The sequence below is a fragment of the Arcticibacter eurypsychrophilus genome (assembly GCF_001730525.1).
GTDB classification, from domain to species: domain Bacteria; phylum Bacteroidota; class Bacteroidia; order Sphingobacteriales; family Sphingobacteriaceae; genus Arcticibacter; species Arcticibacter eurypsychrophilus.
In genome coordinates this window covers 1-57,671 of record NZ_MDFN01000024.1, presented here as the reverse complement: position 1 = coordinate 57,671, position 57,671 = coordinate 1, and the positions used below count along the sequence as shown (strand labels likewise).

Annotated in this window: 52 protein-coding genes (1 of these 52 running past the window's edge); 37 read left to right on the top strand and 15 right to left on the bottom strand. The window is 37.6% G+C overall.

The annotated features are described in order from the left end of the window. The 3 genes from BFL47_RS13685 to BFL47_RS13675 form a co-directional block, all read left to right on the top strand. A protein-coding gene (locus tag BFL47_RS13685) for a hypothetical protein (RefSeq protein ID WP_069660364.1) crosses the window boundary here: on the top strand, window positions 1–662 show its 3' portion. The gene continues 325 nt to the left of window position 1, outside the view; only the last 662 of its 987 coding nucleotides appear in the window; the start codon falls outside the window, past its left edge; the stop codon is at window positions 660–662. Window positions 663–731: 69 nt separating this feature from the next. Beyond that, window positions 732–1,028 carry a type II toxin-antitoxin system TacA family antitoxin gene (locus BFL47_RS13680; protein ID WP_069660363.1) on the top strand — a complete coding sequence of 99 codons (297 nt, stop codon included), beginning with the start codon at window positions 732–734 and terminating at the stop codon, window positions 1,026–1,028. Further along, complete coding sequence (locus BFL47_RS13675; protein ID WP_069660362.1) at window positions 1,025–1,525, top strand: GNAT family N-acetyltransferase; 501 nt, start codon at window positions 1,025–1,027, stop codon at window positions 1,523–1,525. The genes BFL47_RS13680 and BFL47_RS13675 overlap by 4 nt, the downstream gene beginning before the upstream one ends. A gap of 56 nt (window positions 1,526–1,581) precedes the next feature. On the opposite strand, the gene BFL47_RS13670 is transcribed toward BFL47_RS13675, so the two are convergent. Further along, on the bottom strand, window positions 1,582–1,842 hold the full coding sequence (locus BFL47_RS13670; RefSeq protein WP_069660361.1) for a DUF6364 family protein: 261 nt from the start codon (window positions 1,840–1,842) through the stop codon (window positions 1,582–1,584). A 94-nt stretch (window positions 1,843–1,936) separates the two neighbouring features. On the opposite strand from BFL47_RS13670, the gene BFL47_RS20510 reads away from it, so the two are divergent. From BFL47_RS20510 to BFL47_RS13625, 10 genes are all read left to right on the top strand, one after another. After that, window positions 1,937–2,053 carry a SnoaL-like domain-containing protein gene (locus BFL47_RS20510; protein WP_394332410.1) on the top strand — a complete coding sequence of 39 codons (117 nt, stop codon included), beginning with the start codon at window positions 1,937–1,939 and terminating at the stop codon, window positions 2,051–2,053. Window positions 2,054–2,127: 74 nt separating this feature from the next. Then, window positions 2,128–3,162, top strand: a complete 1,035-nt coding sequence (mnmH, locus tag BFL47_RS13665; protein WP_069660360.1) for a tRNA 2-selenouridine(34) synthase MnmH — start codon at window positions 2,128–2,130, stop codon at window positions 3,160–3,162. Between the two features lie 9 nt (window positions 3,163–3,171). Then, complete coding sequence (gene selD / locus BFL47_RS13660; protein ID WP_083257186.1) at window positions 3,172–4,215, top strand: selenide, water dikinase SelD; 1,044 nt, start codon at window positions 3,172–3,174, stop codon at window positions 4,213–4,215. 105 nt (window positions 4,216–4,320) lie between these two features. Continuing rightward, window positions 4,321–4,710 (top strand): HYC_CC_PP family protein, encoded by a 390-nt coding sequence (locus BFL47_RS13655; protein ID WP_069660358.1) that lies wholly within the window; start codon window positions 4,321–4,323, stop codon window positions 4,708–4,710. A 93-nt stretch (window positions 4,711–4,803) separates the two neighbouring features. Next, a complete protein-coding gene (locus tag BFL47_RS13650) occupies window positions 4,804–6,108 on the top strand; it encodes an efflux RND transporter permease subunit (RefSeq protein WP_069660357.1) in 1,305 nt (434 codons plus the stop codon). Beyond that, the gene (locus BFL47_RS13645; RefSeq protein WP_069660356.1) at window positions 6,098–8,044 is read left to right on the top strand and encodes an efflux RND transporter permease subunit; all 1,947 of its coding nucleotides are present in this window, start codon (window positions 6,098–6,100) and stop codon (window positions 8,042–8,044) included. Before BFL47_RS13650 ends, BFL47_RS13645 begins: the two co-directional genes overlap by 11 nt. Then, window positions 7,998–9,281 (top strand): TolC family protein, encoded by a 1,284-nt coding sequence (locus BFL47_RS13640; protein ID WP_069660355.1) that lies wholly within the window; start codon window positions 7,998–8,000, stop codon window positions 9,279–9,281. Before BFL47_RS13645 ends, BFL47_RS13640 begins: the two co-directional genes overlap by 47 nt. Continuing rightward, window positions 9,259–10,605, top strand: a complete 1,347-nt coding sequence (locus BFL47_RS13635) for an efflux RND transporter periplasmic adaptor subunit (protein WP_069660354.1) — start codon at window positions 9,259–9,261, stop codon at window positions 10,603–10,605. Before BFL47_RS13640 ends, BFL47_RS13635 begins: the two co-directional genes overlap by 23 nt. Window positions 10,606–10,609: 4 nt before the next feature. Then, on the top strand, window positions 10,610–11,812 hold the full coding sequence (locus tag BFL47_RS13630) for an efflux RND transporter periplasmic adaptor subunit (RefSeq protein WP_069660353.1): 1,203 nt from the start codon (window positions 10,610–10,612) through the stop codon (window positions 11,810–11,812). Between the two features lie 260 nt (window positions 11,813–12,072). Next, complete coding sequence (locus tag BFL47_RS13625; protein ID WP_069660352.1) at window positions 12,073–13,455, top strand: NAD-dependent succinate-semialdehyde dehydrogenase; 1,383 nt, start codon at window positions 12,073–12,075, stop codon at window positions 13,453–13,455. 76 nt (window positions 13,456–13,531) lie between these two features. Here the strand turns inward: BFL47_RS13625 and BFL47_RS13620 are convergent, their stop codons facing one another. After that, on the bottom strand, window positions 13,532–15,853 hold the full coding sequence (locus BFL47_RS13620; protein ID WP_069660351.1) for a TonB-dependent receptor: 2,322 nt from the start codon (window positions 15,851–15,853) through the stop codon (window positions 13,532–13,534). Between the two features lie 123 nt (window positions 15,854–15,976). Beyond that, window positions 15,977–16,318 carry a hypothetical protein gene (locus BFL47_RS13615; RefSeq protein ID WP_069660350.1) on the bottom strand — a complete coding sequence of 114 codons (342 nt, stop codon included), beginning with the start codon at window positions 16,316–16,318 and terminating at the stop codon, window positions 15,977–15,979. Between the two features lie 285 nt (window positions 16,319–16,603). Between BFL47_RS13615 and BFL47_RS13610 the strand changes: the two genes are divergently transcribed. Further along, window positions 16,604–17,437, top strand: a complete 834-nt coding sequence (locus tag BFL47_RS13610; protein ID WP_069660349.1) for a universal stress protein — start codon at window positions 16,604–16,606, stop codon at window positions 17,435–17,437. Window positions 17,438–17,552: 115 nt separating this feature from the next. Here the strand turns inward: BFL47_RS13610 and BFL47_RS13605 are convergent, their stop codons facing one another. Beyond that, window positions 17,553–17,975 (bottom strand): nuclear transport factor 2 family protein, encoded by a 423-nt coding sequence (locus tag BFL47_RS13605; RefSeq protein WP_245681377.1) that lies wholly within the window; start codon window positions 17,973–17,975, stop codon window positions 17,553–17,555. A gap of 156 nt (window positions 17,976–18,131) precedes the next feature. Here BFL47_RS13605 and BFL47_RS13600 point away from each other — a divergent pair, with 156 nt between their 5' ends. Beyond that, entirely contained in the window at window positions 18,132–18,404 is a 273-nt protein-coding gene (locus tag BFL47_RS13600) for a hypothetical protein (protein ID WP_069660347.1), read from the top strand. Between the two features lie 7 nt (window positions 18,405–18,411). Here BFL47_RS13600 and BFL47_RS13595 read toward each other — a convergent pair whose 3' ends face one another. The 3 genes from BFL47_RS13595 to BFL47_RS13585 all read right to left on the bottom strand — a co-directional run bounded on the left by BFL47_RS13595 (window position 18,412) and on the right by BFL47_RS13585 (window position 20,719). Next, window positions 18,412–19,152, bottom strand: a complete 741-nt coding sequence (locus tag BFL47_RS13595) for an EcsC family protein (RefSeq protein WP_069660346.1) — start codon at window positions 19,150–19,152, stop codon at window positions 18,412–18,414. A gap of 6 nt (window positions 19,153–19,158) precedes the next feature. Continuing rightward, window positions 19,159–20,361: a sensor histidine kinase gene (locus BFL47_RS13590; protein WP_069660345.1), complete on the bottom strand. Its 1,203-nt coding sequence runs from the start codon at window positions 20,359–20,361 to the stop codon at window positions 19,159–19,161. A gap of 85 nt (window positions 20,362–20,446) precedes the next feature. Continuing rightward, complete coding sequence (locus tag BFL47_RS13585) at window positions 20,447–20,719, bottom strand: UBP-type zinc finger domain-containing protein (RefSeq protein WP_069660344.1); 273 nt, start codon at window positions 20,717–20,719, stop codon at window positions 20,447–20,449. A 312-nt stretch (window positions 20,720–21,031) separates the two neighbouring features. Here BFL47_RS13585 and BFL47_RS13580 point away from each other — a divergent pair, with 312 nt between their 5' ends. From BFL47_RS13580 to BFL47_RS13505, 16 genes are all read left to right on the top strand, one after another. After that, entirely contained in the window at window positions 21,032–22,060 is a 1,029-nt protein-coding gene (locus BFL47_RS13580; RefSeq protein WP_069660383.1) for an LLM class flavin-dependent oxidoreductase, read from the top strand. A gap of 692 nt (window positions 22,061–22,752) precedes the next feature. Continuing rightward, on the top strand, window positions 22,753–23,529 hold the full coding sequence (locus tag BFL47_RS13575) for a polysaccharide biosynthesis/export family protein (RefSeq protein WP_069660343.1): 777 nt from the start codon (window positions 22,753–22,755) through the stop codon (window positions 23,527–23,529). Window position 23,530: 1 nt separating this feature from the next. After that, entirely contained in the window at window positions 23,531–25,843 is a 2,313-nt protein-coding gene (locus tag BFL47_RS13570) for a GumC family protein (RefSeq protein ID WP_069660342.1), read from the top strand. Between the two features lie 95 nt (window positions 25,844–25,938). Further along, window positions 25,939–27,309 carry a lipopolysaccharide biosynthesis protein gene (locus BFL47_RS13565; RefSeq protein ID WP_069660341.1) on the top strand — a complete coding sequence of 457 codons (1,371 nt, stop codon included), beginning with the start codon at window positions 25,939–25,941 and terminating at the stop codon, window positions 27,307–27,309. Between the two features lie 23 nt (window positions 27,310–27,332). Further along, window positions 27,333–28,163, top strand: coding sequence for a DUF5672 family protein (locus tag BFL47_RS13560; protein ID WP_069660340.1), 831 nt, complete (start codon window positions 27,333–27,335; stop codon window positions 28,161–28,163). An 8-nt stretch (window positions 28,164–28,171) separates the two neighbouring features. After that, window positions 28,172–29,452 (top strand): hypothetical protein, encoded by a 1,281-nt coding sequence (locus tag BFL47_RS13555; protein ID WP_069660339.1) that lies wholly within the window; start codon window positions 28,172–28,174, stop codon window positions 29,450–29,452. Continuing rightward, window positions 29,449–30,375 carry a glycosyltransferase family 2 protein gene (locus BFL47_RS13550; RefSeq protein ID WP_069660338.1) on the top strand — a complete coding sequence of 309 codons (927 nt, stop codon included), beginning with the start codon at window positions 29,449–29,451 and terminating at the stop codon, window positions 30,373–30,375. Before BFL47_RS13555 ends, BFL47_RS13550 begins: the two co-directional genes overlap by 4 nt. An 80-nt stretch (window positions 30,376–30,455) precedes the next feature. Further along, entirely contained in the window at window positions 30,456–31,589 is a 1,134-nt protein-coding gene (locus BFL47_RS13545) for a glycosyltransferase family 4 protein (protein WP_069660337.1), read from the top strand. After that, entirely contained in the window at window positions 31,537–32,325 is a 789-nt protein-coding gene (locus BFL47_RS13540) for a WecB/TagA/CpsF family glycosyltransferase (RefSeq protein ID WP_069660336.1), read from the top strand. The genes BFL47_RS13545 and BFL47_RS13540 overlap by 53 nt, the downstream gene beginning before the upstream one ends. A 253-nt stretch (window positions 32,326–32,578) precedes the next feature. Then, window positions 32,579–33,589, top strand: a complete 1,011-nt coding sequence (locus BFL47_RS13535) for an NAD-dependent epimerase/dehydratase family protein (protein WP_069660335.1) — start codon at window positions 32,579–32,581, stop codon at window positions 33,587–33,589. A gap of 10 nt (window positions 33,590–33,599) precedes the next feature. Next, window positions 33,600–33,965 (top strand): cupin domain-containing protein, encoded by a 366-nt coding sequence (locus BFL47_RS13530; RefSeq protein ID WP_069660334.1) that lies wholly within the window; start codon window positions 33,600–33,602, stop codon window positions 33,963–33,965. Between the two features lie 270 nt (window positions 33,966–34,235). Continuing rightward, a complete protein-coding gene (locus BFL47_RS13525; RefSeq protein ID WP_069660333.1) occupies window positions 34,236–35,189 on the top strand; it encodes an NAD-dependent epimerase/dehydratase family protein in 954 nt (317 codons plus the stop codon). Window positions 35,190–35,269: 80 nt separating this feature from the next. Then, entirely contained in the window at window positions 35,270–36,406 is a 1,137-nt protein-coding gene (locus BFL47_RS13520; RefSeq protein ID WP_069660332.1) for a glycosyltransferase family 4 protein, read from the top strand. A 92-nt stretch (window positions 36,407–36,498) separates the two neighbouring features. Beyond that, entirely contained in the window at window positions 36,499–37,530 is a 1,032-nt protein-coding gene (locus BFL47_RS13515; protein WP_069660331.1) for a GHMP family kinase ATP-binding protein, read from the top strand. Beyond that, window positions 37,512–38,261 (top strand): nucleotidyltransferase family protein, encoded by a 750-nt coding sequence (locus tag BFL47_RS13510; RefSeq protein ID WP_211480970.1) that lies wholly within the window; start codon window positions 37,512–37,514, stop codon window positions 38,259–38,261. The genes BFL47_RS13515 and BFL47_RS13510 overlap by 19 nt, the downstream gene beginning before the upstream one ends. A 2-nt stretch (window positions 38,262–38,263) precedes the next feature. After that, window positions 38,264–38,773: a D-glycero-alpha-D-manno-heptose-1,7-bisphosphate 7-phosphatase gene (locus tag BFL47_RS13505; RefSeq protein ID WP_069660330.1), complete on the top strand. Its 510-nt coding sequence runs from the start codon at window positions 38,264–38,266 to the stop codon at window positions 38,771–38,773. Between the two features lie 20 nt (window positions 38,774–38,793). Here the strand turns inward: BFL47_RS13505 and BFL47_RS13500 are convergent, their stop codons facing one another. Then, entirely contained in the window at window positions 38,794–40,086 is a 1,293-nt protein-coding gene (locus BFL47_RS13500; protein WP_069660329.1) for a NosD domain-containing protein, read from the bottom strand. Window positions 40,087–40,456: 370 nt separating this feature from the next. After that, the gene (locus BFL47_RS13495) at window positions 40,457–43,393 is read right to left on the bottom strand and encodes an FAD-binding and (Fe-S)-binding domain-containing protein (RefSeq protein ID WP_069660328.1); all 2,937 of its coding nucleotides are present in this window, start codon (window positions 43,391–43,393) and stop codon (window positions 40,457–40,459) included. A 163-nt stretch (window positions 43,394–43,556) separates the two neighbouring features. Here BFL47_RS13495 and BFL47_RS13490 point away from each other — a divergent pair, with 163 nt between their 5' ends. Both BFL47_RS13490 and BFL47_RS13485 read left to right on the top strand, forming a co-directional pair. Then, on the top strand, window positions 43,557–44,384 hold the full coding sequence (locus BFL47_RS13490) for a DUF1338 domain-containing protein (protein ID WP_069660327.1): 828 nt from the start codon (window positions 43,557–43,559) through the stop codon (window positions 44,382–44,384). Window position 44,385: 1 nt separating this feature from the next. Beyond that, a complete protein-coding gene (locus tag BFL47_RS13485) occupies window positions 44,386–45,585 on the top strand; it encodes a saccharopine dehydrogenase C-terminal domain-containing protein (protein ID WP_069660326.1) in 1,200 nt (399 codons plus the stop codon). Here the strand turns inward: BFL47_RS13485 and BFL47_RS13480 are convergent. Continuing rightward, complete coding sequence (locus BFL47_RS13480) at window positions 45,582–46,058, bottom strand: Lrp/AsnC family transcriptional regulator (RefSeq protein WP_069660381.1); 477 nt, start codon at window positions 46,056–46,058, stop codon at window positions 45,582–45,584. The two genes, BFL47_RS13485 and BFL47_RS13480, sit on opposite strands and share 4 nt — an antisense overlap. Before the next feature lie 53 nt (window positions 46,059–46,111). Between BFL47_RS13480 and amaB the strand changes: the two genes are divergently transcribed. The 3 genes from amaB (at window position 46,112) to BFL47_RS13470 (ending at window position 48,920) form a co-directional block, all read left to right on the top strand. Beyond that, window positions 46,112–47,641, top strand: coding sequence for an L-piperidine-6-carboxylate dehydrogenase (gene amaB, locus BFL47_RS13475; RefSeq protein WP_069660325.1), 1,530 nt, complete (start codon window positions 46,112–46,114; stop codon window positions 47,639–47,641). Window positions 47,642–47,690: 49 nt separating this feature from the next. After that, window positions 47,691–47,870, top strand: coding sequence for a hypothetical protein (locus BFL47_RS19625; RefSeq protein ID WP_139125824.1), 180 nt, complete (start codon window positions 47,691–47,693; stop codon window positions 47,868–47,870). Between the two features lie 159 nt (window positions 47,871–48,029). Continuing rightward, window positions 48,030–48,920 (top strand): dienelactone hydrolase family protein, encoded by an 891-nt coding sequence (locus BFL47_RS13470; protein WP_245681376.1) that lies wholly within the window; start codon window positions 48,030–48,032, stop codon window positions 48,918–48,920. A 63-nt stretch (window positions 48,921–48,983) separates the two neighbouring features. Here BFL47_RS13470 and BFL47_RS13465 read toward each other — a convergent pair whose 3' ends face one another. Together BFL47_RS13465 and BFL47_RS13460 are read right to left on the bottom strand one after the other, a co-directional pair. Continuing rightward, window positions 48,984–49,979, bottom strand: coding sequence for a glycosyl hydrolase (locus BFL47_RS13465; protein WP_069660323.1), 996 nt, complete (start codon window positions 49,977–49,979; stop codon window positions 48,984–48,986). A gap of 6 nt (window positions 49,980–49,985) precedes the next feature. Continuing rightward, window positions 49,986–51,587, bottom strand: coding sequence for an AGE family epimerase/isomerase (locus BFL47_RS13460; protein WP_069660322.1), 1,602 nt, complete (start codon window positions 51,585–51,587; stop codon window positions 49,986–49,988). A 142-nt stretch (window positions 51,588–51,729) separates the two neighbouring features. On the opposite strand from BFL47_RS13460, the gene BFL47_RS13455 reads away from it, so the two are divergent. After that, the gene (locus BFL47_RS13455) at window positions 51,730–54,216 is read left to right on the top strand and encodes a glycoside hydrolase family 9 protein (protein ID WP_069660321.1); all 2,487 of its coding nucleotides are present in this window, start codon (window positions 51,730–51,732) and stop codon (window positions 54,214–54,216) included. Between the two features lie 177 nt (window positions 54,217–54,393). On the opposite strand, the gene BFL47_RS13450 is transcribed toward BFL47_RS13455, so the two are convergent. From BFL47_RS13450 to nirK, 3 genes are read right to left on the bottom strand one after another with little or no spacing between them, the layout of a single operon-like run. Continuing rightward, window positions 54,394–55,005 carry an SCO family protein gene (locus BFL47_RS13450; protein WP_170827324.1) on the bottom strand — a complete coding sequence of 204 codons (612 nt, stop codon included), beginning with the start codon at window positions 55,003–55,005 and terminating at the stop codon, window positions 54,394–54,396. Between the two features lie 8 nt (window positions 55,006–55,013). Then, window positions 55,014–55,784, bottom strand: coding sequence for a formylglycine-generating enzyme family protein (locus tag BFL47_RS13445; protein WP_211480969.1), 771 nt, complete (start codon window positions 55,782–55,784; stop codon window positions 55,014–55,016). Further along, window positions 55,781–57,217, bottom strand: a complete 1,437-nt coding sequence (gene nirK / locus BFL47_RS13440; RefSeq protein ID WP_069660319.1) for a copper-containing nitrite reductase — start codon at window positions 57,215–57,217, stop codon at window positions 55,781–55,783. Before nirK ends, BFL47_RS13445 begins: the two co-directional genes overlap by 4 nt. Window positions 57,218–57,671: the final 454 nt, after the last annotated feature.

The following is a 57,671-nucleotide window of genomic DNA, read 5'->3' as shown; positions in this document are numbered from 1 at the left end:
TGGACTTCAATACCAATAGCAAATTGCATGAAGTGTTGCAGATAAGCCACTCGGTAAGTAAAAGTTTAGAGGGTTTGGTAAGTGTTACCCTCGGTCCTTTAAACACCAAAACCGACATCAAAAGACCTAAAAATGCAAGCGGAGCCTATATGAAACACCGCATAAGGCTAATTTTGGTTGCATTTAACTTCAGGGAAGAGTATTATGAAAACCTGGGCTTTCAGGATGTGGATTTGGAAGGCTATCAAACCATCGAAGAACAAGTAATCACATTTACAGAAACAGTTCCAGAAGACTGTTTGGCACTAGTCAGTATGTCACTGATGTTGTACTCAACTGTTAGCCAAACCAATGAAAGCATCCTGCTGAATAGTGCAGCGTTCAGTCCTTGCGCAATCATTGGTGTTTTTCAATCTGAAAAGCCATCTGATTATCCTACAAAAGAGTTTATTACACTGCCATCCCACTATCCGGGCAGAGAAGAAAAAATCAAAGGAATGTTTTATAAAGGCAATTTACTCATGCTGGGACTGGCAAATAAAACTACCAAACAAACTGTTGAACTCAATATAAAATCGGTACTATCAACTCCTAAGATTAAAGAAAAAGAGACAAATGCTGGTATTTCTTTGAAAGAGCGGGTTTATTTTAGAAAACAATAGACTCAACTTTTTTTATTCATAATACATACGTATTATTTCCGTATAATTGTATTACAGATTATTCATTTTATGGAGAAGCAAATAACAACACCAGCAAAATCAAGATTTGATGCCAAAATACCAAAAGCTCAGAAAGAACTATTTGAGTATGCAGCAAGTTTGGGAGGGTTTCGTACGCTTACCGATTTTATTATTAATACAGTTCATGAGAAAGCGACAGCTATCATTCAAGAACACAACACTATACTCGCATCGGAAAAAGATCGGGAGATATTTTTTAATGCTATCCTGAACCCATCTGGACCCAATCAAAAATTACTTGATGCTGCAGAAAGGTATAATGCGTTCATACAAAAGAAAAAATGAGCGTTAAAATCGAGCTACTAAATTCTTTATTAAACAAAAAGGATTTTAGATGTGGTAAAGAGATGCTAGATAATTATCTGCATACACAAGCAAGCCAGGATGTTAAACGTAAATTATGTGTTGTATTCGTCCTTTTCGACGAAACGACCATCAGGGGATATTATACACTTTCAAACGCATCTATACCTTCTAAGTTGATACCCAAAGCAATTAAAAGAAAGATGCCGCAATCTTATGAGGTCTTGCGAGTTACATTACTGGGAAGACTTGCGATTGATATAAAGTTTAAAGGCCAAGGATTGGGGAGTATTATATTAGTAGATGCACTTAAACGAAGTTATGAAATTGCCAACCATAGCTTAGGATCTATTGGTGTTATCGTTGACCCATTAGATAGTGATGCTGTTGCCTTTTATGAAAAATTCGGATTTATCGTTTTGCCTGATAGTGGTAAAATGTTCCTGCCAATGGCTGACATTGCAGAATTAACCTTTTAAGTAAAACAGGACTGAATGAAAGTCTGCCAGCAAGAAGGCCAATCAGAATATTTGTATCAACAAACACATTCTTCATAAATGCTTGCTTTCGAAATAAGCTCCAAGTTCTTTTTCTCGTTAAAATTTGCAGGCAGCTTAACCGGACCCACTACTTTCTTCAGCTTAGGGGAAATGTGCTCTGCATCATAGTGTACCTCAGTAAGTGTTTCCAAATATTTTTCTATTAACTCTGATAAACTTCTGCCTGTTTGCTTGGAGTAGGACTTCGCTTTTTTAATGACGTTCTCATCTACGGTTAATGTCAACTTTGTTGTCAAACTAGGTGTGTTTTTATAAAGATACGTGTTTTAGTGAGGCAAATGAACTTAACCTTATCATGTTGCTAAAAACCTCCTTTATCATATTTAGCAATTGGTTAATTACATTATTAAACAGCATGGCAGAATGGCTATGAGTGAGGTTTGTGTGTATAAAGTGAAGGAAGGGAAAATTGTTACTGAAGAGTTTATCTATAGCATGCCGGGGTAATGAACCTATTTTAGCTTTACAATGCTTTATGATTCAAGTCTTATATTTGCGCATATTTGCGTCAAATCAAGATAATGATCAACCCAATTTCCATTAATGATTTTATCAGTCTACCTAATGCTATACCCTTAGTTGATGTCAGAACTCCTGCAGAGTTTGAGCAGGGTAAAATTCCAGGGGCGTTCAATATACCTTTATTCACCAATGAAGAACGAGTCATTGTTGGAACTACCTACAAACAGGTTGGAAGAGAACAGGCTATATTGTTAGGTTTTGACCTGACGGGTAGCAAGTGGTCGGGCTTTATAAAACAAGCTTTGGAAATTGCACCGTTGAAGAAGATTGGCGTTCATTGCTGGCGAGGAGGAATGAGAAGTGGCGCGATGGCATGGGCACTTAATTTATATGGCTTTGAAGTTTATCTTATTGAAGGAGGCTATAAAAATTACAGGAAGTGGACTATCGAACAGTTTGAGAAACCGTATCTGCTGACTGTTTTGGGTGGCATGACAGGCTCCGGTAAAACAAAAATATTACATCAGCTCATGTCTTTAAATGAGCAAGTGATCGATCTGGAAGGTTTAGCTCAACATCAGGGATCAGCTTATGGATCAATGAGTACCATGATTCAGCCTACACAGGAACAGTTTGAGAATAATTTAGCTGCTCAGCTCAATAAACTTGATCCGGGTCAACGTACCTGGATAGAGGATGAAAGTTTAACCATAGGTCAACGATGTATACCTCACCCTTTTTGGGATCAAATGCGTGATTCGTTATTAGTAAATATTTATGTCCCTCAGGAAAAAAGGGTTGAAATGCTGGTCGATGAATATGGTGTTTTAGATCAAAGCTTTTTGATATCATGTACGGAACGGATAAAAAAACGATTAGGTTTGGAACAGACTAAACTTGCCATTCAAGCTATAGCGGAAAATCGGATGGCTGACTTTATCCGTATCGTACTAGTGTATTATGATAAAACGTACAATACTGCACTAAGTAAGCGAAATAAAAAAGACGTTGTTTCAGTACATATAGACAGGATTGATTTAGTAGCTGATGCTGGTAAAATTTTGAATACCATAGACTCCAAAAAGATAATATAAATGACAATAATGGATTTTAAAGATATAAAACTTACTCAATACTCACACGGTGCAGGATGTGGATGCAAGATCAGTCCCGCTATACTTGATACCATTCTGCATAGTAGTGTTCCTGCTGTAACAGATCCTCGTCTTTTGGTGGGTAATGATAAAAGGGATGATGCGGCGGTGTTTGACTTAGGCAATGGTACGGCACTAATTTCAACTACTGATTTTTTTATGCCGATTGTGGATGATGCCTATGATTTTGGTCGGATAGCTTCTGCAAATGCAATCAGTGATGTGTATGCGATGGGCGGGAAGCCTGTATTGGCTATTGCTATATTAGGCTGGCCTATTGAAAAACTTCCTCCCGAAACGGCACAAAGGGTACTGGATGGCGCCCGGGCTATTTGTGCAGATGCAGGTATTACGCTTGCTGGTGGGCATAGCATTGATTGTCCGGAACCAGTTTTTGGCTTATCTGTAAGCGGAATGGTGGATATTAAACACCTGAAACAAAATTCAACTGCTACAGCGGGTTGCCGCCTGTATCTAACAAAGGCGTTAGGGGTAGGGATCTTGTCTACAGCGCAAAAGAAGGGAATATTGCTTCCTGAAGATGCCGCAATTGCCCTTAAAAGTATGGTTACCTTGAATAAACTAGGTCAAATACTGGGTCAACTGGATAGTGTAAAAGCGATGACTGATGTAACGGGTTTTGGATTGCTGGGACATCTTTCTGAAATGTGTATTGGAAGCGGCTTATCTGCAGTCCTCGAGTTTGATAAGGTTCCGGCAATTCCTTCTTTGCCTTATTACTTAAGCCAAAATAGTTATCCAGGTGGTACAGAAAGGAACTGGAATAGCTATGGTCATCAGATTAGTATTTTGACCGATCAGCAGAAGTTCATTCTTGCAGATCCTCAAACTAGTGGCGGTTTATTGATTGCTGTGGAACCTCAGGGGATTGAAGAATTCGAGTCTCTTCTTAAAGAACAGGGGTTGGCGGATGTAGTTTCCTTTGGCTGGTTAGAGGAGGCGAATAGTGAAAATGTGATTAAAGTGATTTAATATAATGAACATGTTTTTGTTCTTCCACGGAAATTCAATGAATTGATTAAAATAATAGTTCAAACAAATACTTATATTTGCAGCAGTAATTAAATTCATTTACACTTGAAGAAGTTCTTCGTTACCCTCTTAGTTGTTTTTTATCTTGGTGTTTCATCAGGAGCAACTATGCATTTTCATTATTGCATGGGGCAATTGGTTGAAATGGGATTGGCCTCTTCTAAACCTGCTAAATGCAGCAAATGTGGAATGAATGCCGATAAGGCTAAAGATTGCTGCAAACATCAGGACCAATCAGTGAAGGTTGATAATGCTAAGACCATTTCTGATGTGAGCTTCCATTTTAATAATCTTCCGACTGAGGTTAAAACTGAATATTATACCTTACAGGAATCAAGTATATCTTCCATTCATGAAGAGTTTCCCTTATTAAATTCAACTCCGTTCGTACAAAGTTCAGCAACTTTTCTACGTAACTGTAATTTTCGTATATAGAATTTATTCCTTCTCTTGATCAAGCTATTTCTTGCTTGATGGACTCTTAGGTCCTTATTTCCTATTTTCTTACGCAAGTTAATTTTAAATTTCATGGTTGAAAAACTCATCGCGTTTTCTATGCGAAACAGGTTTTTGGTACTGCTTGTAGCGGTTGGAATATTTGCCTGGGGCATTTATTCGGTCAAAACAAGTAAAATAGATGCGATACCTGATTTGTCTGAAAATCAAGTTATTGTATTTACAGAATGGATGGGAAGGAGTCCTCAGATTATTGAGGACCAGATTACTTATCCTTTAGTAACTAATCTACAGGGGATTCCAAAAGTGAAGTATGTCCGGGCAAATTCGATGTTTGGTATGAGCTTTATTTTCATCATCTTCGAAGATAACGTAGATGTGTATTGGGCACGTTCCAGAGTGTTGGAGCGGTTAAGTTCGATAGGTAATTCTTTGCCTGAGGGAGTTACGCCTACCATGGGTCCCGATGGTACTGGCGTTGGACATGTGTTATGGTATACGTTTGATGCGCCGGGAATGGATCTGGGTGAACAAAGGGCAGTGCAGGATTGGTATGTCAAGTTTGCTTTGCAGAATGTGCAGGGGGTAAGTGAAATCGCTTCTTTCGGGGGATTTCAAAAAGAATATGAAATCAATATTGACCCGAATAAGCTGACGTACTATAAACTTACTGTTCCTGATGTGATGCGTGCGGTAAAAACGAATAACAATGAGGCGGGTGGGCGAAAGTTTGAGATGAGCGATATCGGTTATATCATTAAAACTACCGGGTATTTAAAATCAATTGCAGAAATAGAAAATCTCGCTGTAAGGACACAAAATTCGATTCCAATTAAAATTAAAGACCTCGCTACTGTACAGATGGCTGGAGAATCACGACTTGGTATTTTTGATTACAACGGAGCAGGAGAAGCTGTAGGTGGAATAGTGGTGCTTCGTTATGGTGAAAATGCCGATGAGGTGATTGGGAAAGTAAAGACAAAAATGCTTGAGGTGAGCAAAGGTTTACCTGAAGGGATGAAATTCAATATTGTATACGATAGGGGTGAGTTGATAGAAGAATCCATCTCCTCAATAAAAAATACGCTGATTGAGGAAATGATCGTAGTGTCAATAATCGTAATTGTTTTTCTTTTCCATTGGCGAAGCGCCATCAGTATCATCATCCAGATTCCAATTACTATCGCGGCAAGTTTTATTGTTTTAAACGCTTTAGATATCTCATCCAACATTATGTCATTAACAGGGATTGCATTGGCTATAGGTGTCATAGTTGATAACGGAATTATAATGGCTGAAAACTCATATAAACACCTGGCTATCCGACAGGCTGAATTAAACGAATTAAGAAAAGGAGAACTTAAAGATGGGGAATAGATTGAGCCGTTTTTTCGGTAACAATAAGAAACAAAAAGGGTATGTGAAACTATCTGAAGAAGAGAGGTTAAGCATTATTGAGAAGGCCTGCAAGCAGGTGTCACGTGGGGTATTTTATTCTACCATTATCATTATTGCCTCCTTTTTACCTGTATTTTTATTAGGGGGTCAGGAAGGCAAGCTTTTTCATCCGCTAGCCTATACCAAGACGTTTATTCTTTTAATAGATGCCTTGCTGGTGGTGACACTTGCTCCTGTTATGATTTCTTTCTTTATGAAAGGCAGGTTTCGATCTGATCATGAAAACCCCTTAAACAGGTGGTTGGAAAAGAAATATGAGCCTATTATTCGTGCTTGTATGCGGAATCGAAAAACCACTATAGGTGTGAATATACTGGCACTACTTATTAGTATTCCTATGGTGATGAGTCTGGGGAGAGAGTTTATGCCTCCTTTGGATGAACAATCCATTTTATTTATGCCGGTTACCCTGCCTGATGTTTCTAATGCTGAAGTGAAAAGGATCCTTCAGGTGCAGGATAAACTGATTAAATCAGTACCTGAAGTAAATAAAGTTTTGGGAAAAGCGGGGAGAGCGAATACTGCTACGGATAACTCACCCATCAGTATGATTGAAACGATCATCTCCTTGAAACCTAAATCGGAATGGAGACCAGGAATAACTAAAAAGGATATTATTAATGAACTGGATGCAAAACTTCAAATTCCCGGAGTGGTGAACGGCTGGACGCAACCTATTATTAATCGCATAAATATGCTCTCAACGGGGATCCGCACCGATGTGGGTGTTAAAGTTTACGGACAAGATTTAAAGAAAATCGCCAAAGTATCGTATGAGGTGCAGTCACTTTTAAAGAATATTGAAGGAGTTAAGGACTTGTATGTAGAGCCTGTAACCGGTGGAAAGTACCTTGAAATAGACATCAAACGTGATCAATTGGAACGGTACGGCCTATCTGTGGACGATATTAATTCAACTGTTGAAACAGCTATCGGAGGGGCTCCTTTTTCGGTTACGATTGAAGGGAGACAACGTTTCAATATTCACTTGCGACTGGGTCAGGATTATCGTAATAGTATTGATCGTTTAAAGCGGATTCCGATTAGTTCGCCCGATGCTGGAACCATTCCCCTTTCGGCAGTTACGGATATTCGTTTTACGGATGGGCCTCCAATGATTACTTCAGAAAATGCTTTGTTAAGGGGTGCTGTGATGTTTAATGTACGGGATAGGGATCTGGGACATACTGTTCAACAAGCCATAGACAAGCTAAATAAGGATTTGAAATTACCAAACGGCTATTTTGTTGAGTGGAGCGGACAATATGAGAATTTGATCCGTGGGCAACAAACTTTAATTTATATTTTTCCAATTGTATTGATCATCATTTTTATTGCTTTATACCTGGCTTTTAAATCTGCCAGAGAAGCTTTTTTAAGTCTGGTTACGATTCCATTTGCGCTCATTGGAGGGGCCTATATTATTTATTTCTGGGGAGTAAGTTTATCCGTAGCCGTAGCGGTTGGTTTCATTGCACTCTTTGGTATTGCGGTAGAAACGGGGGTAGTGATGGTGATCTACCTGAACGATTCGATGAGTCAGCTGATCGCCTTAAAAGGAAATTCAAGTGAGACCATTACCAAAGAAGATTTAAGAGAGTATGTGATTAATGGTGCGGCTAAAAGGTTGAGACCGAAGATTATGACCGTATGTGTGGCCTTATTTGGTTTGATCCCTGTGCTGTGGTCTACCGGAGTAGGAAGCGACATGATGGCACCTATTGTTTTGCCGATGATTGGCGGTGTCTTGACCTCATCTACACACATTCTACTAGTTACTCCACTAATCTTCCTGATGACTAAAGAATATGAATTACGTAAATATGGAAAGCTGGAGGTGCATGATGTCAAATAAACGAATAATACTCTTTTTGTTCCTTTTAATCTGCACTAGACAGGTTTATGGACAGCAAGTTTTAACGCTGGAGCAGGTATTGCAGGAAATTAAGTCCAATAATCCATCTTTAAAGGCCTTCGATAGCAAGATGAAAAGTCAGGATGCTAAAGTTGAAGGCTCGGGTGCATGGATGGCACCAATGGTAGGAGTGGGTACTTTTATGACTCCTTACCCTGGCGTAAAAGTAATGGATGAAGCTGATAAAGGAGCTTGGATGATTTCGGCTGAACAAGACATTCCAAACCCTGCGAAACTGAAAGCGAAAGCCAGGTACCTGGGTGCACAATCTCAGATTACCAGTGCTGAACAATCTGTTCAGGCCAATCAGTTAAAAGCAAGAGCTAAGGAACTTTACTTCGGTTTATTGGTGGCCAATAAGACCATTGTTTATCAGAAAGAAAACCGTGCGATTATGCAAACGATGAAAAAGATTGCAGAGATCCGATATCCTTATAATCAAGGTTCACTTAACCAGGTTTTTAAAGCAGAGGGACGTTTATATGAATCAGAAAACATGATTCTGATGACCGAAAGTGAGATTCGTTCGAAGAAGATGGCAATCAATACGCTTATGTTCAGGCCTGTAAGTACTCCTTTTGAAGTGGATACTGCTTATCGAATTTCATTTAACCCCACTGCCCAACTGGATACTTCCTATCTGGCCGAAAAAAGAAGCGATATCAGACAAATGGATCGCTCTATTGACGCAATGGGATTAAACATTAAACAAATGAAACAGGAGGCAAAACCTGATTTCCGGATTAGGTTCGAGCATATGGCCAACCGTGCGGCTATGATGCCCAATCAATATACTTTAATGGGCATGATTTCTATTCCTATTGCACCCTGGTCGTCTAAAATGTATAAATCCGAGGTTAAATCCATGAATTTTGAGCGCGATGCCATGCGTCAGCAAAAAGAAGTGATGTTGTCGGATATGCTTGGAATGACGAAAGCAATGGAGAATGACTTAATTAACATGGAAAAGCAATTGAGTAATTATGAAAATAAGATTTTGCCTGCCTTAACTAAGAACATGAAAGTTTCTATGCTGGCTTACCAGGAAAATAAAGCGGACTTAAATGTCGTGATAGACAGTTGGGAGAGTTTGAATATGTCCCAGGTGAATTATTTGGAGCAGTCAAAAAAGTTTTATCAAATGATTGTAGATTATGAGAAAAATATTGAAAGGTAGTGTGCCTATAATGCTGTTTCTAGCTGTTACCTTGCTTTTCGCATGTAAGGGGAAGGATCAGAAGCATGAAGCACATTCAGAAAAAACGAAATATACGTGTTCTATGCATCCGCAGGTGATTAAGGATGAACCTGGGAACTGTCCGATTTGCGGAATGGAATTAGTACCACTTGTAAGGCAAGGTAGTTCTGCGAAAGTGAATGATAGTCTGGCCACGTTAGTGAAACCGACGAATGAATTCGTATTGTCAGCGATCAAAACAATTAAGCCTAAGACTGGATTACGCTCCATTGAAACCAATGTCAAGGGAGTGATCAACTATAATACAAATAATTTAAACTCTGTTTCTTCCAGGGTAAGTGGAAGAATTGAGCGACTTTATGTGAAATATAATTACCAGGCAGTTTCTAAAGGACAAAAACTGATGGATATATACAGTCCGGATTTAGCAAACGCACAACAGGAGCTGCTCTTTCTTCGGGATAACAATGAACCAAAATTACTGGAAGCGGCTAAAAAGAAATTACGTTTACTAGGTGCTACAGAGCAACAAATTAATAGGGTTATAAAGACTGGAAAAATTAGTTATTCCATTAGTATTTACAGTCCCTATTCAGGATATATTTCTGAAAACCAAAATTCTGCATCATCTTCAGGAACAAACCCTGCAGCTGGGGGTACGACGATTACTGCAGCAAACAGTTCTTCTTCCATGGGAAGTATGGGTGCTGCTTCGAAATCTTCTTCGCAAAATCAACCATCTTCAGTACCTAATGTAGCATCAAATACTCCTTTGGAGTTAAGGGAGGGACAGTATATTTCTGTAGGTCAACAGTTATTCAATCTGGTTGATGTGAATCGGGTTTGGGCTGAATTTTATATATCTCCGGATCAGTTAAATCAGTTTAAAAAAGGAACCCGGATCTCGATAACTTCTATTGACGTAAAAACAAAGCTTGCTCATGTACCGGTAAGCTTAATTCAACCCTATTACAGTGAAGGGGTAAATTACTCATTGGTTAGAGCAGTCATGCCTAATTCAAAACAACTTTGGAAAATAGGTGAGCTTATTCAGGTTGCACATGAAGAAGTGATTAGTAAAAATGGAACATGGTTACCACGTACTTCGGTACTTCAACTGGGTACTAAATATGTTGCTTTCGTTAAAGATAAAGGGGCATTTGTTCCGGTCTATGTCAGCATAAAATCGGTAACCGGCGACTGGGTCGATATAGGAAACAGTATTCAGGGTCAGGAAGTAGCGCTTAACGCCTGGTTTCTGGTAGACAGTGAAAGTTTTATTAAAGTACAAGACATAAAATAAGGAAATGGAAAGGAAAAGATTTATATGGAGTATTTTGCTTTTATCGCTACTATTTGCGACCTGTAAAAGTGAAAAGGGAAAGGTTGTCACTGTTACGCCAAAGTATACTTGTCCCATGCACCCGCAGATCATCAAAGAGGCTCCTGGTTTATGTCCGATTTGCGGAATGGATTTAGTTAAAGTACATGCTTCAACAAATAAAAATGAACTTACCTTGACGGAAAGCCAAATGCAATTAGCGAATATTAAAACGGTAGCCATCGCTAGTAGTAATTTCAATACTTCTAAAATACTGAATGGAAGATTGGTAACTAATCCCGAGCTTACAGAAGTGATTTCCAGCAGGTATGCGGGAAGAATAGAAAAGTTATATGTGAAAGAAACCGGGAGAGCTGTATCCAAAGGACAACCTCTATTTCAGATTTACAGTGAGGAGCTGCAAACGCTGCAACAGGATTACCTGCTACAGGTAAAACAAGTGGCCGCATTTCCTAATGAAAAGATTTATAGCACCCTTAAAAATGCGGCAAAAAACAAATTGTCTCTTTTTGGTTATTCGAGTTCGCAAATAGAAAACCTGGCAAGAGGAGGTACACCCTCTTCTTCAGTCACAGTAAGGGCTACTGCATCAGGAATTGTAAATGAAGTAAATGTTTCTGAGGGGCAGTATGTGACAGAGGGATCGGCTATTTTGCGATTAGAAGATTTAAGCCAACTCTGGGTAGAAGCAGATGTGTATCCTGATGAAGTAGGTTCAATAAAATTAGGTACAGCTGTTCAGGTTGTTGTAGATGGTTTCCCGGAATTGAAACAAACAGTTAAAATTAACTTTATATCTCCTCAGCTAGATCCTTCCACTCAGCTGTTGAAAGTAAGGGCTCTTATACCCAGTCAGGGGAAACTTCAGCCTGGTATGCAGGTCGCAGTTCTTCTGCCGAAAGCTGAAATTAATGATGCCGTTTCTTTACCCTTAAATGCAGTGATCAGGGATGAAATGGGTGCACATGTTTGGGTAAAAACAGGAAAGGGGAAGTTTGTTTCTAAAATGGTGACTACCGGGGATGAGGATGAGCGTCAGATCATTATCACATCAGGCTTAGCGGATGTAAAGGAAGTGGTTATTAGTGGGGCGTATTTATTATCAAGTGAATATATCCTTAAAAAAGGGACAGATCCGATGGCAGGACACGACATGAGTAAGATGTAAAGGGTTAATAGATTAATAATTGAATGCATATCATTTAAAGGAAAGGTTAACAAACATTATAAAATTTCCATTGTTGTAAATCTAAACTCTTAAACTATTCAAGTTTTAAGTATTTCATGATTATGAGCCGTAGTATTTCATAAATCGCATTAATTATTGCTCTAATAGGGGAGGTTTCATTTTATCCTAAAACGTATATGTACTCAAAATTAAATAGTTTAAAAAGTTTTTCAATTAAACTCTATTAACAAATTTAAACAATGGCAATACAAACAATTAATCCTTTTAACAACGAGGTAATTAAGGATTTTGAAGAAATGACACCCAACGCAGTAGATGCTGCAGTAGGACAAGCTGAGACACAATTTCAAAGCTGGAAAAAAACAAGTTACGGAGAGCGTTCGGCATTATTGCATAAAGTAGCGGAGTTAATGCGAAATAAAAAAGATCAGCTTGCTCATCTGATTACATTAGAGATGGGTAAATTGCTTGCTCAAAGTGTGGGAGAAATAAATTTAAGCGCAGACATTATCGACTATTATGCAACAAATGGTGAACGATTTCTAGCTAATAAGGTATTAGACACAGAATTTGGAGAAGCTTATATTAAAAGTAGTCCGATTGGCGTATTGTTAGGTGTGGAACCCTGGAATTTTCCATTCTATCAGGTAGTCCGTTTTGCTGCACCTAATATCATGGTTGGAAACGTTATTTTAGTTAAACATGCTTCCAATGTACCACAGTGTGCTCAAGCTATTGAAGAATTATTTAAAGAAGCTGGAGCCCCTGCAGGGATTTACACCAATTTGTTTCTTTCTGGAAAAAACGCTTCCCTATTGGCTGCGGATGTTCGTATTAAAGGGGTCTCTCTTACAGGAAGTGAATTAGCTGGTGCTAGTTTAGCTGAGGTAGCTGGTAAGGCACTTAAGAAATCCGTTTTGGAACTTGGTGGAAGCGACGCTTTTATCGTTTTAGAAGATGCTGATATAGATCAGGCGGTAGAATGGGCGGTAGTTGGAAGGATGAATAATACCGGACAATGTTGTGTAGCCTCAAAACGAATGATTGTTTTAGACGCCGTGGCTGATGAATTTCTTGAAAAATTTACGGCTAAATTAACCGGATTAAAGGTTGGCGATCCAATGGATGCTAGCACTGAAATGGGCCCTTTAAGCAGTGAAGCTGCAGCTGTACAGTTGGCAGATCAGGTTCAGCGATCTGTAGATGCAGGAGCAAGGGTTGTGATTGGTGGAAAACGTATCGATCGTCCCGGTGCTTTTATTGAAGCTACTATTTTAACGGATTTAAAACCGGGAATGGCTGCTTATCACGAAGAGCTCTTTGGTCCCGTAGCTTCTTTTTATCGAGTGAAAGATGAACAGGAAGCAATTACACTAGCTAACGACTCGCCATACGGCTTAGGAGGATCTGTTTTTACTTCTGATAAAAAAAGAGGTGAAAATGTTGCGGATCAATTAGATACCGGAATGGTATTCATTAATCACCCTACATGGACACAGCCGGATCTTCCATTTGGAGGAACTAAGCGTTCTGGATATGGCAGAGAGTTATCCAGCTTAGGCATAGAGGAATTTGTAAATAAGAAACTGATTCGTGTGAGTGAACTTACTGATCCATTTTAAGTTTCTTTAAGTAATTGTTTATATATGAAAAAGCCCTGCTTCCTTAAAAAGAAGCGGGGCTTTTTCGTATATTCTGCTAATTATTCTTCAGTGTAAAAGGAAGATTTATACCAAATGTAATATTACGTCCCATATTATAAATCCCTAAAGTAGGATCCTCATCACTGAGTCTTCCTGGCTTAAAGCGACTTAAATGATCGTAATAGGCCTTGTTCAATAGGTTCTTACCAGCTACATATAAGGTAATATGCTGACTTTTGCTTATTTGCAAAGTAGTACCGATCGCTGCATTAAGCAGCGTATAACCTGATGTAGCATTTTCAAACTGATCAATCTTATTCTGTTTAAAGAAATTATCTAATCCTACAGAAACATAGGTATGCGAGGTTCCTGCAATGGTTGGTTCAAAACGTAGTTCATTGCGCAACGTTGCGGCAGGAATAAATGGAAGTGACTCTTTAGTTGTCCGGTTGGTTGCCCTTGTATAAGAAAAACCATTTTCAAAATGGATAAATTTAACCGGATGCAAAGTAAGAGATGCTTCAATACCGCGTAAAAAGGCATTATCCTGAACAAAATTATAAACAGGAAAGTCGCGATCGTTAATTAACCGGGTATCACCACTAGTACTATAATAAATGTAATCATTAATATAATTGGCAAAACTACCTAAACTCGCACTGATATATTGATTCTGAAAATCAAAAGCAGCATCTAGCTGGTAGCTCTGCTCGGGTTTCAGATCAGGATTCCCTATTTCGTAACGAAACGCACCTTCATGAACTCCATTTGAGGATAATTCGGCAATGTTTGGCGCACGGAATGCACTTCCTGCATTAGTTTTGAAGCTAAAATCGTCATTGAATTCGTGTGTGTAGCCTAATGCTCCTGTTATATGGGAAAACTCATTGGTAAAGGCATCAAATGTGGCATCTCCATCAAAAGCTTTACCGGTCATTTTTCTATAATCGACCCGTGCTCCACCGTTAAAGGTATCGTTATCCCAGTTTTTTTTGATATAAGCAAATCCACCTAAAGTTCGTGAATTATAATCAGGGATCAGCTGCTCTTCGCCTTCAGTATTCAAGCTGTGCATAAATTCCTCTGATACACCGATTACAGGTGTCCATCCGTTCTTATCTTTAAAGGAGTATTTCAGGTCGTAGCTATAGGTATAACTATTCAAAAATAAGGCGTTTCCTTCACCTGCTGTTTCTAGTTCGCGGCGTTGGTTATGTTGATAACCAAATGTAGATTTTAAACTCCCTTCGCCGAAAATTAAATTACTATTCAGGGCTATTTTTGAGTGGCGTACATCTTGTTTTGGAAAAGCTAACGTTCTATCTTTATTTTGACTGTCAGAAAAGGTATTGCCTTCTTCATCAATAAGCTGTCCGCTTTCATTTCTTACCGGTTCATAAAAACCGATATTATTTCTAAAGCTGGATGCATCCAGATGTGCATATCCCCATTTCTTATTCAAACCTATTTGTCCTTCAAAATTTGTTTCATTAAAACTTGAATTGGGCACAAACTCTATCGGTGTTTGATAAGAATACGCATTTTTATAGGAGGCACGTGCTTTGTAAATCAAGCCATTTTCGTTACCCTGCAACATCAATGAGCTCCCTGACAAGCCATTGTTACTGGCATAATTGGTTAAAAGTTCCCCTCTCAGTGTTCCATCAGGAGCCGGTAATCCATCAAGGATATTAATGACACCACCAAGCGCATCAGAACCATACATTAAACTAGCGGGTCCTCGTAAAACTTCGATATGGTCGGCACTATACTGATCGATTTCAATACCATGTTCATCTCCCCATTGCTGCCCTTGTTGTTTTACTCCATCATTTACGGTTACTACACGGTTATAACTTAAACCACGGATAACGGGTTTTGATATGGACGGGCCTGTTGTGATCTGTGAGATCCCTGGTACACGAGAGATGGCATCGATCAGATTTGTTGATGGATGATATAAAAGGTCTGCTTTACTGACACTGGCGACGGAAGTACTGTTTTTGCGATTATCAGAACTGGTTGCTGAGCCGGTAACGATCACCACCCTGCCTTCTATTACACTGGGCTGAAGTGAAAATGCTAAAGTGGCCGGATTGGAAAAGTCAATCAATTGGGTAATGGTACTATAACCAACATAACTTACCTGAACCAGGAATCTTCCGCGTGCGGGTAAATTTCTAAAGGTGAAGTCACCATTTTTGTCCGCTATAACAGAAACGCGCAGATCGGGAATAGCAATTGTGGCACCCGGTAAAGCAGATTGGCTCTGTGCATCAGTAATTTTACCGGATAATTCGGATATATCAGCTGCAAATGAGTTTGTCAAAACAAAGGCAGACAGGATGACAACTAGAAATAGATGTATCTTTTTCATAAAATATTTTATGTAAATAGGGCATGGTCCTTTGATATGCAATCCGGTTTATCGGATTTATATCAATCAAAATAAATTCAGCATCAACCCTTTAAAGGGTTTGATTCATTAGTTTGCGAATGATCAGGCCAGAGGTGGTCCCCTTAGAGAGGTGCCAATTAAAAGTGTATAAGAGGCAGGGCTAGTGGCAAAGATTCTTACAAGGATAGTACATTGAAGATTAACTTTGAATACCAGTTCATGTGGAAAACAATAATCCTTTATAAAATGGGCTGAACAAATTAAACAGGAATGTACCTGATTTTTAACATGTACTTTATGCGAACAGAATTCCCCATCCACACCGCAATACTTCTCCTCCTTTTCATGGTGATGAAAAGAACTCCATGGCGTAAGTGCGATAGCAAATACACAAAGCAGGAATAAGGCAACAGCCTGTTTGATATGGGAGCGTTTATTTTTCAATTCTAAGCGCAAAACTAATCAAATTCATACTATAAGCATCATTTATAAGTAACATTATTAATATAGCACTCAATAATTAATCATATTAAAAATAAAAATCCTTCGTCTGTGATATCAGACACATTTGCCTGAATTTAGTAAAATAATTAATGCATATAGCTAACTTTGTATGTAGTTATATGCCTCATTATCTTAGCATGAGATCAATATTCATCTGCATAATAAGGCTAAATCCTATCCATTTTTATACATTAACTATTGTTTAACCGATTAATAGTTTAGAAAATGAAAACAATTGTCATACCAGTAGATCATTCTGCAGCTTCAGAAAATGCCATCAAATATGGTACTGCCTTTGGTGCGGTCACTGAAAATGAACGGATCATTTTATTACAGAGTTTATATGTTCCTATATATGTGCAGTGTGTCCCCTCAGTTGATTATGTCCAGGTAAGCGATAAAATCATGACAGAAGACAGGACAAGTCTGGAAGCTGAGTTACAGCTAGTGGCACAGAGGTTGAGAACGAAAGTAAAAGCCGGTGTCATTGTAGAAACCATTACAAGCGAAGAGCCTTTAGCACGGGCATTGAACCAACTGTCCAATGAGCAGCAACCTGACCTTATTATTGCTGGTGTTTGCTGTGAAACGGATGATGATGAGAGTTTTGTAGAATCTCAAGTTATTCACATAGCAAAAATAAGCACAGTTCCCATGCTGATCGTCCCTTCAAATGTTTCTTATCAGCTCATTGAAAATGCTTTAGTACCTTGCGATTTTTCCACTGTATCGTCTGTTAATTTACTGAAAAACTTACGACATACTTATCTATGGCTTCATCCGAAGTTATTGGTGCTTAATGTGGCTCCGGGCGAAAAACATATGCAGGATGCCCATGAAGACATGCTGGAGGATATATTGTCGAAATATCAATATGATGTATATTATTCATCGAATAAAAATGTCCTGAAAGGAATTTTGCAGTTTCAGGAACAAAACGAAGTGCAGATGATTATTGCACTTCCGGGAAAGCATAGTTTTTTCTATTCCCTTACGCATAAAAGTATATCTGAAGCAATAACGCTAAATGCTAATCTGCCTGTATTGGTTTTGAAATAAGAGATCCGCATTTTCTTTTTTATCATTGAATTGGAATGATCTTATTGAAATACAAAAGACCCGAAACTCGGGTCTTTTGCTATATGTGAAATTTTGTTAGGTTAGGAACACTTCCTCAAAATGAAGAAGTTACATTAGTAATTTTCCATCCCTCGGAGGTATTAGCAAGAGAAACAAAGTTTACTTTAGTAAAATCAGGATATATCATGGTCACTTTTACCATGGCTTGAGCATTGTTGAGTTCCACAATTTTATAATCAGTGCTGCAGTTTTGCTGCATATTTTCATTCTGTTTTGCAAAAGTTACCATTTCAGATTTGTTATAATTAATTACTTTTTTACCACCTGTTACTGTGAACTTAACATCACGGTCCAATACTTCAGCGAATCCATTTACCTGTCCATTAGCTACTGCCTGAATATAGGTTTTTAAGGCATAATTCATGTTCATCTTTTCACTGCCCGGTTCATCATAGGCAAATGCACTGATTGATACGAATAATAATACTGCTGCTGTTAACGATTTTAGAGTTTTCATAATGTTGTTGTTTTGGGGAGTTTTTGTTTTTTCTTTTGTTTGTTGAATCAAAAGTAGGCTGAGAATTGAAGCTAGCAAAGAGGTTTTAGGCAAACGGCAGGAAGTTTTCGGTGAAAACAGGGTAGGAGTCGGTGAAGTTATCCTTAACTTTAAGGCATGCAAAGGCAACTAAAAAAAGGATACGTGGAATTCAGTTCAGAAATCCTTCAGGATTGGATTGATAGTGGTGTGAGTTATATCAAATTGGTTGAAGTTGAAATGGTTGCACCATACAGCGCTTTTGAACTTATTCCCAATTCGGAGATACCCGAAGAAGGGGAAATGATTCATAATATCCATTCGGAGGATATTTCAGAATTATTGGAAGGAATGGAGTTGGTGAAGTTCTTAGTACATGAGGTGTATTTAGAAGAGGAAGAAGAAGTGTAATATCATTTTACCTGTTGGTAATTTTCAATGGACTTACTTTACGCATTCTGTAGCAATACATAGCTGTTTCGCCTAAAATAGCGATCAATTTGTAATTCGCTATAGCTCCTACAGCAGCACCAATAACAGGGATAAGCTGTGCCATTTTTGCAAGATCAATATAATCGCGGTATTCCTGCTGAAAAATGCGCCAGTCAAATTCACCTACATTATAAGGCAATGAATTACTATATCCCTGCCAGTTTGCTATAATCTGATACACTTGGTTGCGTCTTTGCTGACTCGAAAAGGCTAACTGAAAGATATACAATATATAGAGCCTCTCTTTATAATCTTTTACATCATGTCCATATAACGCTGCAATGGCAAACAATAATTTTATTTTTATGCCAATAAGAATTGGGAAATCGGCAAGACCAGTTAATATACCTCCTGCACCGGTAACAGCTCCTTCAACAGTTGCTGCTTTTTGATAAAATCCTATTTTCTGTCTGACATAAGCTTCCCGTAAATGTAAGGATGTATTATCTGCCAGTGCCTTATTGGTGGTAAATTTGGAGCCAAACAAGACAGCTTTCACCATGTTTTCAATGGCTAGAGTAATAACTTTATGAATTTTATCAGGGATAAGATTGTTGATTTTACCTTGTATATTTTTGGATAACCGATCCGTAACTGAAGGCTTTTTTAGCATTTTCTGCTGCCAAATATGTAATTCTTTGTATGCTAGCTCTTCGTGGGATGTCATTTCTGATTATTTTTTTATATCTATAAAAAAGGTTGCTCCATCTCCTGAAGTAGATTTTACATAGATTGTGCCTTTTAACGCAGCAATAAGATCTTTTACGGTTGATAATCCAATACCTGATCCCTTTTTATCATATCGATCAGGAATCTTTAACGTGAAATTACTGTCGAATATTTTCTCATAGTATTGTTCTGCTATACCTATCCCGTTATCTTCAATTTCAAAACGATAAAAATTTTCATCATTTTCAAAGCGAATTTTTATTATACCCTTTTCCTTATTATTATAACGGATTGCATTACTCAATAAGTTGATCATGATCTGCTCGAATGCGATGAAAGAAAGATATAAGTGATGTCTTTCCTCTGGCAATATGATCTGGATATTCTCTGGAATACTAATCAGTTCAAGCACTTTCAAAATTAAGTTGTTCAGTTCGAAATTTTGCTTTTTCTCTAGTAATAAAGAGGGTGATCGAGAATACTCCAACATATCATCAAATAGCTCAAGCAGCGTTTTGGTTGCATTTATATTCATGTCAACTAACTTTAAACAGCCATCATCCTGTATCTTTTCATGTCGGATCTTCAAGGCCTGGGATGTCAATAAAATACTGCTTAATGGATTTTTAATATCATGAGCAGCCATTGAAGCAAACTTCTGAATGATCATATTTGAATTCAGCAGGTTTTGATTTGTCCTTTCAAGAATCAGCACTTTTCTTCTCAGCTCTATCTTGTCGACCACTTGTTTAGCCAGTGTTTTTAATGCTGCAATCTGATCCTCTGACAGGGTATGCGTTTGCTGATCTAAAACACAAAGTGTACCTAGCGCATAGCCATCTTCATTAATTAAAGGCACTCCTGCATAGAATGCAAGTTTAGTGGGGCCCGTAACCATTGGATTATTAGCGAAGCGTTCATCTAATGTTGCATCAGGGATAATCAAAATTTCATCACTTGATGCAATGGCATGTGTACAAAATGACAATTCTCTTAGATTAGCTGTCAAATTTGTTCCATGGTGTGACTTGAACCACTGGTGCTTTTCATTAATAAATGTGATTAATGCTATAGGTATTTGACAAATGACTGAAGCTAAAGAAGTCAGGACATCAAAATCTTTTTCCTCTCCGGTATCAAAAATATGATAGGATTCGAGCGCTGCTAGTCTGTCTTCTTCATTTTTGCTTAGAGGTAAAGGAGACATTGGCTGATATTTAAGTTGAATGAATAGATGTGTATGATCTCAAATATACAATAATATCAACGTTTGGTTCATACTAAGAAAGAGGTTAATAGTCTACAAATTTTTCATCAGGATAACACCAAAGCCAGCGTTCACCTTTTTCAGCGGAAGCAATAACGGGGTGCTGGGTTTCATGATAATGTTTAGTCATGTGTTTATGAGTTGAAGAATCGCAGCAAAGAGTTTGTCCACAGGTCTGACAGGTACGCAGATGAACCCAGTTGCCTTGTATCTTAATGCATTCCTCGCAAACACGGTTCTTTCCTACGACAACTTTTTTAATGGCCTTAATGTGGCTGCAAGAATCCTGATCGATCATTTTTTAAAGTTTTATTAAATATAATCAAAATATTTTTTTTTAAGAACGATGATCCATCCAACACTAAAGCCAATTATTATGACAGTTATAAAAGAAATCTACTTATTTAAAATCACAGGAAAGGTCTGAATGCTTTCCTTAAGATTGTGTTTAAGTGGAGTGCATGCGCTCTTAGTTCGAAGGTTTTTCAAACGGGGTTAAGTGTGAACTGAAAGTCATTTATACTTTAGCTCCTGATATTTAATTTTGTTAATTATAATTTTGTGATTCATGGTCCACTGTTATATAGTTTCCATGGTAAAATATAATCAAATGACTTCAAAGCAATTATCCGACATATCTTATTCTGTTTTAGATCTTGCAACAGTGGTACAAGATCTGACACCAGCCGATACTTACCATCATAGTCTTGATTTAGCCAGACAAGCTGAACAACTTGGATACACCCGTTACTGGTTTGCTGAACACCATAACATGCTGAATGTAGCCAGCTCTGCTACATCAGTCTTAATCGGTTATATTGCAGCAGGCACATCAACTATTAGAGTAGGATCGGGGGGAATTATGCTACCCAATCATGCCCCCTTAATTGTAGCAGAGCAATTCGGAACATTAGCTTCTTTATATCCAGGAAGAATTGATCTGGGTTTGGGGCGAGCACCAGGTACGGATCAAGTTACTGCTATGGCTATTCGGGGAGACAATTTCAATTCGGCTCACCATTTTCCTACAGATGTTCAAAGCTTGCTGACCTTTTTCTCTTCGGAGAACAGTACAGCTCAGGTAAGAGCTATTCCTGGCGAAGGTTTGGATATTCCGATCTGGATACTTGGGTCAAGTACAGATAGTGCACGTTTAGCTGCAGCAATGGGGCTACCTTATGCCTTTGCCAGTCATTTTGCACCAGCATATTTTATGCAAGCAATAAAACTGTACAGAGAAAATTTCCGACCTTCTAAATATTTACACAAACCTTATGTAATGGCTTGCGTAAATGTTGTTGCTGCCGACACCGATGCAGAAGCGGAGTACTTAGCAACATCAGTCAAACAATTTTTCATGGGTGTTATAACTGGTAAACGTCAGCTTTTACAACCTCCCGTTGATCGAATGGATGATATTTGGGATAGCTATGAAAAAGAAACAGTGAATCAAATGCTCAGCTATTCCTTTATTGGAGGTCCGGAAAAGATCAGGGAGGAAATGGATTCTTTCGTCAACAAGAGTCAAATAGATGAGGTAATGGTGACTTCACACATTCATGAACATACTGCTAAATTACGTTCTTATGAAATTTTCGCTCATGTAATTAAAAATGTATCGCATACCGTTCATGTATAAGATAATTAAAATTGGATGCATACAAAAGCTATTATCTTTTGTATGCATCCTTAAAAAACCTTACTCTAATTCTCTAATACTTCAATAGCTTGAACTAAGCTCACGTAAAGAAATATTTTCAATAAATATTTAAAGAATAACACTTAAAAAGATTTCTTGCTTATCAGGTTTAGTCCAATTATTCGCTCTGAAATAATTAGACTAAACCTGATAAACAAGAAACAAAATGCAATATTTTGCAGAAAAATAGCACAGTTTGAGAATTTACATCAGAAAATAAATCTCATTGCCTCTCATTGTTCCTCATTTTGCACACTTTAATTCCTCTTTTTACGACCATTTTTCATAAAATTTTACAGTTTAAGTACTTATTCTAAAAACAGTGAAATTTAAGTAAACATCGTTTAATTTAGAAGTATAAAGTATCGCTGAATTTTTAGAGATAAAACAAAGAAAATATAGGGATGCACTTTATGAAATTTTTAATTGACTCTGTAAGTGGACTGGCGAAGCTGTATTTATTACAAAACAAACACACCCTACATGTATAATAATACTGCCGAAAAACGAGTACTATAACTCGATTATGTTCACTAAAATGCTCAAGTCTCATTATATATTAGAAGAATTGACATCATAATTGCTTAACAATACCAAATCAACAAATAATTTTACTGTTTAATTTTGATTAGATGCCCAAACTTAGTATTAATTACTCCTTTATCTTACTCTTGATATTAACTTCATGTGGTTCATATAAAACCATACCTTATTTTCAAGATTTGGCTCAAAAAGATTCCATCACCCAGAATGTGTTAAATTATTCACCACTTGCAATAAGGGCAAACGATATTCTGGCTATTAATGTGATTAGCAGGAACCCTGAATCGTCGTCGATATTCAACTATAACCTGAGTAATGTTAAGGGAAATTTTACAGTTGCCCCAGATAATCCCTTAATAGGATATCCTGTTGATGAGAATGGTAATATTCATTTGCCGTTAATTGGTACTTTGCAAGCAGCTGGCTTAACTACATTACAGCTGCGCGATAAGCTTAACACGCTACTATTAACTTATTATAAGGATCCTGTTGTAAACATCCGGATTGTTAATTTCAATGTTTCAGTCTTAGGGGATGTTTTAAGACCAGATGTGTATACTTTACAGAATGAACATACGACCATCACACAGGCTATAAGTATGGCTGGTGATTTGAACATAACCGCAAAACGTACCAATGTTTTAATTATCAGAACAGAGAACGGAAAGCGAAAATTTGTAAGGCTTGATTTAACATCTAAAAATATATTCAATTCCCCCTATTATTACTTAAAGAATAACGATGAGATCTATGTGCAGCCAGACCGCACAAAATATGCAACAGTTGATCGGGGTTATCGAACTGCTACCCTTGTACTATCAGGACTATCTATTATAGCAATTGTTCTATCAAACTTGTACCGATAATATGATGATGCAGAATTCCACCAATCTATTAGGTTCAAATACCGTTGTGCAGCAGAAAAGTAAAGGTTTCGATATAAGGCACACTCTATCCGAAGTTTTTACTCACTGGCGGATGTTAAGTGTCACCTTATTCTTAGCTCTGGCTGGTGCATTTCTATATCTGCAAGTTGCAAAACCTGCTTATGAAATTAATGCTACGATATTAATTAAAGATGAAACAAGAAACCCCAATCAGCAATCAGTATTACATGAGCTTGATTTAACGCAGTCGTTAAAAATAGTTGAAAATGAGATTGAGATTATTAGATCAAAACAGTTGATCGGGCAAGTGATCAACGATATGCAATTATGGGTTGTTTATCAGCAAAAGCAGGGATTGCTATTTTATAAAGATATTTACAAAACTAATCCGGTCAAGTTTACGCTCATTAAAGCAGGGCATTATAAAGTTGCTCCGGAGATTGAACTAAGTTTAAAGGATAAAAATTATTTCTATTTAAAACTGCCGGATGGTGAGAAGAAGGAATACGCTTATAATTCAGCAATAAAAAATAATTGGGGAACATGGAAACTTGAATTTATTAGAAATTCTTATCCGGATGAATCCAAAGATTTTAAAATAAAGATATTGGATAAGGGGGCACTGGCCTTACAATACAGGAAGGCAATAGATGTTAATCTAGTAAACAAATTAACTTCTGCGGTAAGCTTAACCATTAAAGATCAGATAGAACAACGTGGAATTGATTTTCTTGATCATCTTATTGTAGTTTACAATACTGCATCTATGAACTATAAACAACGTGAAGCTCAAAAGGCTTTGCAGTTTCTTGATGATAGACTTGCCTTATTATCCGGTCAACTAACTGAAGCTGAAAAGAATTTAGAAGGTTTTAAAAGTAGTCAGGCAATGCCTGATGTAAGCTCGGTAACTAAAGTTGATCTTGAAAACCAGCAAACCAACGACAATCGTTTAAATGAAGTAGATGTTCAATTAAGTGTGATTAATGGGATTGAAAGGTATGTTAATACCCCCGGAAACCATGGTAAATTGCCTGCCACATTAGGAATTGTGGACCCTGGATTAAACAGCTTAATTGAAAAATTATCAGATCTTCAGCTTGAGCACGATAAGCTATCGGCAACTACACCAGAAACAAATCCAGATTTTGAAATCATTAACAAGCAAATTGCGACAACCAGAGGAGCACTTAGAGATAATGTAAGTAATATAAAGTCATCTTTACTTAATCAGAGGTCTAATTTGCAATCACTTAATTCACGTTTTGAATCATCAATTAAAAACATTCCAGTTCAGGAGCGTCAATTCGTCAGCATTAAAAGGCAACAATCAACTAAAGAAAATCTGTATGTTTATCTATTGCAAAAGAGAGAAGAGGTTTCTGTAAATTATGCTTCTACTCTGGCTAATGACCGGGTAATTGACCAAGCATATTCTGAGGGTAAAACATGGCCTAATGTGCCATTTATAATTGGAATTGCAGTCATGCTAGGATTGGGATTACCAGCTGCATTCTTCGTAGCGAAAAACATTTTAAGCAATAATATTTTAACGACACAAGAAATATATGCGGCTACACCCATTCCTATCTTATCTGAGCTTTCCTTTCAAAAAAGCAAACAGCTGATTGGCTTTAATTCTGAAAGCACTTTTGCCATTAATGAGCAATTTAAATCATTACGAACCAACCTCTATTATCTTCAACTAAATAATAAAAATGGAAAGGTGACTTTGGTAACCTCAAGTGTTCCAGGTGAGGGCAAAAGTTTCGTGAGCGTTAATTTAAGCAGTGCATTGGCTTTCTCAGGTAAGAAAACAATAATTCTGGAAATGGATCTCCGCAAGCCGAAGTTTGTTGATTTATTTAAATTAACGGCAACTCATCCAGGCGTAACTACTTATTTAAATGGAAATTGCAGTAAAGAAGAAATTATTCAAAGTTCAGCTTCACTGCCTCATCTGAGCATTATAACATGTGGTCCGGTGTCCCAAAATCCACCAGAGCTATTGGAAAGTTACCGACTGGAAGAGTTAATGGTATACTTAAAAAATAATTATGAACATATTATTATTGATAGTCCTCCAATGCGCCTGGTCACTGATGTATTGTTGCTTACCCGCTTTGTTGATGTAACACTGTATGTGGTTCGGCGGGCCTATACAAACAAGGCAGAACTGGATTATATCAATACGCTTAATGAGCAGCAACGCTTACCAAATGTTAATATTATATTTAATGGATCCAGTAGTACAAACTATGGATATGGGTATAAAAAATATGGGTATTCCTAAGCACTATAGCTAAGGATTTACTTAAACTAGTATCACCTCCTCTCAACTTGTGCGGAAAGGCAATTAGAGATTCAAACCGACGAAAAGCACATAAGATGATTCTTAGTATATTCAACAAAATACCTATTAGAACCAGCCGGACGAATAATTTATTGTACAATAGTTTTATATCTTCTTTTTTTAAGATCTTTTCTATATCAGTATCCTTTATTCTTGTCCCTTTATGCTTAAAAGCAGTAACAGCAAAAGAATATGGTATTATTTTAACTATCACCTCTATTGTTAACTGGATCTCATTCTTTGATGTAGGAATCGGGAATGGATTACGTAATAAATTGGGGAAATGCATTGCAGAAAACAAACAGGAATTGGCGAAGAAATATGTAAGCACAGCATATTTTTTTATTACCCTGATCTTTTTGGGCGTTCTGGTTATTTATAGCTGTTTGGCTCCCTTTATTAACTGGTACTCGTTTTTAAACTTACGATTGGTTGATGTACATAACTTAAATCAATGCATGTATGTGATTATCGCTCTTTTTATTGTGCGGTTTATATTACAGCTCATAAATGTGATTTTACTGGCTGATCAAAAGTCCTACCTGAGCGATTCCATACTTCCAATATCCAGCTTTATCACTTTAATTGTTATTTATATTTTCTATACTTTAAATATTATCAGCTTCTACATTATTATATTTTGCATATGTGGTGTCCCGGTTTTGCTATTGATGATCTATACTGTTATTCTTTTTAGAACCAGATACAAATGGTTATCGCCTAAAAGAAGTTATTTAGATTATAAATTAAAAAATGATTTATTAGGATTAGGTTTTCAATTTTTCTTATTGCAATTAATAGCAGTCATCATTTTATCAACATCAAATTTCTTAATTGCTAATTTGTATACGATGCAGGATGTAACTACTTTCAATATTGTTTCTAAATATTATGGTAGCACTTTACTTGCCTTTAATATTTTACTCACACCTTTATGGGGGGCATACACAAATGCCTGGTACCAAAAGGATTATAAGTGGATAAAAAATACGATAATAAAGATGACCTTAATTAATATTCTGCTTTTATTTGGCAGTGTTATTCTATTTTATCTTTACGCTCCTGTATTGAAATTGTGGTTGGGCAATGTTATATATGTCACTCCTATATTCGTTGTTTCATTGATCATGTATAATTTTCAAATAGGATTTAATGATGTCTTTTCTTATTTTTTAAATGGAATTGGAAATATAAAATTACAGCTCTATGCTGCTGTATTCGGAGGCATTGTCAATATTCCATTAACTATATACTTAGCTAAAAATACGGACTGGGGAATAGCTACAATATGTATAGCCAATATCCTGTGTATGATTCCCAGCTCTCTAATCCTTTCCATACAATCATACCATATACTAAAAAGTAAGATGGCAGAAAAAGTTACTGCTGATCTTACAACGGTATAATATTTAACAGCAAAATAAGACATATGAGTTTTGGAGATATCTATCCTGGAAAGGTTGCCATAGTGGTTCCTGTTTATAAGCCATTTGAATTGTGTTCCGAGATGGAAATTAAATCCCTTAAAAGGGTGACAGAGGTGTTGAACGGGCGACCTATCCTATTTATTCATGGAGTACAATTCAATCCAAAAGCATATTTAGATTTCATGGCTCCTCTTGAAATCAAATGTATAGCATTTCAAAAAAAATATTTTAACGGACACAGTAGTTATAATAGATTATGCTTATCCAAGGTTTTATATGATAGTTTTTTAGATTTTGATTATATTTTAATTCATCAATTGGACGCATTTGTCTTTAAAGATGATTTAGATTACTGGTGTAATCAAGGATACGATTATATCGGTGCTCCATGGTTTAAAGGAACAAATCAGCCTTCTTTTCCCCTTGAGTTTAATGGTTCAGGAAATGGCGGATTTTCATTAAGAAAGGTACAGTCATTTCGAAAGATTGCTAGCAAACGTTATTTTGTACAATTTCATAAATTGGCGCATTATATAAATAATAGATACAATCCTAAAAAATATCCCTTATTACAGAACAACATTCTGGCCAATACCGCTATTAAATATATAAGAAATTTTGTTGGTTGGGAAGATGAGTTTTATGGTAGAGTGGTTCCAAAAATTTTTCCATGGTTTAAAGTAGCTCAGCCTCAAACTGCAATGAAATTTAGCTTTGAAGTGATGCCGGATGAGTTGTTCAAAATGAACAATAATCAGTTGCCTTTTGGATGCCACGCATGGGAGACTTATAACCGTTCATTTTGGATTAAATTTATAGAAGCATATTCTTGATCATCAATATGGAGAATATTACAAGAGATACAAATCAATTAAGTTTCGAGAACTTCTATAAACATATCTTAGTATTTGCATTGCTTTCCACTTCCGGGTTTCCTCTTTTTCAAGGAAAGACAGGTGATATTATCACATTCATGCTGGCTATAGGAGGATTTGTTTTATGGAGGAAAACGATCACAGGTAGGTTTTATTTGCTAATCAGCACTTTTTGTCTGTTACTGCTTATTCAAACCTTATATTTTGGAAGCATGTACGTTACCACGTTTGCCTATCAAAGTATGCTGATTTTTGCAGGTGCTTTTAGCATTGCTACATTAGGAATAGACTTCGTATACATCTTTCAAAGGATAATGTTGTGGTTCACTGTCATTGCCCTGGTTCTGTTTATTCCTATCTTAATTAATTTCAATATCTATAATTTCTACATTAGCAAATCACCTATTCATTATGAAACAGAAGTCATGTTTTATAATTTTAAAAGTGTTGCTCACAATATCTTCTTTTTAAATTTTCCTGGCGATTTTTTAATGTTGGTAAGAAACAGCGGTCCCTTTTGGGAACCAGGTGCCTTTGGTGGATTTCTTGTCTTGTCGATTATGTTTAACGTGCTGTTAGACAATAAAATGTTTTCCTGGAAAAACTGCATATTAATGCTAGCTATTATTACGACGTTTTCAACTACAGCCTACCTCAGCATTTTAATTTTTGTCATGCTTTACTACTATATTAAAATCAAATCCATGGTGATGAAACTTTTCACCCTATTATTTGGAGGCGTATCGTTCATTATCTTGTTCGTTAGCCTGAGTTTCCTGGGGAAAAAGATTCAGATTGAAATTGATAATATTCAAATTGATGTTTTGTTGAAAGGTGGAGATACGAGGATGGCTAGCGCATATTTAGATATTAAAGAATTATTTGAGAAGACGGTTTACGTATTATTCGGCAGAGGATCCCATCCAATGACACGCATTGGGACAGTTGATAAAGAAGTTTTAAGAAATAATGGGATAACAGATCAATTAGTGCGCTTGGGGATCCCTTGTTTCATCTTCTACGTCGCTATGCTCAAAGGAGCATTTGAACAAGTTAATCAATTCGGAGCTAAACAAAAGTGGATAGCCTCCTGCGCTTTGATTACAATATTGGTGTTAGCCTTTAGTGAGACCTATTTCCGGTTTAATTTCTTTTGGGCATTATTTTTTCTCAGCTCAATAGACCTTGATTTTACAGGTCAGTCCATAAAGTTTATCCCAGGTAAGCCTTTAATGCAATCAGCATGAATAATCAAAAGTCAATTGTATTAGTTATACCTATTTATAATAGAATAGAAGTGACCAAGCAAGGTCTTGCTCACATCATGAACGCGGTTAGCTATTACAAGGAATCATCAGCTAATTTATATGGAGTAGATATTATTGTAGTAGACGATGGGTCAAGTGATGGCAGCAAAGAATGGATTAGTCTTCATTATCCTCAAATCCATGTTGTGGTAGGTTCTGGAAACTTATGGTGGACAGGAGCCGTCAATATGGGTATTCAATATGCGCTTGACAACTATTCTGATCTAAAGGGTATTATTCTGCAGAATGATGATATTGTCATAGAACCGAATTGGATTTCTAATTATATCCAAGCAATTGATGCCAATCCTCAGGCTTTAATTGGCTGTGCAACTTCAGTTTTAGATAGCAAAAATATGATTTTATACGGAGGTCGTTTAATGCATCATTGGTTTGCAAAAGAAAAAAAAATAAATCAAGGCACGAACAGAAGTATTTTGGGACTAAATTATACCGTATCATCATTTGATCTGTATGGAAGAGGATTGTATATACCTTATGTTGTTTTCAAAGATCTGGGTCTATTCAACAATAAAAGGTTTAAGCATAGGGGAGATATGGATCTGCCTTTAAGAGCAAAAAAAGCTGGTTACAAATTATTAGTTTCTTATGATGCCATCGTGTATGAATTACCTCAGCATGCCTATGATCTGGATGGTAAACAACGACTTACTTTCAAGGAAGCTTACACCTTGCTCACCGATTTTAGATCATCCTATGCGATTAAACATCTTTACTATTATTCCGTAATTGCTACTGAAGATTCTTTTCATTTTGTGCCCTTTTTTATAGGTAATTTTTATTTTCATTTTAGAAGCATTAGTTGGCGGGTTTTTAAAAATTATCTATTAAAGTCTAACTAAATAATTTTACAGTAATTCGATACCGCCTGGTTTCCTGTTTTCATCTGATTAAGTATCTCATTCCATTAATCGCCAATTTCATGTTTAAAATATTGATTACAGCTCCTTCTTTAAATGAGAATACAAATATCAGTGGTATATCCAGTTTAACAAAAACTATAATCACGAATAACTCTGCTTATCAAAACTATTTTCATTTTATAATAGGTAAAAAGGATTCAGAAAGTAAAGGATTCAAATGGCTGCTGAATCAACTCAGTTTATTACCACGCTTTGTTCTGTTTATACTAAAACACAAGATTGATATTATTCATTTAAATACGGATTTAACACCATTTTCAATTTTAAGAGACTGCTCCTTATTAATTACAGGAAAGTATCTTTTAAGAAAGAAAATACTTCTTCATATCCATGGTGGGTATTTTCTTATGCGTCCCCCTGGCCATTATTCCATATTTTATTATTTAATAAAATGCATGTTAGTAAATGCATCTTGTATAGCCGTTCTAAGTGAGGTTGAGAAAGATGAAATTCATAAAGCGTATCAAATTCACTGTTCTGTGATGCCAAATGCGGTTAAGCTTTGTAAAGAAATTGAGCAAAAAGATTTTTCTAAAAAGTTGACTTTCTTCTTCATGGGAAGAATGGTGAGATCTAAAGGAATCTTTCAAATTGCCCAATGCTTAAGTGAAATGACATCATACTTTAAAGTAATGGAAATTCATATCTATGGAGTAGGACCTGATCTTGAGGAGTTTTTAAAGCAACTTTCGTCTATTAAAGGCTTACAATATAAATATGGAGGAATTGTAAGAGACATGAAAAAGATTCAAGTGTTTCAAAAGTCACATATTTTCCTATTACCCTCATTATTTGGAGAGGGTCTGCCAATGGCAATGCTTGAAAGTATGAATTATGGCTGTGTACCTGTGGTATCGAATGATGCTTCAATGGGTACTGTGGTTAAAAATGGCATTAATGGCTATCTCACTGAAAAGGCTAGTTATGCCAGTTTAAGCGAGAAGCTCATCAAAGTCTTAACTAATCGTGATGAGCTTAAAGTATTAAGCACTAATGCCAAGCAGACTATCGATAGGTTTTACAATCTGGAGCATTACATAAATGCTTTAAATCAATTATACAAAACACTAATAGATAACGATGAATCAAGTAAATTTTTTAGGGATAGGGTTAGACCCTATCACGTACGATGAATTATTTAAGAAGATTGATACATGGAAATTAGATAAAAAAGGTCGATCGCATCATATTGCGTGTATTAATGCTTTCAATGTAGCCCTCGCTTTAAAAAATGAAAAATTAAAACGAATTTATAATTCTGCTGATGTTGTTGGCGCTGATGGTATGCCATTCGTCAGATGGATTCGTATGATAAGCAGACAAAATTGTGATCGTATAGCTGCTCCTGATACGATCCTTAAGCTCGCTGAACATGCGAAAAAAACCGATTACACCTTTTACCTCTATGGTGGTGCCCCTGATGTTTGTGTAAAAATGAAAGAATTTTTATGTGAAAAATTTCCACATATAAAAATTATCGGACATTATTCGCCACCATTCAGGGAATTGTCTGAAGCTGAAGATGAGGCTATCGTCAATGAAATCAATAGATTGGCACCAGATATTGTTTGCGTTGGATTAGGCACACCCAAACAAGATTATTGGATAGATGAGCATCTCTATAAGATCAATGGTTCGGTGCTTATTGCATCCGGTGCTACATTTGATTTTTTTGGTGGAAGAATAAAAATGGCACCAGATTTTATTAGAAAATCTGGCTTTGAATGGGTACATCGTTTATTAGGAAAAGATTTTAAAAGATTATGGAAAAGATACACTATAATGTACGTCATATTTTTATATAACTTTCTTTTACAGAAATCCGGATTAGTTAAATACAATTTATCAAGTGTCAAACACGCTGATTGAGTAAAAATAATATTTGACTAAGGGTTTCTAACGGTCAAGTGTTAAACAAAATATTTGAATAATATCCCATCAAGTAATATTGATATTAAATACTTCTCGCCAAGAGACTTAATCATTTAATACAAAACTGTGTATCTCAGCAGTCATTTATGTTCGCTAAAAGTATATCATTCAACCCATAGACTGCTAACCAATTAAAATAGCAGTACAGGTCTAAATCAAATAATTTAAAAATCATCAAAACTCAACAAAAATGGAAATAAAAACGGCAATTGTTTGCGGTGCTGGCGGCTTTATAGGCGGGCATCTGGTTAACAGATTAAAGAGCGAAGGCTACTGGGTTAGAGGTGTTGACATTAAGGAAAATGAATATGGCAATACGAATGCTGATGATTTTGTTTTAGGAGACCTTCGGGATTACCAATTGTGCCAGTCATTGTTTGATCGGCCAATCTCTGAGGTTTACCAATTGGCAGCAGATATGGGAGGTGCAGGATACTTATTTACTGGCGATAACGATGCTGTAGTCATGCATAATTCTGCCCTTATTAATTTAAACGTTGCTGAAGCAAGTCGCTTAAATAAAGTAAAAAAAATATTTTATTCTTCCTCTGCTTGCGTATACCCCGAATACAATCAAATGGATCCTCAAAATCCAAAATGCAGTGAAGACACAGTTTATCCTGCTGCTCCGGACAGTGAATATGGATGGGAAAAGTTATTCAGTGAAAGGCTATTCCTCTCTTTCCAAAAAAACTATGATATAAGCGTCAGAATAGGTAGATTTCATAATATCTTTGGTCCTCAAGGTACGTGGCAAGGTGGAAAGGAAAAAGTTCCTGCTGCAGTATGCCGGAAAGTAGCAGAAGCGGAAGATAATGGCGAAATTGAAATTTGGGGTGATGGACTTCAAACCAGGTCATTTTTGTACATCAATGAATGTGTAGAAGCCGTACGCAGATTGATGGAAAGTGACTTTATGGGACCCGTTAATATTGGTTCCGAGGAAATGCTATCTATTAACGACCTCGCCATGATGGTAGCTAAAATAGCCGGCAAAACTATCCGAATTAAAAATATCCCTGGTCCTGTTGGTGTACGAGGAAGAACATCTGACAATCATTTGATTAGCCAAAAGCTTAATTGGGCTCCATCAAGACCGCTTTTGGAAGGGTTAACTCAAACTTATCATTGGGTTGAAAAGAATGTGGATGCAACCCGTAATCTTTCGAACGAAAATCAGGTTTTCAATACAGCTGTTTAATTGAAGAATTGTGTTTATACATTTAGATGTTGATGAAGTTATACCAGTATCTACTTCACACGCTGTTGGCCTAAAAAAGATTTTAGCGCAAGGCTCAGATCAACCGGTAAAACTGAAACAAGTAGCTTATGGAAAACTTATGCCAGGGCAGAACGTTCCGGTTCATGTTCACCCTGATATGGACGAAGTTTATTTTTTTCAGAATGGATACGGTATAGCCAAAGTAGATAACGTCGCTTATGATTTAAAGCCTGGTATTTTTGTATACATACCAGCTGGCAGTAAGCACGATATTTTATGTAATACAATACCCTTGGAGTTCTTTTACTTTGGTTTAGAATATACAAATGAGGCGAATGCCTTACTTCATCCTTAATTTTATTCCAAATAACTATTTCTTCCAGGATAATAAAATACTCCAAAATGAGCAATGGCTTACAGTGAATAATACACTAGGAGTAAAGCCTGCTGTATTATTCACTGATCATTTTTAATTTCTTTGCTACTGTTTTATTCTAACAGCTATATGCCTTATATCAGCGATTGCATAAAGCAAAGTCATAGAATTCAATACTGGTTATCAGACAGATAACAGAAGCACCGAGCTTAAACATACCAGTTAAGTATGTTTAATAATCAAATAAATATGAAACCTAAATCAATCGTTGTCACAGGAGGATCAGGCTTTGTTGGCTCCAATTTAATTAAAAAGCTCAATGCAAGTGGAGTCAATGATATTATTATAATTGATAACTATGATGAACGAAAGTTTTTAAATATCAAAAACTGCGCTTTTATAGATTACATCTCATATAAAAGCAATTTGCAACATATAGATGAGCAACTTAAAGGGCATAATGTAGGGGCGGTATTGCATATTGGTGCCAATGCTGATGTACTGGTTAAAGATGCAGAAGTTATGCTCGTTAACAATTATGAGCATTCTAAATATTACCTCAATTTTTGTCTTGAGCGCAAAATCCCATTAATTTATGCATCCAGTTCAGCAGTATACGGAAATTCAACAAATTGTATAGTAGACAACGATTATGAACATCCCCATAATGTATATTCATGGTCTAAATGGATGTTCGATAAGTATGTGTTAAACAACATGACTACCTTTGAAAGCAGAGTTATTGGTCTTAGGTTCTTTAATATCTTCGGAATGGGAGAGGCTCATAAAGACAAAAATGCCAGTTTGCCTTACCGCTTTCATTCATTTATCAAACAAAAAGGTTTTATTGACTTGTTTGATAAGGAAATTAAACGGGATTATGTTTGGGTGGAAGATGTGGCAAATGTGATAGTAGAAATCCTAAATGATAACAGTATCGTAAGTGGTATACATAATTTAGGATCCGGTAATCCAATTTCGCATCGGGACCTGGCACAAATGGTAATCGATGTACTTGTTCAAAAAGGGATAACTACACCAAATGATCATTTGATTCAATCTATTCCTATGCCGGAAGACCTGATCAGCAATTTTCAATTCCATACTAAAGCGGAGGATTTAATGGATGTTGTAAAGAAATATACTTCAGGTAACGCGGATAAGATCAAAAGATATATAAATGATCTTATCGATCAGGGTTAGCAAGGCGACATCCGTACCACAATAATTTTATTCAAAGTACTCAAAAAGCTATTCAATTACATTATTCAACGGTTTATACAATGAAGGTTTTTTACTTATCATCCTCTGCCTTTTCAGATAATCAAATAAATTTACTTCACCATTTTCCTAAAGAATATGAGATTACCTATGGTGTTATAATTCCCAACAAAAATTCAAATTACTCGGAAAAAGAATTGGCGGATTATTGTAACCAGCATCATATCAAACTAGTACCATTTCCGTTAAAGTATCGCTTTAGAGATCCCAGATTATTACTTACCTATTACAAGATCATCACAACCGTTAAAAAGGCCAATCCTGATGTTATTTTCGTAGCTAATTTTGATCAGCTATATTTAAATATCCTCTTATTGCTATTGGATAAAAAACGGACCATCATTGCGATGCATGATGTTATAAACCATAGCAAGACGGCTTTTAACCGATTAACCACTTTAGGAAAAAAGGTTTTGATTAATCGATTTGAAAAGTTTTTAACATACTCACAACCACAGGCAAACCTATTAAAAGAAATCTTTAATAAAAAGGAAGTATATTGTATTCCATTACCATTAATTGGATTTGGAAAACTTCCTGATTTGAAAAAAAAGGAGGGTATAACCTTTCTGTTTTTTGGAAATATTCTACATTATAAAGGACTTGACCTGCTTTTAGAAGCAGTAAGTCGCTTAGGTATTAAATATCAAAACTTCAGATTACTTATCGCAGGAAGATGTTTAAACTGGGAGCAACAATATAAGCCCTTGATATTGAACAAAGATCAGGTATCAGCACATATCGGATTTATTGAAAACCACCAGATACCTTCTTATTTTGCAGAGGCTGATTATATTGTCCTGCCTTACCGTGACACCACACAAAGCGGTCCGCTGATGATCGCATATAACTATAATGTACCAATTCTTGCCAGTAATGCCGCTGGTTTTAATGAATTCTTTGAATCAGGCACATCCGGTTACATGTTTGATCTAAATAAACCTAACGATCTTGATCGCCTTTTGGAAGAAGCTATTTTAAGGAACCCTAGTGATTATTTAAATTTAAAGGAAAAACAAGCGGAGTACACCAACGAGCATTTTGCCATGAGTAAATTAGTTCAATCTTATCAGCACATGTTTGACGACGTAGCAGAGCATGGCCCTCGTAAGAAGATTAAATATGAAACAAGTCAGTGACGACTCTCGTGTTCTAAACCATAAAAGCAGGAGAATATTTCTAATACTCGAGCTTTAAACCTAATATCTTCATATTTTCAAAATTAAATTTCATGATTATACGTTCTAGAGCCCCTTTAAGACTAGGTCTTGCAGGTGGGGGGACAGATGTCAGTGCTTATAGCGATCAGTACGGTGGTGCTATTTTAAATGCTACTATCAACAAGTTTGCTTATGCAACCTTAATGCCATTAAAGCTACCCCAAATTGTGATCAAATGCCATGATATTAATGAACACCATATCTATGATAGTGTAGAAGAATTTGATTTAAGTGATAACAAGCTTGTTTTAATTAAAGCAATCCATAACCGTATTAGAAGGGAATTCAACATTAAAGAACCCATGTTTTATCAACTGGAAACCTATGTTGATGCCCCTCCAGGATCAGGATTAGGCTCTTCTTCTACATTGGTAGTGGCTATAGTGGCGGCTTTTGCAGAATGGCTTGGACTTCCTCTAGGCGATTACGATCTTGCTCAATTAGCTTATAGTATTGAACGTGAGGATGTAGGATTGGCAGGAGGGAGGCAGGATCAGTATGCAGCGACTTTCGGAGGTTTCAATTTTATGGAATTCTATGCAGATCGTGTGGTTGTGAACCCTTTGCGGATTAAACAGAACTATATATACGAACTTGAATTTTCATTACTTCAATATTATACCGGAACATCCAGACTATCTTCCAAAATTATTGAAGCACAAGTAAAAAATGTATGTAAGGCAGGTGATAAATCAATTGAGGCTATGCATACCTTAAAAAAAATAGCCTATAACATGAAGGAGTCTTTATTACGTGGCCGATTAAATGACATTGGGAATTTACTTAATGAAGGATGGATTTCTAAGAAAGAAACAGCCGATGAAATAAGTAACCCAATTGTAGATGAAATATATGAAGCCGCAATGAAGAATGGTGCTTTAGGAGGGAAAATATCCGGTGCAGGAGGAGGGGGCTATATGATGTTTTATGTGAAAAATTGCTTTGTACATCATCTGGTTAATGTACTTAACCAATTTGGTGGACAAGTGGAACGAGTTCACTTCTATGACAAGGGTGTAATCACATGGAAAACACAAGACTAACAAAAAAGAACTTCATGACCGATGTAGCTATTGTACTAGCAGGAGGATTAGGAACGAGACTTCAATCTGTAGTTAAAGATGTGCCCAAACCCATGGCAGAAGTTGCCGGACGCCCTTTTCTGAATTATCTCATGTATTTTTTGTCGACTAACAATATTAAAAAAGTCATTTTAGCGGTAGGTTATAAATACGAGATTATAAAAGAGTACCTGGAAATTCCGGAGAACCGTTATGGATTAGAAATAAGCTATAGCATTGAAACGGAAATGCTGGGTACAGGGGGTGCTATCTTCAAAGCATATGAACAAGTGGAAGGAGATAGTTCATTTATTCTTAATGGAGATACTTTTTTTGACATATCATTATCTGATCTGGAAGCATTTGCTCGCTCTAATTCAGCAGATTTAGCATTTGCACTTTTAGAAACCGAACATTCGAGCAGATACGGGAGTGTAGGCTGTGCCCCAAATGGAAAGATCCTGTCATTTAAAGAGAAAAGCGCAATCGAAAATCAAAAGATGATTATTAATGGAGGAATTTATTACATGAACAAATCGCTTATTTCAGCTATAACAATGCCTGCCAAGTTCTCGATGGAACAGGACTTCTTTGAAAAGAACTTACACAGATTGAAGGCATATGGAAAAGTATACCAAGCTCTTTTTATCGATATCGGAATCCCTTCAGATTATTATTTATCACAAAAATTACTTAAAAATATTATAGTTTAAAGATGTTAGATACGCTGTTTCTGGATCGCGATGGTGTCCTGAATAAAAAATTGGATGACACATATGTGCTCCTGCCAATTGACATAGAAATTCTCCCAGGAATAAAGAATTTCCTATTGTGGGCCAATCAGGCGTTTAAGCAAATTTTCGTGATCACCAATCAACGGTGTATTGGACGAAAGATGCTAAGCCTGATTGAATTAAACGCCTTAAATGAACAGATTAACGAACAATTAGGCTTTGTTATTCAACACTTTTTCGTTTGTCCACATCTTGATGAAGACAATTGTAACTGCAGGAAGCCTAAAACAGGACTTTTTCTTCAGGCGAAAGAAATGTATACAATTGATTTTGCCAATTCCTGGATGATAGGAGATTCAGTCAATGATTTAATTCCGGCCAGAAGCTTAGGAATCAAAACAATCTACATCGGCCATCATGATATGCGGATGGCTAATTTTCGAGTTGAATCTACATCTCAACTAATTTCCTCTCTCATCGCTGATGTCTAATTTCTGAAAGTTAATCTTTGTTATTTATTGTTATTAGCGCCATTAACATTCACATAAGAACCTGGCCGTCTGCCCGTTTTTAATAGGTTGTTTAAAGAAACCACATTGTGTGAGGTTTCAGATCCATCAAAAAGCACCACTCCGTTGTCTGTTCCAAGACTAGCATCTATATCATTGCGGGTGATTACGTTTTTAGTACATCCTGCTCTCAAGTATATAGCATTCCCCGATTTTACCTTTATTTTATTATTTGTAATTCTCCCTGATGTGCAATTTACCAGCATAATGGCCATGCCATCCGTTGATATTGTATTTCCGGTTACAATAAAATCATCCAGGTTACATAATTCCATCCCTCTAATCTTATTTTTATCAGCTGTTTTACCACCGGAAAGTTCAAATACATTATCCTTGATCATCCAACTCTTTTTTAATGATCCCGAAGCTAATAAGCCAGTAAATCCATAGGTGCTGGATTGCATATAATTACCGACCGTTTCTAAACCTATAGTCCCCGCATTTTCAATTCCATAATAGATATATTTCGAGCTCTCCATATGCATATCATAAAATTTATTGTAATTAATCTTGCCATTTAAGGAATGTCCGCTTACAGACACACACGCAGGAGCCGGTCCCAGTTGTATTGTGCCTACATTATAAAAGTAATTATATGAGATATCGAACTCACTGAATCTCGGAGCGAGCAGTGTGTTATGATTCTGAAATTCAATGGCCATGCGACCTATATTTTCAAATTTATTATAGGTGATCGATATATTTTTAGCACTTGAATTAGTTCCCTCACTGACAAGTTTAATACCATTTGCCTGAGAGTTTGGAATGCTAAACCTGCAATTATGAATCTTTAAGCCATCCATTATATCATCATCGCCATAATTAGCAATGAAAACAAGTCCTTCCGCATCATCAACTGCACTAACCTTTGTCGATTTAAAAGTAATCCCCTCAATTTCCAGATTATTGATCTCACCGGATATGGTGATGATTTTATTTTGATTACTTGTAAAAACAGTACCTGGCTCACCTGAAATCTTTAAATTAGTTACGTTACTGATCGTAATGAAATTGTTTATTACATAAGTCCCTTTTGGAAAAAACAAATGTGAATTACTAGTGATGTAGCTTTGAATCTCCTGATCATGATCATTAATTCCGCTTAACCTTACTTCAATTCTATTAGGAGTATTTATTGAATCCGCTTCCATTTCATTTAAAATACAGCTGCGCTCACTTTTGAAGCTAACTAGTACAACAGAAATCAATAGTGCAGCAAAAAATCTTTTAATCATAAAATCAGCTTAGCTAAAATAAAAATAATCAATTCTGTTATTTCATTCAAACTCATAATTCATTTAAGTTTCTTAACATCAGATTAAAGACGGAACTGGGCGTGATGCCTTTCATACTGTAGAAATTTTATATGATGCTTTGCTGAATAAAGGTGTTTTATAAGGGTCTATTTAAGAAACAAAAGACCGTAAGATTGTATTTTAATAGCATCAAAAAAACATTCATTCAATCAAGGCTAGATCGTAATCTTATCAGATTTTGTGGCAGACATTTTGGAAACATAGTGATTCTTTTGATATAGCCAGATATTATTTTTTTTAAAGTCAAGCAGATATTCTTATTGAGGTCTTTTGTTTCTTAAATAGACCCTTATAAAACACCTTTATTCAGCAAAGCATCATATAAAATTTCTACAGTATGAAAGGCATCACGCCCAGTTCCGTCTTTAATCTGATGCCTGCAACTGGTTCCTGTAGCTGCGATTAAAGTTTCATCGGGAGCTTCTCTTACTGCAGGTAAAAGAATCAGCTCCCCAATCTGCATAGAGATTTTATAATGTTCCTGTTCGAGGCCAAACGATCCGGCCATTCCACAACAACCAGATGGTATCGTTTCTACCAGATAATTTTCCGGTAAGGATAGACACCGTACCGTTGCTGCAACTGAGGAAACTGCTTTCTGCTGACAATGCCCATGCAGCAATACTTTTCTTGAGTCTTTGATAAAAAGTTCTTTACCAATAGTGCCTTTTTCAGCCTCCTGAGCAAGAAACTCATCAATCAAGAATGTATTCAGAGCTAGTCTTCGGGCTGTATCCAATAAATCATCATCCACAAGATCAGGATATTCGTCCCTAAAAGTAAGGATCGCCGAAGGCTCAAGACCAATAAGGGGAATTTCTGAGGTAATTAATGTGCCAAGTTGACTTACATTTTGATTTGCTATTTTTTTTGCTTTACGAACAAAACCTTTCGAGAGCCAGGTACGCCCACTTTCAATATGTTGAGGCATCAATACATCAAAACCCAAATGCTCCAGCAAAAGGATAGCTTTAATTCCAATAGAGGTATCAATGTAGTTGCTAAACTCATCAAAAAAGAGATACACCTGCTTTTTATTCACGTTCTTTGACATCCCTCTTTTCTTATACCAGCTTTTAAGCGTAAAGGAATAAAGTTTAGGAAGTGCTCTTTCTTTTGCAAATCCGGCCATACCAGGCAAACCTGTAGACGCCATAAAATTATACAAAGAGGGAAGGAGAGCCCCTATGCCAGAAATAGTACTGAATCGGGCAATGATTCTTGAACGGAAAGGCGCCCCATTCGCATCATAATAGTGCTGCAAAAATTCAGCCTTCAGTTTAGCAAGATCTACGCTGGAAGGGCATTCGGATTTACAGCCCTTACAACTCAAGCAAAGATCCATTACTTCCAGTATTTCTTTATGATCAAAACGGTTTATTTTTTCCGAATGCGTCAGGAATTCCCTTAATGTATTCGCCCTGCCTCTGGTTGTTTCCTTTTCGTTTCTCGTAGCCATATAGGATGGACACATGGTTCCTCCCGAAAATTGCAGTTTACGGCAGTCTCCGGAGCCATTGCATTGTTCTGCATGCTGAAGAACAGTCTGACCATTAAAGCGGAAGACCGTCTTTATTTCGGGTTGTTGCTGTCCGGGTTCATACCTGAGCATGGTATTCATTGGAGGCGTTTCCACAATTTTACCTGGGTTAAAAATACGCTTAGGATCCCAGGTATCTTTGACGGTCTTAAAAAGTTGGTAATTTTTTTCACCAAACATGAAGGGCAAAAACTCGCCCCTTAACCTACCATCTCCATGCTCCCCTGATAATGAGCCACGGTACCTTTTTACTAGTTCGGCTATTTCAGCAGCGATCATCTTGTACTGCGCATTCCCATCACTAGTTTTCAGATTTATGATCGGACGTAGATGCAGTTCTCCCGCTCCTGCATGTGCATAATGCACCGAATAAAGGTCATGCTTCTTTAATATCTCATTGAACTCGCTGATATAGGCAGTCAGATCTTGCAGATCAACAGCTGTATCTTCAATTACAGGAACCGCTTTATCATCACCGGGAAGATTACTCAATAAACCTAATCCTGCTTTTCTCAGGTCCCAGATCCTATTGCATTCTTCATTCAGAATAAGAGGATAATGATAACCCAGTCCAGTCCTTTGCAGCTCTTCTGCCAGTAATCCTGCTATTTCAACAATAGATTCCGTTTTTCCCCTTATAAACTCAACCATTAGAATCGCTCCAGGTTCTCCAAGTATAAAAAAACGATTCTTTCTTTGTTCTATGTTGTCCCTGGTACAATCAAGTATATAATGATCCATGAGTTCACAAGCAGAAGGCTGGTAACTCATGGCTATACTATTAGCCCGCAATGCTTCTTCAACCGTGTTGAAGTGTACACAAAGTAAACCTTTATGCTTATCCGGCAAAGCCACAAGGTTCAGTTTTATTTCAGTGACAAAGGCAAGTGTTCCTTCAGAACCGGCAACCAGCTTACAAAAGTTGAATGATTCAGCGCCTTCAGAAAAAGGGTTAGCATCCATAAGAAGATCCAGCGCATAACCGGTATTCCTTCTGCGGATACTTTTCTTCGGAAACTCTTTTTCTATTTCAGAGCGCGTAGCCGGATCACTTAACAGCGATAAAGTAGTATGATAAAGGGTAGATTCCAGACTGCTGCCTATGCACTTTTTATAGAAAGCCTCCAGGTCCAGCGCCTTAAATACAACCTCAGAGCCATCACTCAATACCGCATTAACTTCAAGTAAGTGTTCCCTTGTACTTCCATAAACAATCGAATTAGCGCCACAACTATTATTTCCTACCATACCTCCGATCATGGCCCTGTTGGCTGTTGACGTTTCAGGGGCAAAGAAAAGCCCAAAAGGCTTTAGGAACATATTTAATACATCTCTGATCACACCTGGTTGCACACGTACCCACTTTTCCTCCCTATTAAAGGCTATAATTTCAGTGAAATATTTTGAAAGATCAACAATTATGCCTTCTCCTACAACCTGACCGGCAAGGGATGTTCCTGCACAACGAGGAACAAGGCTTGTTTTTTCCCTATTAGCAAAACGGACCAGCGCTTTTATATCATCTACTGTCTTAGGCACGGCAACAGCAAGCGGAATTTCCCGATAAGAGGAGGCATCAGTAGCATATAAAATGCGTTGCAAAGTATCCAGGTATAACTCACCATCCAATTCCGCGCGTAATTGCTCCAGCTTATTTAAAGTAATTTTATCTGTCTTTGAAACCATAATGAGTCGAACCGATAAAGTAAATGTATATAAATAAATAATTCTATTTAAATTTATGTTAAAATGACTACAATAATTATTAATAATAATATTTATAACTTTTAAGTCTTTATATTTAGGTAATATTAACTACAATATCTGCTTTATATAAAAAATATGACATATGAAAAAAGATGAACTATTAAAGTTATTATGGAATAACTATACACTGATGACCCCATCTGCAAAGCACATACATCAGATATTTGAAGAAAAGGGCGAACAGGTATTAAATGACCATATTGCCTTAAGAACCTTCAATGATCCAAGGGTTAATATACAAGTAATTGCCAAACCATTTATTGAGCTTGGCTATGTTGAAAAAGGGGAGTATAAATTTAAAGAGAAAAAATTACTTGCTCATCATTACGAACATCAGGATGATAAAAATGCTCCGAAAATATTTATCAGTGAACTTCTTCTGGAACAGTGCTCTAACGAACTTCAACATATCGTTTCAGGTGTCATCGATCAAATTCCAAACGATGCTTCCACTAAGGAGAACCTACTACTGCAGGGAAGATTATGGGATATATCATTTGATGATTACGAAATCTTAAGGAAAGAGTCGGAATATGCCTCCTGGATGTATGTATTCGGCTTTTGTGCCAATCATTTTACTGTCTTGGTAAATGGATTAAAAACGCTGCGAAGTTTGGAAGAAGTAAATGACTTTTTAAAAAGTAAAAACTTCAAACTCAATGACGCCGGTGGGGAAATCAAGGGTACATCAGACCAATTTTTACAACAATCAAGTACCATTGCAGATCAGGTTCCAGTTCATTTCAACCAGGACATCAAAAACATTCCAAGCTGTTACTATGAGTTTGCACGCCGCTATCCTTTAGATGATGGAAACTTATACCAAGGTTTTATTGCGGCTTCTGCTGATAAAATATTCGAGAGTACTAACGTATCACTAGTGGATAAAATTTTATCAAAAAATCAATAGTATGTCGGAACATAAAATAAATAAGGTCATCATTGTTGGAGCAGGAGGGATAGGAAGAGCTGTCGGGCTCCTACTAGCCGAATATGCGGATTTTGAGATTAGCCTGTTTTTAGGAGATAGAGATCTTTTAATAGCAGGCGAGGCCGCTAGCTGGATGAATGAAGGCAACACGAAAGGCATCTATGCTACAGCGTTTCAGCTTCTGCCGGGGTACGAAGACCAGGAAAATAACCAGTTTATACAAGCAGACATCATTCTTGATTGCCTTCCCGGCACCGAAGCTCCCCGTATGGGCGCTATCGCTAAAAGGTATGGCGCGCATTATGTAAACCTGACTGAATACGTAAACGAAACAGAACAAATCAAGAAATTGTCTGAAGATGCAGAAACTGGTTTTATTCTTCAAAGCGGTCTTGCTCCTGGTTTCGTTAATATTTTAGCACACTCTCTTTATAAGAAATTCGTTTTTAAATATAAAAACGAACAGGTTGAGTATATAGGAATGAAGGTGGGTGCGCTAACAGAACATGCTGAAGCACCACATTTTTATGGGTTTACCTGGAGTCCTGTAGGGGTAGCAACTGAGTACCTTAAGGACGCTTGGATTGTGGATGACTTTAAAAAGAAAACAGTCCCATCCTTATCGGGTCGTGGAAGTCTGATTATAAATGGCATTTCTTATGAGGAAGATTACACATCCGGGGGTGCGGCAGACCTACCTGACGTGTTTTCTAAAAAAACAAGAAAGCTGGATTACAAGACATTAAGGTATCCCGGACATTTTAAGTGGATTCAAAGTATTTTAGATCAGGTGCCTCAAAATGAGGAACCTATACAGTATTTAGAAAAACATATGCTTTCCGTTATTCCCTCCATCGAAGAGGATATTGTAGTGATTTACTGTGTAGTTAAAGGCTTTGACCACAGTTCTTGTTTACGTTCACTAGAAAAAGCTTTTAAAATCGGCCCCGTAAAGGTTGGAAAAGTAACTCTTAGGGCTATACAATCAACTACAGCTGCACCTATGGCAGAATGTGCTAGAATGCTCTTATCTGGAAAATATAAGGGTACCATATTACAGAGCCATATTGACCCTATAGAGTTTTTAAATGGGCCCTTTGTAAAGGCTGTATACTTCCCTGATCATGCTGTACATTTATTAAAAGAATCGCGTAATGCAGTAGTACGAGTCGCCGTCTAATGTTTCAAATCCGGTACAGGGCAGTTTCTTTTGAAAACAGTTCCAAAATTTATGGTAGTTTCCGTTCTAAGAATCCCTGGAATAGCATCAATCTTTTCATAAAGAATTTCACGTAGATGTTCATTATTCCTGGCTACAATCTTTAAAAACAAGGTATATTGGCCCGATATATAATAACATTCTACAATTTCAGGAATTTTTTTAAGTGCCTCAATTATATTTTTAGACGTGGGATCTTCCTTTAATATTATGCCTGTAAAAGCACTGCTTTCATACCCTAATCCTTTTTCGCTAAGATTAACCTGGGTAGTTTCTATGATCTGGAATTGTTTAAGCCTGGATACACGCTGGTGTACCAGGGAATTGGAGATATTTAAAGATTTAGCAATCTGAACATATGGTTTTTCAGCATCCATCTGCAGCTCTTCAAGAATATTCCTATCTATTTCATCCAAAATATGGGTATCACTCATAAACATAGTATTGATGCTGTAATTATAAATATTTTAAAATACATTTAATCCCAATGAGCAACATAGATTTTTTAAAAGTTCTAGGACTTGAAGATTTAAACCAGGGAGTATCCACAGGGAATGATTGGATGATGACCTCTGATGAGATAGAATCAATGTCTCCAGTCGATGGAAGAAGAATAGGTACAGTTCGCGTTGCCGGTTTGGACGATTATGAACGCGTTATAAAGACAGCAGAAAAGGCTTTTTTAGAATGGCGTCAAGTCCCAGCTCCCAAACGTGGAGATATAATCAGGCAAATGGCTGATGCTTTTCGAAAATACAAGCAGGAACTGGGCACTCTTATTTCATACGAAATGGGTAAAAGTTTACAGGAAGGCTTAGGAGAAGTGCAAGAAGTAATCGATGTCTGCGATTTTGCAAGTGGACTATCCAGACAAATTTATGGACTGACAATGCATTCTGAACGCCCTGACCACCGGATGTACGAGCAGTATCATCCACTTGGAATTGTAGGGGTGATTACTGCATTTAATTTCCCGGCAGCCGTATGGTCATGGAATACCATGCTTGCACTGGTTTGTGGAGATGTTGCCGTCTGGAAACCCTCACATAAAGTATTAATGACAGCTACAGCCTGTCAAAAAATTGCAGCTCATGTGCTTAAAGAAAACAATATACCAGAAGGGGTATGTTCTTTGGTATGCGGGGCAAATGATATCGGGGAAATCATGGCGAAAGACAAGCGAATTCCTTTAATTTCGGCCACCGGATCAACTGCTATGGGAAGAAAAGTAGCAGTGGCAGTAGGAGAAAGGCTGGGAAAAACCTTACTTGAACTTGGAGGTAATAATGCTATTATTATTACAGAAAATGCTGATCTTAACATTGCTCTTCATGCTTCAGTTTTTGGAGCCATCGGAACGGCGGGGCAGCGTTGTACTACTACCCGTCGCCTGATTATTCATTCATCGATCTTTGAGGATTTTAAAATTAAACTAATAAACGCTTATAAGCAGGTTAAGATAGGGGATCCTTTACTAGAAGGCGTGCATATGGGTCCATTAATCGATCAGGCTGCCGTTCAGAATTATTTACATGCATTAGAAGAATGTAAGGTGCAGGGAGCACAATTTATCGTAGAGGGAGGAGTATTGGAAGGCGTGGGCTATGAAAGCGGCTGTTACGTAAAACCATGCATCATAGAAGTACAGCCGGATTTTGCTATTGTACAAAAAGAAACATTTGCACCCTTGCTTTATGTCATGCAATACGATACCCTTGCCGAGGCTATTGCTATTCAAAATGGGGTATCTCAAGGACTTTCATCAGGATTAATCTCTTTGAATATTAGAGAAACAGAGTTTTTCCTTTCTCATGCCGGCTCTGATTGCGGTATTGCTAATGTAAATATCGGTACTTCAGGAGCTGAAATAGGAGGGGCTTTCGGAGGAGAAAAAGATTCAGGAGGAGGAAGAGAATCAGGATCAGATTCATGGAAAGTCTATATGCGAAGACAAACGAATACGATTAATTATGGAACCGGACTTCCTCTGGCACAAGGAATTAAATTCGATTTTTAATATTGGTAGCGCAACCATAACTATAGCTACGTTTGTTGTTGCCTTTGTTATGATGTATTCGGTACGTAAATTACCTCACCCATGGAACCTGCGTGTTGAAGAAAATGGCGAAGTTGGCAAAGGTGGATTGGATGCATTCGAACATGGTACAAGTTCATATGCTGAAGATGTAGATGATAACAGCATCGACGGTCTGTTTGAGAAAACTCAATCCCCGCTTCCTGCTTAATAGAAATTAACAATTTCATATATTAAATACGAAAGAGCCTGAATCATAGATTATGATTTCAGGCTCTCTTCGTATAAGCCTGTTTTTTTATTACAAAGACTGTTACAATTTGTTTAGTAAGCTGTTGCCTTGAATATTTATATTTGTTTAAAGCCTTTAATGATGAGCCAAATTAACAAAGAAGACATCAAGCAGGAAGTGTTTGACTTATATGATGAATACGCACATAACCAGCTTAGCCGACGTGCATTCGTACAAAATCTTTCTATTTATGCAGTTGGCGGATTAACCGTACCCGCATTAATGAGTTTTCTGATGCCTGATTACAGTGGAAATGTGCAAATAGAACCAGATGATCCCCGCTTAAAATCGGAATACATCAATTACCTCTCTCCTAAGGGTGGTGGAAGCATTAAAGGATTACTATCAAAACCAATTGAGTCCAATAAGAAGCTTGGGGGCATCATAGTGGTACATGAAAATCGGGGATTAAACCCTTATATTGAAGATGTGGCTAGAAGAGCTGCCTTGGCGGGATTCATTTCCCTTGCACCCGATGGATTGACTCCGCTGGGTGGTTATCCTGGTAATGATGACGAAGGTCGTAATTTGCAAAGCAAAAGGGAGAAAGGCGAAATGGAAGAAGATTTTATTGCGGCATACGATTACCTGAAAAATCATAAAGACTGTAATGGCAGGGTAGGTGTTGTGGGTTTTTGTTATGGTGGCGGAATAGCCAATATGATGGCTGTACGGATACCTGAACTGGCTGCAGCTGTACCTTTTTACGGCAGTCAGCCCGATATTTCCGAGGTGTCCAAAATCAAATCCCCCCTGATGTTACACTATGCTTCTCTTGACACCAGGATTATAGCAGGCTGGCCGCCTTACGAAGCTGCTTTAAAGAAAAACGGCAAAAAGTATCAAGCTTTTATTTATGAAAATGTTAACCATGGCTTTCATAACGATACAACACCTCGTTACGATAAGGCAGCAGCAGAGCTTGCCTGGAAACGCACTATTGATTTTTTTAATACACATTTGAAATAGAAAACATACACCGATAAGTCTTAAATTCCTTTTAATGCGTAAAGATGAGATCCACTTTAACTGTTATAACGCGTTTTGCTCATCTAAAGTAAGGGTTCGCGGCATATCATAAACTTCTTTAACCAGCTGCCTTGAATTATGTTCCCACAGCCAGTTAGACCACACCACAAACCAAACCCATTTTGGCTGCGCCTCTAGTATTTCTGGTTTAGGTAACTCCCCAACTTCTGTCAAAGCAATAGGACGCCCTTCAGCCAGTTTTAGTAATTCGTTGTAATCTCTTTGTTCATAATCCATATTATAAATATCCGTCCCAAGGATATCTACATATTTATGACCCGGGTAGAAATCTTTGTACGGATACGCTTCATCCTTTGGAATGTCCCTTGGTCCATTTGCTCCCCAAACCCAAATCAAATTGTTTAGCTTATGGTAATTAGTGTATCTATCATACATCATTTGCCATAGCTTTGCCAGTCCATCTTTTCCCTTTTTATTTCCCCACCAAAACCAAACACCATTCATCTCATGGTATGGGCGCCATAGTATCGGTACATGTGCATCCTGCAATTTTTTTAGGTGTTCTGCTACTTTATCCACCTGGTCTAACCATCGTTTGTGGAGTACAGTCCCAGATGTGGTTAGTTCCCTCCATTGCGTATCGTCTAACTTAGCCTGAATACTTTCCTTCCAACCATAAGGCGGATTGTCTATCGGTCTCCCTTGATGCCACATCAATGTTATCAAATATCCTTCCTTGTGTTTTTTGATAGACTCAGCAACAATTCTTTCTCCTGGATCTTTTGTTCCGTTCCAAATGAAGTCTGTGCTCCAAATAGCAGGACTTTTCCCCGAAATCGATACAACACTATCATTGTAGCGGTCCATTTGATCGTTATAATTGTGTTGTCCAGAGAGGATGTGTTTACCATAGATGCTATAGATATAATCAAGCAATTTCTTTGCTTCGGGACTAGCAGCTTTATTTACAGGTAATAAATCCTGTCCGAAGGCACAGAAAGTGCTGAATGCCAATGCAATGCTGATAATACGTTTCATAAACAATTAATTTATTGTTGCTATTCGTGTTGTAGATTGATTTCCCTGAAAGTCGATTGCTTTTACACTATACGCTATGCCTTTTTTATAACCCTCAATTTGAAAAGAATCTAAAGGCGTAAAGCCGATGCGTTCACCGTTCAGATATATATTATAACCGATCAGGTTTTGATCGTCAGTCGACTTTGCCCATTTTAGAAACACTTTGTCAACGCTAGTTATAACTTTTGCCGTCGAAGGTACTTGCGGTGCAATATGGTCAGGTTTCAAATGCGTAATGCAGTTCATCAAAGCTCTAAAATTGTGATAAGTTCCCTTCCAAATCTGGCCTTTCAAAGCTAGTTTCATTTCCGGTTCCTTATCAATGCCACCCATATACCAATCACCATGTTCCTTGTCAATCAAGTAAACATTAATATATCTCCACATCTGCTTAAACTTTCCATAGTAGTCCTGTTTATCTTTTGGGAAGTGCTCCGACATCAACAGTAAAGTATTCATTCCTTCTGCTTGTGCCCACCAGGTTTTTGAGTCCTTAATTATAGTTACACCAGGTTTGTCTTTGAAATAATAACCTTCATCGTAAAACCCTCCTAATTTGTAGTCGTATCCGAAATTAAGTGCATGATCCACCACGCTCTTGCCCTTTTGCAAAGTGGCGGAATGATCTTTTAAGCCGAGAATGAGTGAAGCTTCAATAAGCAGATATGCTGTTTCAATATCATGTCCAAACGAAACATGATCTAAACCACGATGTTTTAGGATGCTTTTATACGACGAATCTCGCGTTGAAACCGGTGTCCAATCAGTCTGGAAGAACAAATTAAGGTAACTCTGAGGAGTTGTAATTTTGTCGCGAACCAGATAAAACATTTCAAGCAGACGTTCGCGTAGTAAGGCGTTAGGCCAAACGGTGTACAACTCCGTAAAGGCTTCTAATAAATGAATAGAAGAATTTTGATCTTTATATCCTAGTTCCGCTGTACTGGGCGTGTTTGTGGTCCGTTTAATTGGAAAACCTTCTCTGCTTAAATGCTGAAAGTATCCCTTATTCTTAGTGTCGTGACTGTTTTTCTCTAGCCAGAAAAAAGTATTTTTTGCCAGATTGAGAGCGTTCGTATCTCCCGACGCCTGATAGTATGCGGAAAGTGCATAAATGGCAAAAGCATTTCCATAAGAATCTTTCGGAGATACAAACCTCTTTACATGGCCTTGCCGGTCAACTAACGTATAAAAGCCACCGTAGGTCTTATCCCACATTACATCTCTGAGAAATTTAACTCCCTGAGCTGCGTACTCTTTGTAGTCGGAATTTTTAAAGAAGATGGCAGCTTTAGAGTTTGACCATACATGCCTTGACTGGGTAACAATCATCTTATCCTGAGGCCCTAATGGCTCGAATTTATAGTTAAATGTGCTCAAAAACCCTCCATATACGGTGTCCACAGACTTTGGATACCACACCTCGATCAGATTTTTTCTCGCTGACAATTCCATATCAGCTGCGATAACAGAACGCTCCGTAATTTCATTCTCTATCGTGAATGAAATTACGGATAGGAGTAAAATGCCGAGTAGGTAATACTTCGTTGTAATTCTATGGGCCATTCGAATAAGCTGACAATGGTAAATTTATATTAGTATTTATTGTCAAATGCATTCTGACAAAAAATGTTTATTTTTAGATAAAAAAATATCGATTTAGAGACGAGACCTTTTTATAATTTGCAAGCTAACTAACCAACTTATTATGCAAGACCGATTTTTCGCAACTTTATTTATTTTAGCCTTTTTTAGTCCGCCTGTTAACGCACAGTCCCAACCTCAAAAAGGAATGGTGCTAAACAAACAGGAGTACCTGGAATATGAAGGAATAAATGTGATGTTAGCGCACGATTTTTATCCAGAAGGACATCAGGGGGGTGTTGGAATCATTCAAAACGGTATTCGGGTTGCAACTAACGGCGATATTCGTCTGGAACCTACACCAGGGCAATGGGCTCCAATTCCAAAAGTTGGCAAACGAATGGTTAATACGCATACCCAGGAGGTAAGTGTACGGATGGAATACCCTAATCCTGAAATTAACAGGAAAGGATTTAACCCGATTATTTATCCTAACCTTAACTTCGCATATAATATAAAGGTGCAGCCTGCAAGTAAGGGCTTTAAAATAACGGTCGACCTAGACAAAGCATTGCCTGACGAATGGATAGGAAAGGTAGGTTTCTTAATTGAGCTTTACCCTGGGGCTTTATTCGGCAAATCATATTATATGGATAAACAGTTTGGCATCTTCCCTCAACAAGCAGTGAACCAGGTTTATAAAGATAAAGATGGCGAAATGCAAGTGCGGCCTATAGCAGTTGGTAAAAGGCTGACGCTTGTGCCCGAATTGCCGTCCCAAACAATGTTAATCGAAAATTTGCACGGTGATAACCTGGAGTTGTTAGATGGCCGTGCAAATCATACAAACGGTTGGTTTGTAGTTCGCTCCCTAGTATCAAAAGGCGCCGCTAAAAATGCAATTGAATGGATCGTGACTCCAAATGCTATTACGGGTTGGAAGTCTGAACCGGTTGTGCAGGTTTCGCAGGTTGGTTATCATCCCCGACAGCAAAAAGTTGCCGTAATTGAACTTGATGCTAAGGAGACACAGTTGTTGCCAATTTCGCTTTTGCGGATAAATGAAAACGGAGGTTACGAGACTATCATTAAGAATGGCGGAAAAAAGTGGGGCAAATTTTTAAGATATAATTATCTTCAGTTTGAATTTTCTTCCGTTCAAAAGCCTGGCATGTACATAGTGCAGTATGGTAAATATACGTCTGAACCATTTCAGATAAGTAAAGACGTATTCAAATACAATGTTTGGCAGCCTACAGTCGACTATTTCCTGCCTGCTCAAATGTGTCACATGCGTATAAATGACCGCTATCGGGTATGGCATGGAGCCTGTCATTTGGATGATGCACGAATGGCGCCTTTAGACTCGAACCATTTCGATGGATACATTTCTGGGAGCTCCACACTCACTAAATACCAGCCGGGCGACCATGTTCCCAATTTAAATAAGGGTGGATGGCATGATGCCGGCGATTTCGACATACGGGTGGAGTCTCAGGCAGAAACTATTCATGGGCTTGCCCTGGCTTATGAAGAATTCAAAGTTGACTATGATAACACCACAATCGATCAAAGGAATTCAATCGTTGAGATTCAACGCCCAGATGGAAAACCTGATTTATTGCAGCAAATAGAACATGGCTTGCTTTCGGTTAATGAAGGCTATAAAACTCTAGGCAGGTTTTACCGCGGTATTATCGAACCAACTCTACGTCAGTATACACTATTAGGTGATGCTGCGAACATCACAGATAACCAGCCTTTTCTTGCCGGGCAAGGAGCTATGCATCCCGTGGGACTCTCCGGCTCAGCAGATGATAGGTGGATCTTTACGGAAGATAACCCTGGCAGAAGTTTGCGCGCCGCTACTGGTCTGGCAGCGGCTTCAAGAGTTATGAATGGCTACAACGATACTTTATCTAAAGAATGCCTTCAAATTGCCGAAGAAGTTTGGAGTAAAACTCAAGGAAACACCGATTCTAAAATAGGTTTGGCCGTTGAACTATTGATAACTACCGGGGATTCTAAATACTCCGCTTTTCTCATAGCCCATACCAATGAGATTGTTAAAGGCATAGATAATTTTGGTTGGTTAGTTGGGCGCACTGTAACATTGGTTAATGACGAGAATTACCGTTTATCAATTCGCTCGGCAGTTCAGGGATTGTTTAAGAAAGTAAAAGATCAGGGTGCTAAAACACCGTATGGAGTACCTTACGAACCAAGTATTTGGGGAGCGGGCTGGGGTATACAAAATTTCGGATACAAGCAGTATTTTTTACATTCCAGGTTTCCGGAAATCTTCCCAGCTGATTATATGCTTCACTCCCTCAATTTTATTCTGGGTACTCATCCGGGTTCTAATACTGAATCTTTCGTCTCTGGAGTGGGTGCTAAATCTGCCACTACTGCTTATGGATTTAATCGCGCCGATCGCTCTTATATCCCAGGCGGAATCATTTCAGGAACAGCTTTAATCAGGCCAGACTTTCCCGAATTATTAAAATGGCCATTCTTATGGCAGCAGACTGAGTATGTACTTGGAGGAGGAACTACTGACTATCTATTTCTGGTTTTAGCTGCAAATAAGGTCTTAAATCAGGAATTCTAATCCATAGCATATGACCACTGATGAAATTAATACTTTAAGAAGTTAAAGGTACGGACTATTCGATGAGAGATATGCTGAGGTCAATCGGGGTAGGAAGAAGATATGTAGCAACAATTCGCTTTTCTATTAAATTCCACATAAGTTTTACCCTTTACTTTCCTCTAAACTCAATAAAATTTAGAGTGATTGAATAACTTTTACCATATCACTTGGATCTTTTCCTAAACCTTCGCTTTGGCTTGCTACAACACCTTTAGTGTCAAGTACTGTTATTCCCGGCGAATGGGTAAAATCGCCATTGGGTTGCTTCTTGTATTTCACATCCAACAACATGGAAAGTTCCCTCACATCGTCCGGATTTCCATGTAATACCATCCAGTTTTTGCTTAGCTGCATTTGTTTCGAGAACGCTTTTAACTCCTTTGTATGATCCCTGTCTGAATCGAAAGATATCAGGACAAACACAACTTTGTCTTTTTTATCCGGTGGTAGTTTATCTTCAATTGCTTTTAAATCAGCAACAGTTTTAGGACATGAAAATGTGCAGCGGGTAAAAACCATCGATACCACAGGAATCTTACCCGATAGCTGACTCAATTGCAGGGTGTCGCCTTCCTGATTATCCCATTTTGCACTGGTCTGGTAAATAGACTCAGTGCTGTATTCCTCTACGCTCTGCGAGCTGAGGCTATCTTGTTTAGAAGAGTTCCCGCTTCCTGTACAAGCCTGAAGAAAGAGACTAATAACCAGGGCTATCCTTGCTGAATAAAAAGTTCGTTTTGTTTTCATCCTATTTATTATATATCCATTGCACATCTAAATCCCAGGTTACTTACCGTATATTTGGCTTTCAAACTGCCTCTGAAAGCATAGCGCATATAAGCCGCATAATTCTTATTATCAATAGCACCCAATCCTGCTGAAGCACAGAATAATTCACGATTTACAGCTGTATTGCTTCGCGAATCACCAGTCATGATAATGCTGTTGAAATCGAACAACCATTCCCATATCAGCCCATGCATGTCTGAAACATGGTAGGTATTATAAAAGGTTGACCCTACAGGTGGCAGAAAGGCTGGTGATGGTTTACTATACCATTGAAGGATAATTTTTTCAATTGGACGCTTATTGTTAACCGCGGGAGCGTTGCCCACATACTCCCATTCGTTTACCGTTGGCAAACGTTTACCTTTCCATTTGCTATAAGCATTGGCTGCAAACCAGGAAACATTAGTAACCGGACTATCTTTAAGCTTATTGTAATCAGCTCCGATATCAAAATCACTTTTCCAATGCTTTAGGTAAGAGGCATCAACATAGAGTTTAGAGGCTTTTGATTTTGACCATTGAGGATTAGATTTCACAAATGCCATGTACTGAGCGTTGGTCACTGCATTAATGTCCAAGTAAAAAGAGTTCACCTTTACCGTTTTAACGCCCTTTTCCGTAAAAAAAGGGGTGTACTGACCAGACTGGATTTTAACCATTCCAGCTGGATTGGCAGCATACACTAATGATATCGAAGCTGTTGTTAAACAGAAAATGAATAGCGTCCGTTTGATCATTTTCCTATCCTGCTTTTTTGCACATCAGCAGCCGTTACTAAGTTGCCTTTATTGCCCCAACTGTTTCGAACATAGGTTATGATGCTAGCTACCTCATCATCAGTTAACTGCATCTGAGGCATGACGCCATCATATTCTTTGCCGTTTACTTTAATCTTACCGGATAAACCATGCAAAGGAATTCCCACGCCTTTATCTTTACGTGCCATGAGATAATCTGATTTAGCCAAAGGTGGGAAAGCTCCCGCCAAACCTTCTCCTTGTTTTTGATGGCAAGCTGCACAATTTGTTTCATATAAGATTGCGCCATTTTTCATACGTTCTGGCATGGATTTTTCAGGTACCGCTACTGCCTTAGTAGCTTTTGTTATAGACTGTACTGCCGAACCTTCAGGCAGGTATACCACGTCCTTTTGTTTGCCTGAGTAAATATTATGGTCTTGCTTACCTGAAACTTTTATTTGTGCTAGAGCTCCCTTGTTAAAGGCCCTAAAAATAGAATGGTCTACTATAGTGAGTGAACCCGGCGTTTCGCATTTGAATTCAACTATCGTTGCTCCTCCGGCAGGTATCAAAGTGGTCGCTACGTTTTCATTAATTAAGCTTCCTCCCTCAATACGCACTTTATCAAATATTTCTCCGATTATATGGAAGGATGAGACCAGTCCCGGGCCGGCATTTCCTACATATAACCGTACGGTTTCGCCAACATTTACCTGTAAGGCATTGTCCCCCATTTGCGCCCCTACAGAACCGTTGAAAACTACATAATCGGGACGCTCATCAAATGCTTTTTCCATATCAAAAGAGGTCAGGCCAACCTGACCGAACTTGGCTTTCGTATAAAACTCACTTTGCATGATGTAGAATTCCTTATCTACTTTCGGCAAACCTTCCTTAGGCTCTACCAGGATTAGGCCATACATGCCATTGGCGATATGCATCCCTACTGGCGCCGTTGCACAGTGATATACAAAAATCCCTGGATTTAATGCCTTAAATGTGAACTGCGAAGTATGACCTGGTATGGTCATAGAAGATTCGGCACCGCCTCCGGGGCCGGTTACTGCATGTAAATCGATATTGTGTGGAAGCTTATTGTCAGGATGATTACTTAGGTGAAACTCTACTTCATCTCCTTCGCGCACCCGGATAAACTTGCCTGGAACTTTCCCTCCAAACGTCCAGAAGTTATATTCCACACCATCTGCCAAGCGCATAACTTTTTCCAGAACCTCAAGTTTTACAATTACCTTTTCGGGGTGCTTATAGTTACCTGAAGCGGGTACATGAGGAGCATCGGTAAGCTCAGCTTCGTAATGGCCTACAACTGAGTCGTCTTCTGTGTTTTTAGATCTGGGAGGTCCGCAGCTACTATAAATAATTAATACTATTGAGAGAAATGTAGTTAATTGTATTGATTTTAGATTCATAAAGGAAAGCTAGTTGGAATGTATAGTTTGTATTCTTGAGAGACGAAGTTTATGTCTTCTGTTTAGGTATATATGCTTCGATTTATTACAAGTCTAAACAAATACAATCAGCGCAATAAGAAGGCAAATCATATCTAAAGGTGATAAGAATCATTTTCAGGTTTCTGGCATTAGCTTTGAATAATTCGTAATTGAGACTCATACTCAGGGTCTTTTTATCACCGTATAAATAAATTAATGAGCCTTCATTTCGATTTGTGAATCTTGAAGATTCTCGAGATCGCCTGAGAATGGGGGCATATGGTGCAATTGATAAATATTAATAACTTAACTTATTACAAAAGACATTTAGGAACTACACGTATAAAAGCTAAAAATTTAAGAAGATTAAAACCTGTTTGACGAATGTTGATCCCTGAACATGGGGCTGGAATTGATGATAATTATTCTTATC

Excerpts from the sequence above, each read along its gene's own strand:
- BFL47_RS13680 (WP_069660363.1), top strand. The coding sequence starts at position 732 with ATGGAGAAGCAAATAACAACACCAGCAAAATCAAGATTTGATGCCAAA.
- BFL47_RS13675 (WP_069660362.1), top strand. The coding sequence starts at position 1,025 with ATGAGCGTTAAAATCGAGCTACTAAATTCTTTATTAAACAAAAAGGAT.
- mnmH (WP_069660360.1), top strand. The coding sequence starts at position 2,128 with ATGATCAACCCAATTTCCATTAATGATTTTATCAGTCTACCTAATGCT.
- selD (WP_083257186.1), top strand. The coding sequence starts at position 3,172 with ATGGATTTTAAAGATATAAAACTTACTCAATACTCACACGGTGCAGGA.
- BFL47_RS13650 (WP_069660357.1), top strand. The coding sequence starts at position 4,804 with ATGGTTGAAAAACTCATCGCGTTTTCTATGCGAAACAGGTTTTTGGTA.
- BFL47_RS13645 (WP_069660356.1), top strand. The coding sequence starts at position 6,098 with ATGGGGAATAGATTGAGCCGTTTTTTCGGTAACAATAAGAAACAAAAA.
- BFL47_RS13640 (WP_069660355.1), top strand. The coding sequence starts at position 7,998 with ATGAATTACGTAAATATGGAAAGCTGGAGGTGCATGATGTCAAATAAA.
- BFL47_RS13635 (WP_069660354.1), top strand. The coding sequence starts at position 9,259 with ATGAGAAAAATATTGAAAGGTAGTGTGCCTATAATGCTGTTTCTAGCT.
- BFL47_RS13630 (WP_069660353.1), top strand. The coding sequence starts at position 10,610 with ATGGAAAGGAAAAGATTTATATGGAGTATTTTGCTTTTATCGCTACTA.
- BFL47_RS13625 (WP_069660352.1), top strand. The coding sequence starts at position 12,073 with ATGGCAATACAAACAATTAATCCTTTTAACAACGAGGTAATTAAGGAT.
- BFL47_RS13620 (WP_069660351.1), bottom strand. The coding sequence starts at position 15,853 with ATGAAAAAGATACATCTATTTCTAGTTGTCATCCTGTCTGCCTTTGTT.
- BFL47_RS13610 (WP_069660349.1), top strand. The coding sequence starts at position 16,604 with ATGAAAACAATTGTCATACCAGTAGATCATTCTGCAGCTTCAGAAAAT.
- BFL47_RS13605 (WP_245681377.1), bottom strand. The coding sequence starts at position 17,975 with ATGAAAACTCTAAAATCGTTAACAGCAGCAGTATTATTATTCGTATCA.
- BFL47_RS13600 (WP_069660347.1), top strand. The coding sequence starts at position 18,132 with ATGCAAAGGCAACTAAAAAAAGGATACGTGGAATTCAGTTCAGAAATC.
- BFL47_RS13595 (WP_069660346.1), bottom strand. The coding sequence starts at position 19,152 with ATGACATCCCACGAAGAGCTAGCATACAAAGAATTACATATTTGGCAG.
- BFL47_RS13590 (WP_069660345.1), bottom strand. The coding sequence starts at position 20,361 with ATGTCTCCTTTACCTCTAAGCAAAAATGAAGAAGACAGACTAGCAGCG.
- BFL47_RS13585 (WP_069660344.1), bottom strand. The coding sequence starts at position 20,719 with ATGATCGATCAGGATTCTTGCAGCCACATTAAGGCCATTAAAAAAGTT.
- BFL47_RS13580 (WP_069660383.1), top strand. The coding sequence starts at position 21,032 with ATGACTTCAAAGCAATTATCCGACATATCTTATTCTGTTTTAGATCTT.
- BFL47_RS13575 (WP_069660343.1), top strand. The coding sequence starts at position 22,753 with ATGCCCAAACTTAGTATTAATTACTCCTTTATCTTACTCTTGATATTA.
- BFL47_RS13570 (WP_069660342.1), top strand. The coding sequence starts at position 23,531 with ATGATGATGCAGAATTCCACCAATCTATTAGGTTCAAATACCGTTGTG.
- BFL47_RS13565 (WP_069660341.1), top strand. The coding sequence starts at position 25,939 with ATGATTCTTAGTATATTCAACAAAATACCTATTAGAACCAGCCGGACG.
- BFL47_RS13560 (WP_069660340.1), top strand. The coding sequence starts at position 27,333 with ATGAGTTTTGGAGATATCTATCCTGGAAAGGTTGCCATAGTGGTTCCT.
- BFL47_RS13555 (WP_069660339.1), top strand. The coding sequence starts at position 28,172 with ATGGAGAATATTACAAGAGATACAAATCAATTAAGTTTCGAGAACTTC.
- BFL47_RS13550 (WP_069660338.1), top strand. The coding sequence starts at position 29,449 with ATGAATAATCAAAAGTCAATTGTATTAGTTATACCTATTTATAATAGA.
- BFL47_RS13545 (WP_069660337.1), top strand. The coding sequence starts at position 30,456 with ATGTTTAAAATATTGATTACAGCTCCTTCTTTAAATGAGAATACAAAT.
- BFL47_RS13540 (WP_069660336.1), top strand. The coding sequence starts at position 31,537 with ATGAATCAAGTAAATTTTTTAGGGATAGGGTTAGACCCTATCACGTAC.
- BFL47_RS13535 (WP_069660335.1), top strand. The coding sequence starts at position 32,579 with ATGGAAATAAAAACGGCAATTGTTTGCGGTGCTGGCGGCTTTATAGGC.
- BFL47_RS13525 (WP_069660333.1), top strand. The coding sequence starts at position 34,236 with ATGAAACCTAAATCAATCGTTGTCACAGGAGGATCAGGCTTTGTTGGC.
- BFL47_RS13520 (WP_069660332.1), top strand. The coding sequence starts at position 35,270 with ATGAAGGTTTTTTACTTATCATCCTCTGCCTTTTCAGATAATCAAATA.
- BFL47_RS13515 (WP_069660331.1), top strand. The coding sequence starts at position 36,499 with ATGATTATACGTTCTAGAGCCCCTTTAAGACTAGGTCTTGCAGGTGGG.
- BFL47_RS13510 (WP_211480970.1), top strand. The coding sequence starts at position 37,512 with ATGGAAAACACAAGACTAACAAAAAAGAACTTCATGACCGATGTAGCT.
- BFL47_RS13505 (WP_069660330.1), top strand. The coding sequence starts at position 38,264 with ATGTTAGATACGCTGTTTCTGGATCGCGATGGTGTCCTGAATAAAAAA.
- BFL47_RS13500 (WP_069660329.1), bottom strand. The coding sequence starts at position 40,086 with ATGATTAAAAGATTTTTTGCTGCACTATTGATTTCTGTTGTACTAGTT.
- BFL47_RS13495 (WP_069660328.1), bottom strand. The coding sequence starts at position 43,393 with ATGGTTTCAAAGACAGATAAAATTACTTTAAATAAGCTGGAGCAATTA.
- BFL47_RS13490 (WP_069660327.1), top strand. The coding sequence starts at position 43,557 with ATGAAAAAAGATGAACTATTAAAGTTATTATGGAATAACTATACACTG.
- BFL47_RS13485 (WP_069660326.1), top strand. The coding sequence starts at position 44,386 with ATGTCGGAACATAAAATAAATAAGGTCATCATTGTTGGAGCAGGAGGG.
- BFL47_RS13480 (WP_069660381.1), bottom strand. The coding sequence starts at position 46,058 with ATGAGTGATACCCATATTTTGGATGAAATAGATAGGAATATTCTTGAA.
- amaB (WP_069660325.1), top strand. The coding sequence starts at position 46,112 with ATGAGCAACATAGATTTTTTAAAAGTTCTAGGACTTGAAGATTTAAAC.
- BFL47_RS19625 (WP_139125824.1), top strand. The coding sequence starts at position 47,691 with ATGATGTATTCGGTACGTAAATTACCTCACCCATGGAACCTGCGTGTT.
- BFL47_RS13470 (WP_245681376.1), top strand. The coding sequence starts at position 48,030 with ATGATGAGCCAAATTAACAAAGAAGACATCAAGCAGGAAGTGTTTGAC.
- BFL47_RS13465 (WP_069660323.1), bottom strand. The coding sequence starts at position 49,979 with ATGAAACGTATTATCAGCATTGCATTGGCATTCAGCACTTTCTGTGCC.
- BFL47_RS13460 (WP_069660322.1), bottom strand. The coding sequence starts at position 51,587 with ATGGCCCATAGAATTACAACGAAGTATTACCTACTCGGCATTTTACTC.
- BFL47_RS13455 (WP_069660321.1), top strand. The coding sequence starts at position 51,730 with ATGCAAGACCGATTTTTCGCAACTTTATTTATTTTAGCCTTTTTTAGT.
- BFL47_RS13450 (WP_170827324.1), bottom strand. The coding sequence starts at position 55,005 with ATGAAAACAAAACGAACTTTTTATTCAGCAAGGATAGCCCTGGTTATT.
- BFL47_RS13445 (WP_211480969.1), bottom strand. The coding sequence starts at position 55,784 with ATGATCAAACGGACGCTATTCATTTTCTGTTTAACAACAGCTTCGATA.
- nirK (WP_069660319.1), bottom strand. The coding sequence starts at position 57,217 with ATGAATCTAAAATCAATACAATTAACTACATTTCTCTCAATAGTATTA.